Origin of the sequence: Nocardia sp. JMUB6875 (assembly GCF_041154655.1) — a bacterium.
Classification (GTDB): Bacteria; Actinomycetota; Actinomycetes; order Mycobacteriales; family Mycobacteriaceae; genus Nocardia.
Map to the genome: position 1 here is coordinate 1 of NZ_BAAFGR010000026.1, position 56,673 is coordinate 56,673.

The window sequence follows — 56,673 nt, forward strand, 5'->3', positions numbered from 1 at the left end:
CGAACACACCCACGGCGGCCACGACAGCCTCGACGCCGGCCTGCTCTTCACCGCCTACATGAACAATCCCGCCGAACAATTCATCAAGGCCCAAACCGCCCTGTCCGCCACCGACCGCCTCAACGCCGTAACCCAGCACACCGGCAGCGCCCTGTTCGCCATCCCACCCGGCGCACGCACCGGCGAGGCCATCGCGGCCAGACTCTTCGACTAGGCGGCAGCAGGCATCGGCCGGTGAAAGTCAGGTTCTCGCCGTTGATCTGGCATGCGGCTGCCTGAAACCGCCTGTGTAAGAAAGCGTTCGGGCCGGTCACCATCCGGTGACCGGCCCGAACCTTCAAGCAGGGGCGACAGGAATCGAACCTGCAACCTGCCGCTTTGGAGACGGCTGCTCTGCCAATTGAGCTACACCCCTTCGACGGGTGATCACGCTACCAGGTAGCTCCGCTGTGATGAAATCGGTTTTGCTGACCTGCGGCGACGGGCCGAGTACGCCCGCTGCCCACGGATGTCGGTGGGGATACCTAGACTCTCTGGCGTGACCCCTGCCTCTACTGATCAGCGTCCTGCCGTGTCCGCGTCCGCGACCGGGGAGCAGCCGACTCTGCTGCTGCTCGATGGGCACTCGTTGGCCTATCGCGCGTTCTTCGCGTTGCCCGCGGAGAACTTCAAGACGCAGAGTGGGCAGACCACGAATGCGGTGTACGGGTTCACGGCGATGTTGATCAACCTGTTGCGGGATGAGAAGCCCACGCATGTGGCGGCGGCGTTCGATGTGAGCCGGAAGACGTTTCGGACCGAGGCTTATCCCGAGTACAAGGCGAATCGGTCGGCTACGCCGGACGAGTTCAAGGGGCAGGTGGAGACGACCCAGGAAGTGCTGGGGGCGCTGGGGATTCCGGTGATGGCCATCGAGGGGTATGAAGCGGACGATTTGATCGCCACGCTCACCACCCAGGCGGTGCCGCAGGGGTTCAAGGTGCTGATCGTCACCGGGGACCGGGACTCGCTGCAGCTGGTCAGCGATGACGTCACCGTGCTGTACCCGAAGAAGGGCGTCTCCGAGCTGACGCGGTTCACCCCGGCGGCGGTGGAGGAGAAGTACGGGCTCACCCCGGCGCAGTATCCGGACTTCGCGGCGCTGCGCGGCGACCCGAGCGACAATCTGCCGGGCATTCCGGGCGTGGGGGAGAAGACCGCGGCCAAGTGGGTGCGCGAGTACGGGGATCTGGCCACGCTGGTGGATCAGGTGGACAAGGTCAAGGGCAAGGTCGGAGACGCGTTGCGCGCCAACCTGTCCAGCGTGGTGCTCAACCGGCAGCTCACCGAGATGGTGAAGACGGTGCCGCTGCCGTACACGCCCGACCAGCTGGCCATGCAGCCCTGGGATCGGGACAAGATCCACCGGCTCTTCGACGAGCTGGAGTTCCGGGTGCTGCGCGACCGGCTGTTCGACACCCTCGCGCCGGTCGAGCCCGAGGCCGAGTCCGGATTCGAGATCAGCGGTAGCGCACTCGCCGCCGGAACCGTCGCGGACTGGCTGGCCGAACACGCCAAAGCCGGTGTGCGGCACGGTGTCTCCGTCGTAGGCAACGGCTCGCCGGTGCACGGCGACACCCAGGCCATCGCGCTGGCCGCCGCCGACGGCGAGGGCGCCTACATCGACGTCCACACCACGACCCCGGAGGACGAGAAGGCGCTCGGCGCCTGGCTCGCCGATCCGGAGATCCCGAAGGCGTTGCACGAGGCCAAGACCGCCATGCACGCGCTGCGCGGGCGCGGCTGGACCCTGGGCGGGCTCACCAGCGACACCGCCCTCGCGGCCTACCTGATCCTCCCGGGCCAGCGCACCTTCAACCTCGAGGACCTGTCGCTGCGCTACCTGAGCCGGGAGCTGCGCGTCGACAACGGCGGCGAGGCCCAGCTGTCCCTGCTCGATGACGAGGAGCAGGTCGACGCCGAGGTCGCCAATGCCCAGATGCTGCGCGCCCGTGCGGTTTCCGACCTCGCCGAGGCCTTCGACTCCGAGCTCGAGCGCATCGAATCCACCGCGCTGCTCGGCGATATGGAACTGCCACTGTTGAGCGTGCTGGCCGATCTGGAGGCCGCGGGCATCGCCGTCGACTCCGGTCAGCTCGAGGAACTACAGCGCGAATTCGCCGACCGCGTCGCCGAGGCCGCGAATGCCGCCTACGAGGTAATCGGCAAGCAGATCAACCTGGGCTCGCCCAAGCAGTTGCAGGTCGTGCTCTTCGACGAGCTCGACATGCCCAAGACCAAGCGCACCAAGACCGGCTACACCACCGATGCCGATGCGCTGGAAGGCCTTTACGAGAAGACCCAGCACCCGTTCCTGCAGCACCTGCTCGAGCACCGCGACGCCACCCGCCTCAAAGTGACCGTCGACGGCCTGCTCAAGTCGGTCGCCGACGACGGCCGCATCCACACCACCTTCAACCAGACGGTGGCGGCCACCGGACGCCTGTCCTCGACCGAGCCGAACCTGCAGAACATCCCGATCCGCACCGATATGGGCCGCCGCATCCGCGACACCTTCGTCGTCGGCCCCGGCTTCGAGTCGCTCATGACGGCGGACTACAGCCAGATCGAAATGCGCATCATGGCCCACCTGTCCAAGGACGAGGGCCTGATCGAGGCCTTCAACTCCGGCGAGGACCTGCACAATTTCGTCGCCTCCAAGGCCTTCGACATCCCGATCTCCGAGGTCGATCCGGAACTGCGCCGCCGCATCAAGGCCATGTCCTACGGCCTGGCCTACGGTCTCTCGGCATACGGCCTGTCCCAGCAATTGAAGATCAGCGCCGACGAGGCCAAGGTCCAGATGGACGTCTACTTCAACCGCTTCGGCGCCATCCGCGACTACCTGCAGACCGCGGTCGAGCAGGCCCGCAAGGTCGGCTACACCGAAACCCTCTTCGGCCGCCGCCGCTACCTGCCGGATCTGGACTCCAGCAACCGTCAGCGCCGCGAGGCCGCCGAGCGCATGGCTCTCAACGCCCCCATCCAGGGCACGGCGGCCGACATCATCAAGGTCGCCATGATCGACACCCAGCAGGCGATCAAGGCGGCCGGATTGAAGTCCCGGATGCTGCTGCAGATCCACGACGAACTCGTCTTCGAGGTCGCCCCGGGCGAGCGCGAGCGACTCGAATCCCTTGCCCGCGAGCACATGTCCAACGCCATCGAGCTCTCGGTGCCGCTGGAAGTCTCCGTCGGTGTCGGGCGCAGCTGGGACTCGGCCGCGCACTGACGCGGGCGATCGGCGATACGGGCGGGACGGCATCCAGGTCGTCCCGCCCGTCGCGTTTCCGGGCCGTGTCGCGCTCCCATCGTGGTGGTTGTCTCGCGCGACATGCGATCGGCGACGCGCCGAACGAGTTGTGCGTGCAGCGAGGCGAATTGGTGATCCGCGTCAAAAACCGTCTGGTCTCGATGTCTTCCTGGCAGCTCCCGCATACCTTTTCGTGGGATTGCCGGATATGCCTCGACCTGGGTGTTTGTCGTGAAGTCGCTCGCTCGTGTGATGGCGTTTGCCGGTATGTCGGCGCGCGTTGCTGTGGCCCCCGTCGCATGCCGCGTGACCTGCGGCTAAGTTACTCGTGGGTCGATTGCGAATATGGTTGCCATTGCGTGGGTGTGCCCTTATGCTCGACCCCGTGCCGAATCCCGCCCACAGCCACAGCGCCGCGCAGATTGTCGCCGACCGCGACCGCGCCGCGCTTATTTCGCTTACCGCGAGTGTGGCTGCTACTGGCGTACTCGTAGTTCTCCGCCGTAGCGGGGTCTGATTCGGACCGGCCCCTCGCTGCGGCCGATGAACTTTTCTTGCTGGTCCCCTCTGTCACTTTCTTCGGAAGAAGTCGGGAAGACCTAGTTCAATGACCATCACTCTTGATACCGCCATGTTCCACGCCGCTGCCCCCGCGAGCCTGCGGGCCGAAAGCACCGGCCTGACCCCCGCCGAGTTCCACGACCGGTACTGCGAGCCCAACGGCCCGGTCAAGCTCAGCGACTGGACCCCGCTCGGCGACCGCGCCGGCACCGCCACCCTCGAGATCGCCGACCACCTGCGCACCGTCACCGCGACGGGCAGCCCGGTGGCGGCGCTGACCTCGGCCCTCTACGACGAGGGTTACCCGGTGGAGATCCTTCAGTTCCACCAGCGCCGCACCGAAGATGGCCTGGCCACCTTCGTGCAGTGCGAGTTCAACGGCCGCCGCGGCTGGGGCGCAGCCCTCGCCGACGACCCCGCCGAGTCTACGATCCGCGCCATGATCGCGGGCATCAACCACCTGGGTTCGCACTTCTGAAACGCGAAGCGCCGCATCTCTTTTCGGGGAGATGCGGCGCTGAGTGCGTGGTGGGTCGTTACTTCGACTCTTGCTCGGCGAGCTGCTTGCGGACCTCGTCCATGTCGAGGGCCTTCACCTGGGTGACCAGATCCTCGAGGGCGGCCGGGGGCAGGGCGCCGGGCTGGGCGAAGACGAGCACGCCCTCGCGGAAGGCCATGATCGTCGGGATGGAACGGATGTTCGCGGCCGCGGCCAGACCCTGCTGATCCTCGGTGTCGACCTTGCCGTGCACCACGTCGGGGTGGGCCTCGGAGGACTTCTCGAAGGTGGGGGCGAAGCTGCGGCACGGGCCGCACCACGATGCCCAGAAGTCGACGAGAACGACGTCGTTGCTGGTGACTACCTCGTCGAAGTTCTGCTCGGTCAGGGTCTGGGTGGCCATGGTTTCCTCTCGTAGCGATGTCCCCGGTAGCAACACCGAGTCCTGTGGTTATCTTCCCTGGGCGACAGTTCGCGCTAGTAACCCGCTGCCACGGGCCATTCGACACGACGGTCACCATCCCACCGCCGGATACCCTCAACCGTAGCCCGGAAATCCTTGTCCCAGGCCACCGCGCCCACCGCCGCGTCGAGTTGACCGGGTCGTAACCGCCGCGCGAGCGTGATGTGCGGAGTCCAGACGTCGGGCCGCACATTGGCGGCGATGCCCGGACAGTCCTCGATCACCCGGAACAGCCTGTGCTGCAACGCGATCAGCGGCGCGGACGGCACCACCGCCCGCACCAGGATGGGCGATCGCGACCCGAACACCAGCAGCCCGCCCAAATGGACCTGGAACGGCCGGAAGTCCTGCTGCCCCAACGCCTTGTCGAGCCGCGGCCAGATCTCCGCGGCCACCGCGACCGTGATGTGCGGCCGATGCTCGGCCCCCGGCGCGTGCAATCCCAGCGCGCGCAGCAGCGCCCATTGCCGCCGCACCGCCTCCTCGGACTCCGCGTCAAGCACCAATTCCACCGATTGCACCATCGTGCCCAAAACATACGCGCTCATCCGAACCCGGGCCCAGGTCTCGAATCGCACGCGCACGTGTGCCGGAGCGCGGCCCCCGATCCGGTTGCGCGAGGATGACTGCCATGAGCGACAGCGAGACTGGAGTACGTCTGGGTCTACTGGAAGGCGACGGCATCGGCCCGGAAATCGTGCGCGCCACCCGGGACGTGGTCGACGACGCCTTCGCCACCACCGGCCTGCCGCCGGTCGACTGGGTGCCGCTGCTGCTGGGCCACGACGCCATCGAGAAGTACGGGAACCCGGTCCCCGAGCAGACCCTCGAGGGCCTGGCCGAGCTCGACGCCTGGATCATGGGCCCGCACGACAGCGCCTCCTACGCGCCCGAACACCGCACCGGCCTGCCGCCCGCGGGCGCGGTCCGCAAACGCTTCGGCCTCTACGCCAATATCCGCCCGGCCCGCACCCTCGAGGGCGTGCGCTCGGTCGCCCCGGCCATGGATCTGCTGATCCTGCGCGAGAACACCGAGGGCCTCTACGCCGACCGCAATATGGCCGCGGGCTCCGGCGAGTTCCAGCCGTCGCGCGAGGTGGCCCTGTCGGTCGGCGTGTTCACCCGCGCGGCGATCGCGCGCGTCGCGCACCTGGGCTTCGAGATCGCCGGTGAGCGCGGCAAGAAGGTCACCATCGTGCACAAGGCCAATGTGCTGCCCATGACCATGGGCATGTTCCGGGACGTCTGCTACGAGGTGGCTGCGGAGTATCCGGACGTCGAGGTGAACGACGAGCACGTGGACGCCGCGGCCGCGCACCTGGTCCGCGCGCCCCAGGATTACGACGTCATCGTCACCGAAAACCTGTTCGGCGACATCCTTTCCGATCTGGCCGGGGAGCTGAGCGGTTCGCTCGGCATGGCGGCCTCGGTGAACTGCTCCGACACCCAGATCATGGCCCAGGCCGTGCACGGCGCCGCGCCCACGCTGGCCGGGCACAATCGCGCCAATCCGGTGGCCCTGTTCAACTCCGCGGCGGGCATGCTGCGCTGGATGGGCCGCACCCAGCGCTACAGCGCGCTGCGCCGCGTCGGCGAGCGCATCGAGCACGCGGTTGCCGATACGTTGCGGGCCGGAGTCGCCACGTCCGATTTGGGTGGGCTAGCATCTACCTCCGAATTCACCGAGCAGGTGCGCGCCCGGCTGCACCGCTGGTGAGCGCGCACTTCCGGGACCGGGCGTGTTCGGCCACGCAATGGCGTGTCGCCGATTAATGTTCGGTTACCGACCGACAAGGACGGTGTCACTCGCCTACATTTCAAACGGCGAGCGACACCCGGATGTCGCGCACTCGAACTCGTGGAGGACTTGTGTCTGTTCGTAACTCTCTCCGTGGGCGTGCCCTGCGGGCCGCCTGCGTACTAGCCGGTGGCGCCCTGGTGTTGACTGCCGCGTGTAGCAACAACTCCGAGTCCAGCGGCCCCGACGTGGCCAAGCTCGACGTGACCAAGGTCGACGCCATCGCCGCCAAGGTGCCCGCCGACATCAAGTCGTCCGGCAAGCTCACCGTCGGCGTGAACGTGCCCTACCAGCCGAACGAGTACCGCGATCCGAGCAGCGGCAAGATCGTCGGCTTCGACGTCGACCTGATGGACGCGGTCGCCAAGGTGATGGGCCTGACCGCCGACTACAAGGAAGCCGACTTCGAGAAGATCATCCCGTCCATCGAGGCCGGGACCTTCAATGTCGGCATGTCCTCCTTCACCGACAACAAGGAGCGCGAGGGCACGGCCGACTTCGTCGACTACTTCTCCGCGGGCAGCCAGTGGGCCCAGCAGAAGGGCAAGGCGGTCGACCCGGACAACGCCTGCGGCAAGCGAGTCGCGGTGCAGCGCACCACCGTTCAGGACACCGACGAGATCCCGGCCAAGTCCGCCAAGTGTGTGGCCGCCGGCAAGCCGGAGATCCAGAAGGTCGCCTACGACGAGCAGTCCGCCGCCGCCAACGCGCTGGTGCAGGGCCAGGTCGACGCCATGTCCGCCGACTCCCCGGTGACCGCGTACGCCATCAAGCAGGCCAGCGACAAGATCGAGGCCGCGGGCAAGATCTTCGACTCCGCGCCCTACGGCTGGCCGGTCAAGAAGAACTCCCCGCTCGCCCCGGTGCTGCAGGAGGCCGTCCAGCACCTGATGGACAACGGCCAGTACAAGAAGATCGCCGAGAACTGGGGTGTCCAGGAGGGCGTGATCACCAAGTCGGTCATCAACGGAGCGACGAGCTAACCCGTTATGTCGCAGGACGAGACCACTTCCGCGGCTTCGGCCGCGAGCGCGGTCGCGAGCACCGAGCCCGAGCCGATCAAAGCGATTCCGCTGCGACGGCCGGGCCGGTGGATCGCCGCCGCGATCATTCTGATCGCCCTGGGCCTGTTCCTGTGGGGCGCCAAGACCAACGACGCGTACCACTGGGACACCTACTTCAAGTACCTCGGTGACAAGCGAATCGCCAAGGGCGCCTTGGTGACCATGGAACTGACCGTGCTCGCCATGGTGATCGGCGTCGTGCTCGGCGTACTGCTGGCCGTCATGCGGCTCTCGCCGAATCCGGTGCTGCGCTCGGTGGCATGGGCCTACCTGTGGATCTTCCGCGGGACGCCGGTCTACGTGCAGCTGGTGTTCTGGGGCCTGTTCCCGTCGCTGTACAAGACCATCACCGTGGGCGTGCCGTTCGGGCCGTCGTTCACGAGTTTCGATGTGCAGCACTGGTCGGCGCCGTTCTTCTTCGCCATGATCGGCCTGGGTCTCAACGAGGCCGCCTACATGGCCGAAATCGTGCGCGCCGGAATCAATTCCGTGGGCGAGGGCCAGCGCGAGGCGTCGGTGGCGCTGGGTATGTCGTGGTCGCAGACCATGACCCGCACGGTGCTGCCGCAGGCCATGCGGGTGATCATCCCGCCGACCGGCAACGAGCTCATCTCCATGCTGAAGACCACCTCGCTGGTGACGGCCATTCCGCTCACCACCGACCTCTACGGCCGGGCCCGCGACATCTACAGCATCAACTTCCAGCCGATCCCGCTGCTGCTGGTGGCCGCCACCTGGTACCTGCTCATCACCAGCGTGCTCATGATCGGCCAGTACTACCTGGAGCGGTACTACGCGCGCGGTTCGACGCGGCAGCTGACCGCAAAGCAGTTGCGCGCCTTGGCCCAAGCGCAGGTCGCGGGCGGAACGGGATAGGTGAACGCTGATATGTCCTCCGACTCGATGTCGTTCTCCGAGGAGAAGGTGCCGCTCGTGAAGGACGCGCTGCCGTCGTCGGACGTGCCGATGGTGCGCGCCGACCGGGTGTGCAAGAACTTCGGCGCGCTGCAGGTGCTCAAGGGCATCACCCTCGAGGTGAAGCGCGGCGAGGTGCTGTGCCTGATCGGCCCGTCGGGCTCCGGCAAGTCCACCTTCCTGCGCTGCATCAACCACCTCGAACAGGTCAATGCCGGACGGCTCTACGTGGACGGCGATCTCGTCGGCTACCAGGAGAAGAAGGGCAAGCTCTACGAGCTGCACCCGCGCGAGGCCGCCAAGCAGCGTCGCGATATCGGCATGGTGTTCCAGCACTTCAACCTGTTCCCGCACCGCACGGCGCTGGAGAACATCATCGAAGCGCCGACCCAGGTCAAGAAGCTCAAGAAGGCCGACGCCGTGGCCCGGGCACGGGAGCTGCTGGCCCGAGTCGGCATGGCGGACAAGGCCGATGCCTATCCGGCCCAGCTGTCGGGCGGTCAGCAGCAGCGCGTGGCCATCGCCCGCGCGCTGGCCATGGACCCCAAGCTGATGCTCTTCGACGAGCCCACCTCGGCCCTCGACCCGGAGCTCGTCGGCGAAGTCCTCGGCGTCATGCGCGAACTCGCGGCCTCGGGCATGACCATGGTCGTGGTCACCCACGAAATGGGCTTCGCCCGCGAGGTCGCCGACCAACTGGTGTTCATGGACGGCGGCGTGGTCGTCGAGGCGGGCAACCCGCGCGAAGTCCTCGCCAACCCCCAACACGACCGCACCAAGGCGTTCCTCTCGCGCATCCTCTAGCCGCGCAACAAGATCAGGGAGCTCGCACTGTCGGAATTCGGACGAATTCCAACCGTGAGAGCTCCCTGATCTTGTTTGCTTTACTTGCGCAGGAACTCGAGGACGGCGTCGGTCTGGGCGAGGATGGCGTGGCCTACGCCGGGTAGGACGCGGGTGGTCGCGTTCGGGATGAGTTTCTCTGCGCGGCTGGCGGTTTCGGCGGACTTGAACATGGCGTCCTCCGCGCCGACGATCACCAGGACCGGCATCTTCAGGCCGCTCAGTTGCGCGTCGGTGAAGATCGGGAGCTTGCCGGTGCGCGGGTTGAAGTGGGTGAAGGTGAGGGTCACGTCGTCGAGGATCTCGCCGTGCTCGGCCAGGTTCAGGCCGGTGACGATGGCGGCGGAGCGGCGCAGATCGTGATTGCTGAACAGGTGGTCGACCAGGTTCTTGAAGATCCAGCCGAAGCGCTGTTTGCCGATGCCGCCGGGGCAGTAGAGGGCCAGCTTGGCGACGCGGTCGGGGCGGCGGATGGCGTAATCCAGTGCGGTCCAACCGCCCAGGGACATGCCGACGAACGCGGCCGAGGAGACGTTCAGGCCCGCGAGGACGTCGTCCATCCACAGGGCGAGCGCATCGGAGTCGAGGGCGGGCCGGGATTCGGCGCTGCCGCCGGGCTCGCCGACCATGTCGACCGCGTAGACGCGGAAATCCCTTGCCCAGGTGGCGATATCGCCGCGCCAGGTGGAGGAGTTGGAGCCGGAGCCGTGCAGCAGGATGACCGGCGGAGCCTCCCGCGGGCCGGAGGCCAGGACGAAGGTTTCGCCCTCGCGGGTCGGGATGTGCAGCTGCTCGGCGGGAACCGGCCACTGCCGCAACGCTTCCCGGTAGTGGTCCTGGATGGCGGCGCGGCCGGCCTCGGACTTGTAGATCGCGTTCACGACGCGAGGACTCCTTCCATGTATTCCAGCAGCCGGGCGGTATCGCCCAGGCCGCCGACGAGAATCACCTTCAGGCGGGCGCGTTCGCGGTCGTAGAAGGTCTGCACGCGCAGTGGCTGCTCGTTCGCGAACCGATTGCCCGCCGTGCCGGTCAGCAGCGAGCTGACCCGGTCGGCCGTGGTCTGATCGACGCCGTCCACCTCGACGATGCTCGAGACCTCCGAATGCCGTTGCCGGGCAGTCGATCCGGATTCCGGCGCGGACAGGCCGGTGAAGGCCTCCAGGTCGGCCCGGTTGATGCGGTACTGCTTGCCGATACGGGTGGCGGGCAGCTTCCCGTCGCGGACGTAGCCGCGGACGGTGCGCACGTGCAGGCCGAGGCGTTCCGCGACTTCTTCGACGGAGTAGAGACGATCGGTCACGAGAAATACCCTAACCTTCCCTATCTGTACGTGCAATAGGGACTGTTAGGGAAGGTTGTGATGGCTCTTACGCCGAGCCGTCAGAACAACTACAGTCGGTAGTAGACATTCGGTCGCACTGTTGGGAGGCAGCGACATGGGAATGACAGCGGTAGCCGAGCACCCGATCTCGTCGGCACGATGGAGTTTTCTGCAGTGGGCGGTCCTCGTGGTCGGGGCCGTGCACATCGTCTGGGCGATCGCGGGCTGGATCGCCGAACCCAGCTTCGCCATGGGCGAGCACGCCCCGGCCACACCGGTATTGGGCATGGACTACAACGGCTGGCACGGGCTCGCGGGCCTGCTGCTCTTCGCGCCCGCGCTGATCGCCGCGCTGCGCAAGCGCTGGGCCGCCTGGTACTGCGTGATCGCCGCTGTCGGAGGCGGATTCGTGATCGGCATCTGGGCGCTGTTCGCGCACAGCGTGCTGATGTTCAGCTTCCCGAATCACCGCAGCGACGCCATCGAGCACATCGTGACCGGTGTGACGCTGTTGATCCTGGTCGGGATTCAGGCCGTCCGCGACGGCTCTCTGCGGGTCGTGTTCGCCGCGCGATCCTGACCCGGGGCCGGATTCTTCCAGCGCGCCAGCGCGATACGGAGCTGGCCCAGCAGGACCTTCGCCGCCGGGCTCAGCGGACGCTCGGTATTCCAGGCCAGCACGAGCCGTCCGCGCAGCTCGGGATCGATCTCCAGGGTGCGCACGCCGAGCCCGGCCGCCTCGTCCGCCGTGATCCGCGGAATGATGGCCACCCCCAGCCCATGCGCCGCCAGGCGGATGAGCAGCGGGGGAGCGGCCGCCTCGAAGGCGACGTCCGGTATGAGACCCGCGTCGGCGCAAGCGTTTTCGAGCAACCCGCGCAGCCCCGCGCCGCGGGGCAGACAGATGAGCGGGTGGGCGCACAACTCCCCGAGGGTGATTCGCTCGCCGAAGCCCTCGGCCCCGGCCGCCACCGCCGCGACAATCGGGCTGTCGTACACGGTTTCGGTGCCGATGCCCGGATCGAGATCGCCGGAGATGCTGAGCACGCCGATATCCAGATCGCCGCGGCGCACGGCCGCGTGCATGGCCACGGAGGTGTCCTCGGTCAGCGAGATGCCGATCTGCGGGTGATCGCGGTGGAAATCGGCCAGCACCTGCGCGATATCGACCTCCTCGAGCGCCGCGCCCGCGATCAGCCCGACCCGCACGTGCCCGCGCAGCAGGCCGGTGAATTCGTCCACGGTGTGGGTGATCCGCTCGACCTGTTCCAGGGCGGCCCGGGCCATCGGCAGCACCGCCTCGCCGACCGGGGTGAGGGTCACCGAGCGGCTGGTGCGATCCAGAAGCGGTTGTCCCAGTTCGCGTTCCAGCTGCCGGATCTGCGCGCTCAACCCCGGCTGCGCCAGGTGCAGGCGGGCGGCCGCGCGGGTGAAGTTGGCTTCCTCGGCGACCGTGACGAAGTACCGCAGCTGACGCAGTTCCATAACTGATGATTCTAGCTCCGAGAAAAACTATCTGTTGGAGTTCTCGATCTGATCCGAGCAGAGTTGGGGACATGACGAAGACAGCGATCACCGAACTCCCCACCACCACCGGCCCCGTCTTCCAGCCGGGTGACACCGGCTACGACGCCGAGATCGCCGGATTCCAGACCGCCTACACCCACCGGCCCGCCGTGGTCGTCGGCGCGGCCCATGCCGAGGATGTCCGGGCCGCCGTGGAATACGCGGCGCGGCACGGACTTCCGATCGCCGTGCAGGCCACGGGGCACGGCCTGTCGGTCGCCACCGACGGCGGCGTGCTCATCACCACCCGCCGCCTGACCGACGTCAAGGTCGACGCCGAACAGCGCACCGCCCGGATCGGTGCGGGCGTGCAGGCCGGAGCCCTGATCGAGGCGGCCGCCGCGCACGGCCTCGCGCCGCTGAACGGCTCCTCGCTCTCGGTCGGCGTGGTCGGCTACATCCTGGGCGGCGGCATGGGCATCCTGGCCCGCGAATACGGTTATGCCGCAGAGTATGTGAAGGCCATCGAGATGGTCACCGCGGACGGCCGCCTGCGCCGCCTGACGCCGGGCGACGAACTGTTCGGCGCGGTGCTGGGCACCGGCGGCAACTTCGGCGTCGTCACCGCGCTGGAACTCGAATTGCTGCCGATCACCCACGTTTACGGCGGTCAGCTGCAGTTCGACACCCCGCTGGTGGCCCCGGCGCTGGAGGCGTGGCGGCTGTGGACCCAGGACGTGCCCGAGCAGATGACCTCGGCCATCACCATGCTGACCATCCCCAATATCCCGCAGGTCCCGGAACACCTGCGCGGCAAGTACACCGCGACCATCAATATCGCGTTCACCGGTACCGAGGAGGAAGGTGAGCGGCTGGTCGCGCCGCTGCGGGCGGTCGGCGCCCGGATGGCCGACGACCTGCGGGTCATGCCGTACACCGACAGCCACGCCATCTACCGCGATCCCGACAGCCCGCACCCGTACACCGCCACCAACGCGCTGCTGTCGGAACTGCCCGCCGACGCCACCGACGCCTTCCTTGAGGCGACCGGACCGGAGTCGCCGCTGCCGGTCGTCGCCGGATTCCGTCACCTCGGCGGTGCGCTGGGTCGCCGGGGACCGAACGGGATCGCCATGGATCACCGCGACGCCGAGTACGTGGCCCGCGTGATCGCCATGCCCGGCCCGGATGCCGAAGCCATCCGCGACGGACTGGCGAACATCCGAAAGACCCTGCAGCCGTGGGAGATCGGGCACAACCTGAACTTCCTCTACGGCGGCGGCGATCAGGCCGATGAGGAGCAGACCAAGGGCGGATACAGCCCGGAGACCTACGAGCGGCTGGCTTCGCTGAAGGCGAAGTACGACCCCACCAATCTGTTCCGCAACAACCGCAATATCCGACCCAACTAGAAATCGCTGTTCAACCGGAACGGTTCGCGCTATCGTCGTGATATCACTTCGATACTAGGAGAGAATCATGGAGTTGCGTCGAGCCTTCCGGCTGAACGGCTTCCTCATGCTGGGTGTGCTGGTGGTACTCGCCATCGCGATCGCGGTCGAGTCCCATGGTTTGAGCAGTAGGTCCGCCGATGCCAAGGGTTCCTCGACCGCGCTCGGCATCCTGCTGGCGATCACGATTCTGGCCACGGTGCTGGTGCTCACCGGCTTCATCACCGTGAATCCCAACCAGGCCAAGGTGATCCAGTTCTTCGGCCGCTACATCGGCTCGGTCAGCGAGTCCGGGTTCCACTGGGTGACCCCGCTGTCCAGCCGCCGCGGCATCTCGCTGCGGGTCCGCAATTTCGAGACCCAGAAGCTGAAGGTCAACGACTCCGACGGCAATCCGGTCGAGATCGCGTCGGTGGTCGTGTACCAGGTGGTCGACAGCTACAAGGCCGCCTTCGCCGTGGACGACTACGAGGACTTCGTGACCACCCAGTCCGAGACCGCGGTCCGGCACCTGGCCACCACCCACCCCTACCAGTCCGATGACGAGGCCACCCCGAGCCTGCGCGACGGCGCCGAGGTCGCCGGCGAGCTGACCACCGAACTGCGTGAGCGCACCCTGCTGGCCGGGATCGAGATCATCGAGGCCCGCATCACCCACCTCGCCTACGCCCCGGAGATCGCCCAGGCCATGCTGGTCCGCCAGCAGGCCGCCCAGGTGGTCGCGGCCCGCAGCCGCATCGTCGAGGGCGCGGTCGGTATGGTCGGCATGGCCCTGGATCGACTCTCCGAGCAGGGCGTGGTCGAACTCGATGAGGAGCGCAAGGCGGCAATGGTCTCCAACCTGCTGGTGGTGCTGTGCGGCGACCGCTCCGCCGCCCCCGTCGTCAACGCCGGCTCCCTCAACGCCTAATGGTCAAGCGCGAGCCGAAAAAGGTGCTGCTCCGGCTCGACCCGGCGGTCCACGACGCCATCGCCAAATGGGCCGCCGACGACCTGCGCAGCATCAACGCCCAGATCGAATACGCGCTGCGAATGGCCCTGAAAAGCGTGGGCCGCGAACCGAAATAGCCGAATGCGTCACGACACCAGTTCCGCGCTGTCGATCTGGTATCCGCCGCTGACGGGGACCAGTTGGGCGCGGCGCAATTCGGTCGCGGTGCGGCCGTCCCGGTAGCGCAGGTTCAGGCGGTAGGTCACCGTCTGCCGCGCCGCGTCCGCCGAGACGTCCGACACCGTGACCGAATCGACTGTGCCCCAGAAGTTCCGGTAGGCGTCATAGCCGCCGATGAAGTTCTGGTACCGCGGCGTCAGTCGCGCCCACGCCGCCGACGTATCGCCTGGGAGCAGGGCGTAGTGCGCGCGGACGAAATCGGACAGCGCGGTGCCCTGCGCGGGGATCGTGGTGGGGTTCGGGGGAGCGGTGGTCGTGGTCGCGGAGTTGGGTGCGACGGTGGCGGGCGCGGGATGACCCGATGCCGGGACGCTGGTCGCCTGCGGCGGTGGCGAACTCGCCGTATTGGAGTCGACCGAGTGCAGCACGCCGATCGCCAGCGGCACCGCGACGACCACCGCCACCGCCACCGATGCGGCCCACATCAGCGCGCGCAGTGAGCGTTTCGCCGGATCGTTGGCGGGCGGGAGGACCCTTGCCTCCGATGCGACGGTTTCGTCGCTGTCGGTGATTCTCGGCGTGTGGGGCGAACTCTGCTGTGCTCCGGCATTTTTCGGTGCCGCATCGTATTTCGGTGGCCCGCCTGCGCTCGCTGCCCCGCCGACCCAGGGAATCGTGGGCGGTTCGCCACCGCTCAGCGCCGCCCGCGCGGCTGCCGCCAGGGCTCCGGCCGAGGGATAACGCTGCCGCGGATTCTTGGCCATGCCGTCGGCGATGACTCGGTCGAAAGCCGCCGGTACCAGGCCGCTCTCGACCGACGGCCGGGGCGGCGGGGAGGAGAGGTGGGCCGCGATCTGCCGTTCGACGCTGGTGCCGGGGAACGGTTTCGATCCGGTCAGGCATTCGTAGAGCACGCAGGCCAGCGAATACACGTCCGCGCGCGCGTCGTACTCGTTCTCCTCCAGGCGTTCCGGGGCCATGTAGGCGAAGGTGCCGACGGCCGCGCCGTCGGTGGTGAGCCCGGTGTCGTCGCCGCCGCGCGCGATGCCGAAGTCGATCAGATACGCGAAATCCTCTGCGGTGGTGAGGATGTTGGACGGCTTCACGTCGCGGTGCACCAGTCCGGCCCGATGCGCCGCGTCGAGTGCCGCCGCGATCTGGCCGATGATCGACACCGCCGTGTCCGGGGTCAGCGCCCCGTCCAGGCCGAGCCGGGTGCCCAGGTCGACGCCCTCGACCAGGCGCATGTCCAGGAACAGCCGCCCGTCGATCTCCCCGAAATCATGGATCGGAATGACATGCGGCTCGTTCAGCCGCGCGGTGGCCAGGGCCTCGCGCCGGAAGCGTTCCCGATACACCGGATCGTGCGCGAGTGCCGGCGGCAGCACCTTGAGCGCCACGATCCGGTTCGTCCCCGCGTCGAAGGCGCGGAACACCTGCCCCATCCCGCCCGCGCCCAGCACATCGAGTAGCCGATACCGTCCGAACGGCCTCTCCTCCACGCCACCTCCCCTGATCCCCAACGAGGGTACGGCGATGGGGTCAGGCGCGCTTTTCGGTGACGAAAATGGCTGTGCCCGGGAAGATCTCGCCGCGCAGCGGGCTCCACTGACCCCATTCGCGGTCGAGCCATTCGGGCCAGTCGGGTTCGATGAGGTCGACCAGGGTCAGACCGGCGGCGACGATCTCGCGGACGCGGTCGCCGACGGTGCGGTGGTGTTCGACGTAGGTGGGCTCGCCCTCGGAGTCCATCTCCACATAGGGAGTGCGGTCGAAGTAGGGGATGGTGGCGCGCAGGCCCTCGGGACCCGGGTCGTCGGGGAAGATCCAGCGCATGGGGTGATTGACCGAGAACACCCAGCGGCCGCCCGGCTTGAGGACGCGGCGAACTTCGCGCATCACCTGACCCGAGTCGGCGACGAACGGGACCGCGCCGAAGGCGGAACAGGCCAGGTCGAAGGACTCGTCGGCGAACGGCAACTCTTCGGCACCCGCCTGAACAAGAGGAACGGAAGGCCCGCCCGCGGCCATGGCGGCCCGGCCGCGGTCCAGCATCGACCGCGAGATGTCGAGCCCGACCGGGTGCGCACCGTGCGAGGCCAGCCACCGCGAGCAGGGCGCCGAACCGCACCCGATCTCGAGAATCCGCTTTCCTTCTATATCCCCGAGCAGATGCCAGTCACCTTCGTGCAACCCCTCCGGGCACCACACGAATTCGCCGGCGGGGGAGTCCACGCCCAGAAAATCGGCGTGCGTCTCGTGATAGGCGGCCGCGTCGGCGTCCCACCACTTGCGGCTGGCCCGTTCGCTGGAGCGCGAATCGACCTTGGCGCGAGTCACTCCCACCGTCCCGAGCAGGGCGTTGGCCTCGGCGTGCCGGGTATCGTCGGGGGTGGTTGAGTGATCTTCGGACATGGGCTCACCCTATCGAGGTTTGCGAGGGACCCCATGTTTGCTTGGTACAACACCCGTCGCGTACGCTGTTTTCCGCGAGTGTCTTCTGTACCCGGTTTCTCGAGACCGAGTAGAGCAGACAATCGTGCTGTGAGTCCGCATGCTGTCTTTGGAAAGAACACAGCAGGGCAGCGTTGTGCAGTGTCGCAGCGACGTGCCCCGCCAACGTTAGTTCCAACGGCTGCTGTTCGCAGCAATACCGAAAGTCCACATGTCCACTACCGACCACAATCCGTCCGGAGCCTCCCAACACATGCCCACCACTGTCACCTCGCCGCAGGTTGCCGTCAACGACATCGGCACTGCCGAGGACTTCCTCGCCGCCATCGACAAGACCATCAAGTACTTCAACGACGGAGATATCGTCGAAGGCACGATCGTCAAGGTCGATCGCGATGAGGTCCTTCTCGACATCGGTTACAAGACCGAAGGCGTGATCCCGTCTCGCGAACTGTCCATCAAGCACGATGTCGACCCGGCCGAGGTCGTTTCCGTGGGCGATGAGGTCGAGGCCCTCGTTCTCACCAAGGAGGACAAGGAAGGCCGCCTGATCCTGTCGAAGAAGCGCGCTCAGTACGAGCGGGCCTGGGGCACGATCGAGGAGCTCAAGGAGCGTGACGAGGCCGTCAAGGGCACCGTCATCGAGGTCGTCAAGGGCGGCCTGATCCTGGACATCGGCCTGCGTGGCTTCCTCCCCGCGTCGCTCGTCGAGATGCGCCGCGTCCGCGACCTCCAGCCGTACGTCGGCAAGGAGATCGAGGCCAAGATCATCGAGCTCGACAAGAACCGCAACAACGTGGTTCTGTCCCGTCGCGCCTGGCTGGAGCAGACCCAGTCCGAGGTGCGCAGCGAGTTCCTGCACCAGCTGCAGAAGGGCCAGGTCCGCAAGGGCGTCGTGTCCTCCATCGTCAACTTCGGTGCCTTCGTGGACCTGGGTGGCGTCGACGGTCTGGTGCACGTCTCCGAGCTGTCCTGGAAGCACATCGACCACCCGTCCGAGGTTGTCGAGGTCGGCAACGAGGTCACCGTCGAGGTTCTCGACGTGGACCTGGACCGCGAGCGCGTCTCCCTGTCGCTCAAGGCGACCCAGGAAGACCCGTGGCGTCAGTTCGCCCGCACCCACGCGATCGGCCAGATCGTGCCGGGCAAGGTCACCAAGCTGGTTCCGTTCGGTGCGTTCGTGCGCGTCGAAGAGGGCATCGAGGGCCTGGTGCACATCTCCGAGCTGGCCGAGCGCCACGTCGAGGTTCCGGACCAGGTTGTGGCCGTCGGCGACGACGCCATGGTCAAGGTCATCGACATCGACCTCGAGCGTCGCCGGATCTCGCTGTCGCTGAAGCAGGCCAACGAGGACTACACCGCCGAGTTCGACCCGTCGAAGTACGGCATGGCCGACAGCTACGACGACCAGGGCAACTACATCTTCCCCGAGGGCTTCGACTCCGAGACCAACGAATGGCTCGAGGGCTTCGAGAAGCAGCGCGAGGAGTGGGAGACCCGGTACGCCGAGGCCGAGCGTCGCCACAAGATGCACACCGCTCAGATGGAGAAGATGGCCGCCGACGCCGCCGCCGAGGCCGCCAACGGTGGACCGCAGAACTACTCCTCGGAGTCCGGTTCGCAGGCTGCCGCGTCGACCTCCGACGCCCCGGCCGGTGGCTCGCTGGCGTCCGACGCCCAGCTGGCTGCCCTGCGCGAGAAGCTGTCGGGCAACGCCTGATTCGCTTCCCGTAACGGGATAGGCAAGTAGAAAGCCCCCGGGTCCGTCCAGGACCCGGGGGCTTTCGCTATTCTCGGAGCAAGATGTCCGAATCAACCATCGAGTCCGCGCCCACGCTGTGGGAGCGCCGCAAGATCGAAGCCATGAGCCGGATCCAGCGGACCGCGCTGGATTTGTTCGCCGAGCACGGATATCGCGAGGTCACCGTCGAACGGGTGGCCGCGGCGGCTGGGGTGTCGCCGAGTTCGATCTACCGGTACTTCGGGACCAAGGAGATGCTGGTCCTCTACGACGAGACCGATCCCAAGACGCTCGAGATCCTGCGCGCGGTCGGCGGCGGGCAGGCCCGCGAATTTCGTGAATTGCTCACCATCGCACGGCCTTTGGTCGCGCCGGTGATCGACGAGATCATCACCGCCGACGTCGAGCAGCGCACCCGGGTGCGCATGGAATTCGTGCGCACCATCCCCGAGGTCAAGCTGCGGCAGGCCGAGCGGATGCGCGAGCTGGAGGACGAGTTCCGGGTGGCGCTCGCCGAGGTCACCGGGCGTGGGGACAACGATCTTCAGGTGCGGACCGCGGCGGCCATCATCATCTGGGTGTGCATGGCGGCCCTGGACCATTGGGCCGGAACGGGTTTCGCGGGACGGCTCAAGGACGTCTACGCCGAGGTGGTCGAATCCATCCTGGTGGCGCTGGAGGCCATCTTCCGCTGACGGCCCAAGGTCGGCAGCCACCAGTTCCAGCGGCCGAACAGCCGCATGAAGGCCGGGACCAGGATCAGGCGCACGATCACCGCGTCGATGGCCACCGCGATGGCCAGGGCGAAGCCGATCTGCTTCAGCTCCAGCACATCCGCGCTGAGGAAGCTGGCGAACACCGCCACCATGATCGCGGCCGCCGCGGTGATCGGGCGGGCAGTGCGCTGCAGGCCCTCGGCGACGGCGGCGGCATTGTCGCCGCTGCGCTCCCACGCCTCCTTCATGCGCCGGATCAGGAAAACCTCGTAGTCCATGGACAATCCGAACAGCACGGCGAACACCAGCATGGGCAGGAAGACCTGAAGGAAACCCGAGCTGTGGAAGCCGAGCGCCGACTCGCCGACGCCGTGCTGGAAGACCAGCACCGTAATGCCCAGGGCCGCACCGGTGGCCAGGAGATTCAGCGCGATCGCCTTGAGCGCCAGCACGATCGAGCGGAACGCGGCGATTAGGAAGATCAGCGAGGCGGTCAGCACCAGGGCGATGACCCAGGGGAAGCCGCGGGTGATGACGCCGGAGACATCGTCGAAGGTGGCCGAGGTGCCGCCGACGAGGATCTCGGCGGAGTCGGCGGCCGTTGCGCGGGAACGGATCTCGGCGGTGAGGTCGCCGACGGCGGTCGAGTCGAAGGCGGCCTTGGGCACGACCGTGGCCAGATAGCGGCCGTCGGCCTCCTGCGGGAGCACGGTCGCGACGCGGGGATCGCGGGCCAGGTCGGTGGTCAGCCGCAGCATCTCGGTGCGGCCGTCGGCGGAGAGCGCGGTGTCGCCGGGCCCGGAGGCGACGACCTGGATGGGGGAGAGCAGACCCGGGCCGAAGTTGTCCTTGACCAGGCGGGTCGCCTGCCCGGTGGGCCGGTCGCCCAGTGAGTTCAGGCCCATGTCGATGCCGTAGCGGATGCCGGTGATCGGCAGCGCGACCGCGACCAGCAGCGCGACGCCGATGGCGCCGAAGACCACGGGCTTGCCCATCACCAGGTGAGCCCAGCGCGCCCAGGCACTCGAGGCGGTGGCCGACCGCGTCTCGGCCGGGCGCAGTTTCGTGGGCAGCGCGCCCCGGTTGACGGCCGGACCGAGCACCGCCAGCAGCGCGGGCAGCAGGGTGAAGGCGGCGGCGAGGGTGCCGACGACGGCGGTCACCACGCCGAGCGCCACGCCGTTGAGCATGGGCAGCCCGACCACGACCAGCGAGCACAGCGAGATCATGACGATCAGCCCCGAGGCCAGGATGGTGCGGCCGGTGGTGTCCATCGCCGCGCCGATGGCGTCCTGAATCTCCTTGCGGGCCTTGCGGTCCCGCACGCCGCGCTTGGTGAGCTCCTCGTTGAAGCGGCTCACGATGAACATGGCGTAGTCGATGGCGGTACCGGTGCCGATCATGGTCGCCACCGACAACACCAGCGAATCGAAGGTCAGGAAGCTCGCCAATCCGAACAGCACGCCCATGGCCAGCGCGATACCCGCGGCGGTCACCGAGATCGGCAGCGTCGCCGCCACGACCGCGCCGAGCGCCAGGATCAGTACGACGGCGGCGATGGGCAGGCCGATGGCTTCGCCGCGCGTCATGTCGGCGGTCTCCATCCGGATGAGATCGCCCTCGACGGGGGAGTATCCGGTGAGATTGGCCTGGACGTCCTGATCCGAGACGGCGGTCAGCGCGGTCTGCAGCCGGGTGGCCACGTCTACACGCTCGGACATGTTCCCGTCGATGCCCGCGATGGCGAGCGCGGTGTGCCGGTCCGCGGAGATCTGCTGCGCGGGACTGCCCTCGAACGGCCCGACCGTGCCCGCGACACCTGAGACCTCGCGGGCCGCGGCCATCGCCCGGTCGATGGCCGCGCGGAACCGCGGATCGTCGGCGGTGAAGGCGTCCGAGTGCAGCACGATCAGGTCCTGCTCCGCGCCCAGTTGCGAGAAGTGCTGTGCCACACGCTCTTCGGCGATGGCCGAGGAGGAGCCCGGCACCACGTAGTTCGGCGCGCCCAGCCGCGCGTGCAGGGCCGGATACGCCGCACCGCAGACCACGACGAGCGCCAGCCACACGCCGATGACGATCCGGCGATGCCGGGCCATGAACTCACCCCAGCGTCCGAGGCGGCCGTGCCGGGTGGCGGAGTCCGGGGAACGGGGCGGATCGGCGAGCGCCGGAGCGGTCATGAGGTCTCCCGAGGTCAATACCTGAAAGTCACTCTCAGGTATGGCCGTCAGCTTAGGCCGATTCGGCAAACGGGTGCAAGTCACTGTCAGGAATCCACCACTGGACTCGCTACGGTTACGGATGGTTCGCTAGGCCGTCATCATTCCGAGGTTGGATGCGAACTGGACGTGCGACCGGATAGGTTTGGCGCGGATCGTTTTCACTTCACTCGAGCGGGAAGGCACCACCGGAGCATGGGCGTGTTCGCCGGAGTCAACAGGCGCGATTTTCTGGCGAAAGCCATGGCCACGGGCGGAGCGTCCGCGCTGCTATCGCTGGCGAACCCGATCATCGAGCGGGCCTACGCCGCCGATCCGGCGGGCATGGGCGGGCTCGGCGATATCGAGCACTTCGTACTGCTCATGCAGGAGAACCGCTCCTTCGACCACTACTTCGGAACCATGAGCGGCGTACGGGGATTCGACGATCCCTCGGCCGCGTGGAACCAGTACGGCTACGCGCCGGGCGTCGGTCCCACCCCGGACGGCTTCATCAACCCCTTCCGCCTCGACACCACCCGCGGCGCGAGCCTCGACGGTGAGTGCATCAACGACCCGGACCACGGCTGGGTCGGCATGCACAAGGCGTGGAACGGCGGCCGCAACGACGGCTGGATGCCCATGTCGATCGAGGCCGTCGGCGCCGGAAACGGCCCTGCCGCAATGGGTTACTACACCCAGGACGACATCCCGGTGCACTGGGATCTCGCCGAGGCCTTCACCGTGTGCGACAACTACCACTGCTCGGTGCTCGGCCCGACCGATCCCAACCGGCTGTACTGGATGTCGGGCACCATCGATCCGGATGGTCTCAACGGCGGCCCGCTGCTCGAGACGCCCACGCTGATCCCGCAGAACGCCTACAGCTGGCGGACCATGCCGGAGAACCTCTCCGACGCGGGCGTGAGCTGGAAGATCTACAACAACCGCGATGTCGGCCCGCTGTCCTCGGTCATCCTCGACGGCATGCTGGGCTGCTTCAAGCAGGCCGCCGACCCGAATTCCGAACTGGCCCGGCGCGGTAAGGCCCCGGCGTATCCGTCGGACTTCGCCGCCGATGTGGCCTCGGGCCAGCTGCCCGCGGTCTCCTGGGTGATCCCGTCGCTGCTCAACTGCGAGCACCCGGCGCTGCCGCCGGCCTTCGGCGCGGTCGGCATCATGCAGGTGCTCGACATCCTCACCTCGAATCCGGCGGTGTGGGAGAAGACCGCGCTGATCATCAGCTACGACGAGAACGGCGGCTTCTTCGACCACGTCACCCCGCCGACCCCGCCCGCCGGCACGCCGGGCGAGTTCATCACCGCGCCGCTGAACCCCAAGTTCGAGGGCATCACCGGTCCGATCGGGCTCGGCTATCGCGTTCCGTGCCTGGTGATCTCGCCCTACAGCCGCGGCGGCCTGGTCGCCTCGGAGACCTTCGACCACACCTCGCAGCTGCGCCTGATCGAGCGGCGCTTCGGGGTGGACGTGCCCAACCTGACCGCGTGGCGGCGCGGCGTCACCGGCGATATGACCTCGGTCTTCGACTTCGGCTCGGCCCCGGACGCGACGAAACCCGCGTTCGCCCCGGCGAATCGGAAGGTGGACGCGGCGCTCGCGCAGTGCGGCCCGAACGTCGCCCTGGGCACCGCGAATGTCGGCACGCCGTACCCGGTGCCGCCGAACTCCATGCCCCGGCAGAACCCGGGCACGCGTCGCCGCCCCAGCGGAATCGTGGTGTAGAGGCTCGGCGGAATCGCGTAATCGCCTGAAGGGCAGCACGTAACACGCACTCAGAGCAGTGGCTCGGTCCGAAAGGGCCGAGCCACTGTACGTTTCGTGGCTGGAAGCGCGCCGGGCCGGTCGGCCGGTGGCCGATCAGCTGGCGGTGGCGGGTATCCAGTGCCGCACGACGGTGGGCTCCGTCGACCGTTTTCGCATGGCCGCGAAGCTGTGCCGCGCCGGACTGAGCAGCGCGGTCAGCCAGGATCGCCGGTATTCGGCGAGAGCGGCTGCGACGGCGGGGATCTCGAGGCAATGCACGGTGCCCGCCAGGCCCAGACGGTGGCGACCCGTCTGGAGTTTGTTGGTGCCCACTGATATTCCTTCTCTTGCGTGTTACCGGCCCACTATCGCCTGCGGCGAACCATAGCCGAACAAAAGTGTGGATCACCGAATTTTGCGCGACATTCACCCCGGCGTGTCGGAATGTTGCCGACAAACGGTCGGGATTGACCGAAAAAGTTGCGAAATGATCTCGTCGGCATCACGGAATGGGCAAGGACTGTTCGTGCAGGTGAAACCCCAGGCCGGAGTGGGTAACCCTGATTGCCGCCCCGACCGGCCGCAATGCGAGACTGGACGAATGTTGCGTATCGGTCTCACCGGAGGCATGGGCGCGGGCAAGTCCACCGTGGCCCGCATTCTCACCGAGCTGGGCGCGGTCGTGGTCGACAGCGACCTCATCGCCCGCGAGGTGGTCGCGCCCGGCACCGAGGGACTGGCCGCACTCGTCGCGGCGTTCGGCGACGACATCCTCGCCGCCGACGGCAGCCTGGATCGACCGGCCCTGGCCGCCAAGGCCTTCGCCACCGACGAGGCCCGCGCCACCCTCAACGGCATCACCCACCCGCTGGTCGGCAAGCGCACCGCCGAACTCATCGCCGCCGCGCCCGCGGACGGCGTTGTGGTGCAGGACATTCCGCTGCTGGTGGAGAACGGGCTCGGGCCCTTCATGAACCTGGTCGTGGTGGTCATGGCCGATGTCGAGACCCGGGTGCACCGGCTCGAGACCTTCCGCGGCATCTCCCGCGAGGACGCGCTGGCCCGGATCCAGGCCCAGGCCACCGATGATCAGCGCCGCGCCGCGGGGGATGTGCTGCTGGACAACAGCGGCGCGCCCGAAGACCTGGAACCGCAGGTGCGCGCGCTGTGGGAGCAGCGGCTGATTCCGTTCGAGCGCAATCTGCGGGAGGGCGTGCGCGCCCCGCGCGGTGCGGTGCATCTGGTCGAGCCGGACCCGACGTGGGCGGCGCAGGCGCAGCGGGTCATCGCGCGCCTCGCTGTGGCGTGCGGCGACAAGGCGCGGCGCATCGATCACATCGGCTCGACCTCGGTCCTGGGGCTGCCTGCCAAGGACGTCATCGATATCCAGATCACCGTCGCCGATCTCGGGGTCGCAGACGAGCTACGGGATGCGTTGGCGGCCATCGGGTTTCCTCGTCTCGAGGACATCACCACCGATGATCCGAAGGCCGGGACCGATCCGGCGCTGTGGGCCAAGCGGATCCACGCCAACGCGGACCCGGGCCGCCCGGTCAATGTGCATGTGCGCGTGGATGGTTGGCCGGGGCAGCGGTTCGCGCTGGCCTTCGCGGTATGGCTGCGTGCGGATGCGGCAGCCCGCGCGGAGTACCTGGAGGTCAAGCGCAAGGCCGAGGCCAATGCGGCGGGGCTGACCGGTCCGGAGGCGATCGACGCGTACCTCGCGGTCAAGACGCCGTGGTTCGAGCAGGTCTACCCGCGGGTGCTCGCCGAGACCGGGTCTACATCCAACTGAGGGTGATGTCCTTCGAAGCCAGCCAGGCCTCGAAATTGTGGCCGTGCGCGGCGATTCCGTCGATCGTCGCGGTGGCCGACTCGATGGCCCGCTGGGCCTCGGCCAGGGTCAGGTAGCCCGCGGCGTGGGCGGCGAGTAACTCGTCCACATCCAATAACTCGACCTCGCGGCCTTGGCGCACCACCAGGTCGAGGTAGTGATCGACGGATTTCCACTGTTTGGGGCCGACCTGCTCGAACTCGCCGATATCGACGTAGTAATCCTGGTCGCGCCGGTGCGCGGGGGTGAAGTGAAAGACCGTGGCGCGCAGCGACACCGTGGGCAGCAGCCAGGATTCGATGTAGTGGAACTCGGGATGGTCGGAGGTGCGGGCCATGTAGAGCCCCCACGGCTCGACCTGGTACCGCTCCACCTGCCGCACGAAACCCTTGGGGTCGATATTGGTGAGCTCGTCGATATTGAAGTACTCCACCTTGGGTCGGTGCAGATCTACCGCGGGTGCCCGAGTCATGCCAATCAGCATCGCGTGTCCGGCGTCGGTCGTCCAGGGGAGCGGATGTCGCGTCGCCCATAGATTGCTGGATTCGGGTGCGGAGCGGGGGAAATTTCCTCGAAACCACTTCTGAAGTACTGATGTTTCGCTAATGTGCGGCTGCGCTGTTCTTTCGCGTGCCACCCGCCGCGCCTGGGCGGGTGCCTCAACCTAGGGAAGTAACTGCATGACTGAACGCAATGCCCGTGGCCGCCGGGTGAGCCTGGGCGTCACGACCTTCGGTGCGCTGGCCGGGACCATCGTGCTGGCCGCGCCGCAGGCCGGCGCCTGGCCGAGCAACCTGGAGGTATCCGGCGGCTCCACGCACAATGTCGGCTGCTCCTACACGCTGACCGCGACCCTGGATGTCGACCGGCTGCTCTCGGTGGCCTTCCGCGACAACGGCGTCGAACTGCCCGGCAGCCCGGTCACCCCGGGAATCCTCAGCGGTAAGGCCACGATCAACTGGACGCCCAGCACCACCGGGCAGCACACCTTGACCGTGACCCAGGACCTGATCTCGAAGTCGATCACGGTGCAGGTGGATCCGCAGAGCATCATCGGCAGCTTCGGCTGCGGCCCCAGCGGCATTCTCAACGGCGGGTCGGGGATCCTGAACACGCTGTTTCCGAGCATCTCCGGCTAGTCGTCGGAGGACTCGCCGTACGAAATCCGCCCGGTTCTCGTGCTCGAGAGCCGGGCGGATTCGTCTCTACGGACAGTTGTGGTCGCTACAGCCAGGTGAGGGTGAGGCCCTGCCGGGCCAGCCAGCTGTCCACGTCGTGGTCGCAGCCGGCGATGCCGTCCACCACGGCGGCGGCGCGTTCGATGGCGCGATGGGTGTGGGCGGTGTCGAAATAGCCCGCGGCGTGAGCGGTCAGCAGCTCGTCGATGCCGACCAGCTCGGGGACCTGCCCGTGGCGGGCCACCACGTGCAGGTAGTGGCTCTGGGCGCGCCACTTCTTGGGCTCGCACGGGCCGTACTCGCCGATGTCGAGGTAGTAGGTCTGGCCGCGGTCGTGGCCGGGGCGCAGGTGGTAGACCGTGGCGCGCAGCGACAGCTCGGGCAGCAGCCAGGTCTCGATGTAGTGGTAGCGCGGATTGTCCACTGTCCGTTCGACATACAGGCCGAACGGTTCCGCGTGGATCCGCTCCACGGGGTGCAGGAACCCGCGATGATCGGTCCACGAGAGATCCGCGAGATTGAAATATTCGAGCCTGGGGCGATGCGGGGACACCGGAGGAGTGTTGCCGATCGTCGCGCGCGGGCGTGTGCCATTGAGGGAATTCCGCTGTGGCGTAAACAGACCGGCCATCGCCCTGCCTCTTCTCGAATCGTGCGACCAGCGAGCCCAGAGTACACCCGGAATCCGGGTTTCAAACCCCCGTGAACGGACTGAGACCTACGCGACACCGGGCGTGAAATCCCTTGGGGCGACAGTAAATTCGGACATTGGAAGTTCTTTACCGAATTGGGTGGGGGACTAGAGGAAGCGCCCGGCGCTATCCGGTCGCCGAACGCCGCCGGATAGCGAGCGCGGGGCCGCACCGACCTTGTCCGGGCTTCGCTGAACTTGTCGGTGGGTGGTCCTAGGCTGGGGTCATGGCTTTCGCAACCGAGATCCCCGACGACTTGCCGCTGGCCCATTCGGAGCACCGGCCCATCGGTGAGATCGAGCGCGTCCAAGGCCAGTTCCAGGTGGTCAGCGAGCATGTTCCCGCCGGTGACCAGCCCGCCGCCATCGAGGAGCTGGAGCGGCGCATCCGGGCGGGGGAGAAGGATGTGGTGCTGCTCGGCGCCACGGGTACCGGTAAGTCGGCGACGACGGCGTGGCTGATCGAGCGGCTGCAGCGGCCGACGCTGGTCATGGCTCCGAACAAGACCCTCGCCGCGCAGCTGGCCAATGAGCTGCGCGAGATGCTGCCGAACAACGCGGTCGAGTACTTCGTCTCGTACTACGACTACTACCAGCCCGAGGCGTACATCGCGCAGACCGATACCTATATCGAGAAGGACAGCTCGATCAACGACGATGTGGAGCGGCTGCGCCATTCCGCGACGTCGAGCCTGCTCTCGCGGCGGGATGTGGTGGTGGTCGCCTCGGTGTCGTGCATCTACGGCCTCGGCACGCCGCAGTCGTATCTGGATCGATCGGTGTCGCTGGAGGTCGGCGAGGAGATCGATCGCGACCGGCTGCTGCGATTGCTGGTGGACGTGCAATACACCCGCAACGATATGTCGTTCACGCGCGGCTCTTTCCGGGTGCGCGGCGACACCGTCGAGATCATTCCCTCGTATGAGGAATTGGCGGTCCGCATCGAATTCTTCGGTGACGAGATCGAGGCCCTTTATTATCTGCACCCGCTGACCGGCGATGTGGTGCGCCAGGTGGATATGGTCCGGATCTTCCCGGCCACCCACTATGTGGCGGGCCCGGAACGCATGGAGCGGGCGGTCCGCGATATCGAGGCGGAACTCGAGGAGCGGCTCGCGGATTTGGAGAAGCAGGGCAAATTGCTGGAGGCGCAACGGCTTCGGATGCGCACCAATTACGACCTGGAGATGATCAAGCAGGTCGGCTTCTGCTCGGGTATCGAGAATTACTCGCGGCATATCGACGGCCGTGCCGCCGGGAGCGCTCCGGCCACCCTGCTGGATTACTTCCCCGAGGATTTCCTGCTCGTCATCGACGAATCGCATGTGACGGTGCCGCAGATCGGCGGCATGTACGAGGGCGATATGTCGCGCAAGCGGAATCTGGTGGAATACGGATTCCGGCTGCCCTCCGCGGTGGACAACCGGCCGCTCACCTGGGAGGAGTTCGCCGACCGGATCGGGCAGGCGGTGTACCTGTCGGCCACGCCGGGCCCGTACGAATTGGGCCAGACCGGAGGCGAATTCGTCGAGCAGGTCATCCGCCCGACCGGCCTGGTGGATCCGCATGTGGTGGTGAAGCCGACCAAGGGGCAGATCGACGATCTGGTGCACGAGATCAAGATCCGCACCGAGCGCGACGAGCGCGTGCTGGTCACCACCCTGACCAAGAAGATGGCCGAGGATCTCACCGACTATCTGCTGGGTCTCGGTGTGCGCGTGCGGTATCTGCACTCCGAGATCGACACCCTGCGCCGGGTGGAATTGTTGCGGCAGTTGCGACTCGGTGAATACGACGTGCTGGTCGGCATCAACCTGCTGCGCGAGGGTCTCGACCTGCCCGAGGTGTCGCTGGTCGCGATCCTGGACGCCGACAAGGAGGGCTTCCTGCGCTCGGCCACCAGCCTCATCCAGACCATCGGCCGCGCGGCGCGCAATGTCTCCGGTGAGGTCCACATGTACGCGGACAAGATCACCGACTCCATGCGCCACGCCATCGACGAGACCGAACGCCGCCGCGCCAAGCAGATCGCCTACAACGAAGAGCGCGGCATCGACCCGCAACCGTTGCGCAAGAAGATCAATGACATCCTCGACCAGGTCTACCGCGAAGCCGAGGAAACCGAGGTCGAGGTAGGCGGCTCCGGCCGCAATGCCAGCCGCGGCCGCCGCGCCCAGGGCGAACCCGGCCGCGCCGTCAGCGCCGGCGTCTACGAGGGCCGTGACGTCAAGAACATGCCCCGCGCCGAACTCGCCGACCTCATCAAGGACATGACCGAACAAATGATGAACGCGGCCCGCGAACTCCAATTCGAACTCGCAGGCCGCCTCCGCGACGAAATCGCCGACCTCAAAAAGGAACTACGCGGCATGGACGCCGCCGGACTTTCGTGAGAGAAACCCTCCGGCACAACGTTTTCCGGCGCGCAGGCGACCGGCGAGGACCATCGGTGCGGTGGCAGTGTGGCGCTCGTCCGGCCATGCGGTCGGCGACCGCGTCCCCGGCGTCGAAGGCAATGTCCCCCGTCATCCCGGCATGCTCTTGGCCGGGATCCACAGTGGTCCCGGCGGATTCCGGCCAAAATCGCGCCGGAATGACGAGGCAGACGATCTGCCCGGCGGATGAGAAGACAGCTTCCCGCCCGGCGGATCATCTGTCGGACGGGGGAGTGGGTGACTTAGGCCTGCTGGGCCATCCACTCGTTGACTCGGCGTTCCGCTTCCTCGCGGGAGACGTCCTCCACCCGGGTCATGACGATCCAGCGGTGGCCGAAGGGGTCCATGACTCGGCCGTAGCGGTCGCCGGTGACGAAGGTGGCCGGGTCGGTGACCTCGCGAGCGTCGTGCTCGCGGGCCAGTTTCGAGACGGCGTCCACGTCGGGGCAGTAGTGGACGATGCTGGTGTGGACCCAGTCGTCGGCGGGGGCGCGCAGACCCTCGTCGGGGATGGGCATGCCGACCTGGATGGTGGAGTCGCCGATCAGGAGTTCGGCGTGGGCGGCTTGGCCGTCGGGAAGGTCGTTGCGGCTCAGGACCTTTGCGTCGAAGACGGCGGTGTAGAAATCGATGGCGGCGTTGGCGTCGGGGACGGCCAGGAAGCAGGTGATGGAGTGGTAGCCCGCGGGGATCGGATTCACGGTGTCGCTCATGGCAATTACTCTCGTCGCCGCGGCGTTGATGGTCTTGTAAGAAAGCGACAGGGGCGATGAACAGCGGAAATGGCAACCACGACGGCCGGTTCTCGCCGCGGCCCGTGCCGCCGCCGGAGACCGCGAAGGGTCTGCTGCGCCCGCGGCAGCAGAACGCGGCCAACAATCACTCCCGGCTGCCCGCGGGCGCTCGGGTGTCCCGCTATGTCGAGTGGTACTGGTGGGTGCGCTGGGATCGGCGCGGCCAGCCGCCCTTCTTCGCCGAGGTGCTGCCGTACCCGTGCGTGAACCTGACCTTCGAGCGCACCCACGAGCGCACCGGCGCCTTCGTCACCGGCGTCTGGACCACCAAGTACGTCCGTGAATTGGCCGGTGAGGGTGAGACTTTCGGGGTGAAATTCCGGGCGGGCGGCTTCGGCGCGTTCACGGGTCTAGACGTCGGCGCGTTCAGCGACACCTCGGTTCCGGCCGCCGAAATCTTCCCCGAGGCCGACGCCCTCTCGGAAGCCGTGCTGGTGACCGAAGATTCGCAGCGGCGCCGCGAGTTGATCGAGGACTTCCTCGTCGCGGCCCAGCGCGACGGGGCCGACGAGGCCGACGACACCGCCTACCGCCAGGTGCTGGCGATCATCGAGGCCATGGAACATGATCCGGATCTGACCCGGGTCGACCAGGTCACCGAGCGTTTCGGCATCCCGATCCGCACCCTGCAGCGCCTGTTCCGCCGCTATGTCGGCGGCAGCCCCAAGTGGGTGCTGCGCCGCTACCGCCTGCAGGACGGCGCGCATCTGCTGGCCGAGGGCCGCACCTCGGATCTGGCGGCGCTGGCGCTGGAGCTCGGCTATTTCGACCAGGCGCACTTCTCCAACGAGTTCGCAAAGGAGATCGGAATGCCTCCCCTGGAATACGCCCGCCTCTCGCTATCCTCCTGAACACGCTCTGGAACGGGAATAACCACACCTCCGATGAAGTTGGTTGCCGTGTCATCCAATGGCAGATCTCACCCCAACGGCAGATCGATCATCGAAGGAGCGGGTCATGGACGTACTGGTATTGATCGGACGGATCCTCTTCGTCCTGTTGTTCCTCAGCTCGGGCTTCGGGCACCTCGCCCAGAGCAAGCAGATGGCGCAGTACGCGCAGTTCAAGGGCGTGCCCATGCCGGAGGTCGCGGTGCTCGCCTCGGGCGTGCTGCTGCTCGCCGGCGCGCTGAGCGTGCTGCTGGGCGTCTGGGCCGACCTGGGCGCGCTGCTGCTGTTCATCTTCCTGCTGCCGACCGCCTTCCTGATGCACGCCTTCTGGAAGGAGACCGACGCGCAGGCCAAGCAGACCGAGATGATCTCGTTCAACAAGGACATCGCGCTGGCGGGCGCGGCGCTCATGCTGTTCGCCTTCTTCGCCCACACCGGCGGGGATCTCGGATTGACGCTCACCGGACCGCTTTTCAGCCTCTGATCCGATCCCGGCGCGTTAGTATTGCGCGTCATTGATCGGCCGGAGGGAAGACCATCGCATGCGTTTGGTGGACACAGCCATCCTCAGCGCGATTCTCGGCTGGTTGTGGGCCGAATTTCGTGAGCTGTGAAGCAAGGCGAAGTCACTGTTTCGCGGGCCGTTCGTTGTGAGCTTTCACAACGGGCGGCCCGCGAGCGCTCGGTGTGATATCGGGTTTGTGACGAATCTCCCAGGGCCGCAACGCTGTTGAGAATGTGTGGCGCGCGTCGCGAGGGCCGCGGAAATTGGCTGGTAGTCAAGGCTGTGTTCGGTCCCAATGCCGAATGTGTCGAGCGCGGGTGACGCCACGTGAGTGTGATGTGTTGCGATATCGAATATTTCCGCCTGTTATGCCGCTATTGTCAGGCGAAGTTGCCGCGGCGGTAACCCCACCGTTGTGGACGTCGCGGCCCCGACCCTTGTACTTGGAGGAGAAATGACCGCCTACCGGACGATCGTCGTCGGTACCGATGGCTCGGACTCGTCGTACGTCGCCGTCGAGCGGGCCGCGGCTCTCGCGGGCGACGAGGGTGCCACGCTGTACATCGCCTGCGCGTATTTCCCGACCGACGACCGCGATGTGGCCGCCGCCGCCGACGTGCTGAAGGAAGAGGCCTACCAGGTGCGCGGCTCCGCGCCCACCAGCGAGATCCTGCGCGTGGCGCGCGACAAGGCTGTTGCCGTCGGCGCGGTGAACGTCGTCGAGAAGGCCGTCGTCGGCGAGCCTGTCGAGTCTCTGCTCAACCTGCTCAAGGAAGTGGATGCCGACCTGCTCGTCGTCGGTAACCGCGGCCTCAACACCCTGGCGGGCCGCCTGCTCGGCTCGGTCCCGTCGGACGTGGCCCGCAAGTCCCGCACCGACGTCCTGATCGTGCACACCGTACGCTGACGCTCGAACGAGAAGCGGCCGTGCCCAACCGGGCACGGCCGCTTTCGTTTTGGACCGGTCTCAGCCGAGCCGGTGCAGCACCTCGGGCAGGTCCTCGGAGTGCACGACCGCCAGCCGCTGGGTGGCGCGGGTGAGCGCCACGTACAGGTCGTTGAGGCCGCGCGGCGATTCGGTCAGGATGCGGTGCGGTTCGGCGAGCACGACCGCGTCGAACTCCAGGCCCTTCACATCGTGGACGGTGAGCACGCGCACCGAATCATCGCTGAGATGAGCCAGTTCCGGCGCCAGATCGTGCGGCACGATGACCGCGGTGGTGCCCGCCTGCTCGGCCTCGAGGGCCAGCAGCCGCTTGATCTCGTCGGCCAGTTCGGTGACCGCGACCCGGTGCGCGGTGGGTTCGAAGCCGGAGTCGCGGACCGAGCGCGGCGCGGGCGCGGCCGGGTCGATGGCGGCCAGCACGTCACCGGCCACCGCCATGATCTCCGAGGGCGTGCGGTAGTTGACCGTCAACTCGGTGAGCTTCCAGCGCTTGGCCACATAGGGTTCCAGCACCTGCTGCCACGACGACGCCCCGGCCGGATCGCCGGTCTGCGCGACATCGCCGACCGCGGTGATCCAGCGGTTGGGGATGCGGCGCATGACCATTCGCCACGCCATCTCCGAAAGCTCCTGCGCCTCATCCACGATCACGTGGCCGTAGGTCCAGGTGCGGTCCCCGGCGGCGCGTTCGGCGGTGGTCTGCCGGGTGCGCACCTGCTGGCGTTCGGCCAGCTGCGAGGCGTCGATGAGGTCGTAGGCCATGAGCAGTTCCGGATCCAGATCGTCCTCGAGATCCTGTGGCGCGGAACCGGTGAGGATGTCCAGGGCGTCCTGCGCCTCGGCAAGCTGGGCACGCCAGCGGCGGCGGGAACGCTCGCGCTCCTCGCTGTCGTCGATGCCGAGCAGTTCGGCCAGCTCGTCGAGCAGCGGCGCGTCGGCATCGCTGAATTCGCCGCTGTCGGAACGGTACAGCTCGGCGCGGTCGGCCTCGCTCAGCTGCCCGGCGGCATTGGCGAGGCGCTTCGGGTCGGCCCACAGCCCGCCCAGCACCTCCTGCGGGGTGAGGATGGGCCACAGCCCGGCGATGGCGCGCTGGATCTCCGGGTCGGCGCGCATCTCGTCGCGGATCTCGGTGAGATCGGTCTGGCTCAACAGGTTTCGCCCGCCGAGCGGATTCGCGCCGATGGCGGCGGCCAGCTGATCGGTGAGCGCGTCCACCACCGAGGCGGCGAAGATCGGCCGGGCCAGATTGTGCGCGCGGCGCGAGGAGCGGGCCCGGCCGCGGGCCTTGGTGACGATCTTGCGATCCAGTTCCAGCTGATGCCCGTCGAAGTAGAGCCGGATCGGCTCGCGCGGCACCTCCTGCCAGTCCCGCACCGCCTTCTTGAGCACCTCGAGCATGTCGAGCGAACCCTTGAGCTCCCCGGCGCGCAGCGAATCCTCCAGTGTCGCTTGCACTCCCGGATACAGGTTGCCGATCGTGGACAGCAGCACACCGGTCTCGCCGAGGGAGGGCAGCACCTGGCCGATGTAGTCGAGGAAGGTGGAGTTCGGGCCGATGATGAGCACGCCGGCCTTGTCCAGCTGCTGCCGGTAGGTGTACAGCAGGTAGGCCGCGCGGTGCAGCGCCACGGCGGTCTTGCCGGTGCCGGGCCCGCCCTGCACCACGAGCACGCTCTTGTGCTCGGAGCGGATGATGGCGTCCTGCTCGCTCTGAATGGTCTCGACGATGTCGTTCATGTGCCCGGTGCGGGCGGCATTGAGCGCGGCCAGCAGGGCGCTCTCGCTGCCCACGCCGCCGTCGCCGCCGATCACGCCGTCGCGCTGGGCGGCCGCGAGGTCGAGGTACTCGTCATTGATCGCGGTGACCTTGCGGTTGCGCGAGCGAATGTGGCGGCGGCGGGTCACGCCGTCGGGGGCGGCGGTGGTGGCCAGATAGAACGGGCGGGCCAGCGGCGCGCGCCAATCCAGCAGCAGCGTCTCGTAATCGGCGCTCTCGTCGAGGATGCCGATGCGGCCGATGTAGCGGTTCTCGCTGTCCCCGTTGTCGGAGATGTCGATGCGGCCGAAGCACAGACCGTGTTCGGCGGCATCGTATTTGGATAGGTCTTCGGAATAGAGCTGCGTGAACGATTCGCGCTCACTGCGCGCCTGCGGCGTGCCGCCGGTTTCCAGCAGTACGGTGCGCAGCCGTCGCTGGGCGTAGGCGCGCATGCCGTCGAGCTGTTCGTAAAGCTTCGTCAGGTACTGCTGCTCGCGCTCCATGTCCGGGGATACCGCCTGGGCGGGATCTGACACGGAACGCTCCTCGGTGAGGTCGGGCAAAACGGAACTCCTTGTTCACCACAGCGCCGTGGTGGGTAACGGCACGCGAAGCATCGAGAACAGAGTTATCCACTCTAGTGCGCGAATCCCCCCGGCGCCGTATCGCCAGGTAATCGTGACGTGAAGCTCAGGAAGCGTGGGTGCTGTCGCTGCGGCGGCTCAGGGTCCCGTTCTGGTGGTTCGGGGGCTTCGCGCGGTACATCGCGAGATCGGCGTCGTGCAAAACCGCTTCCGGGGTGCGGTTGTCGCCCGGGTGGAGGTGGGAGACGCCGATGGAGGCGTCGACGTGGATGCGGTGGCCGCGGGCGATGATCGGTTCGGCCATGGTCTGGCGCAGGCGGGTGATCAGGGCGTCGAGGTCGTCGCCGCGGGTGTGGCCGGACAGCAGCACCAGGAATTCGTCGCCGCCGATTCGGCCCACGATGTCGTCGGAGCGCAGCCCGCGCTGCAGCCGCTGCGCCACGATCTGCAGGACGGTGTCGCCGATGGCGTGGCCGAGGGTGTCGTTGATGGCCTTGAACCCGTCCAGGTCGATGAACAGCACGCTCGACACCGGCAGCGTCTCGGTGGTGCCCAACGCCGCCGACAGCCGGGACAGCACCAGCGCCCGATTCGCCAGCCCGGTGAGCGGGTCGTGGGTGGCCTGGTACTCCAATTGCCTTCGGCTGGCCCGGAATTCGGTGATGTCGTTGAAAGAGGACACCGCCGCCGACTCCGGATCGTCGGGATTGAGCAGCCGGCTGTTGGCCGAGAGCCACCGCCGCTGCCCGTCGGGCCGGTCCAGCCCGAACACGAAGCGCGTCACCGTCTCTCCGGTGGCGAGGGTGCGGATGACCGGATACCAGGACGCGGGCATCGGCTGGGCGTTGGCGTCGAGCAGGCTCAGCGGGATGTCGTAGATGTGGGTGCCGATGAGATCGTCGGCGTCGTAGCCGAAGATGCGGCGCGCGGCCGGATTCGCGGATTCGATGCGACCGTCGCGGTCGATCACCACCACACCCTCCTCCAACTGCGACACCACCGTGGCGAAGAACTGCTCGGCCCGGCGCTGGGCGGCCTCGGCCCGGCGCTGCGGGGTGAGGTCGTGCACGACGACCTGATAGGCGAGGTGGTCGTGCCAGGCGGTGAGCACCGAGACGGTCTCCACCTCGACCGAGCCGCCGTCGCAGCGGTGCAGGGTCATCTCGGTGGGGTCGGAGGCGGTGCCGGCGATGGTGAGGCGGCGAATGCGATCGAGCATGGGCGCGATGGACGCGGGCTCCACGAAATCGGTGACCGCCCGCCCGATGACGTCCTCGGGGGAGTCGGCCGCCAGAATGCGCAGCATCGCGGGATTGGCGTAGACGACGGTGCCGCGCTCGTGCACCACGACCCCGTCGGGGCTGTAGTCCACGAGGGACCGATACCGCTGAGCCAGCTGTTCGGCATCGGCCGGGTCGGTCGCCCGTTCGTTACCCACCACCTCGAGCACCCCCTGATCGTCGTTTCGCACGTCGCCGGAGCACGGCACCTTATTCGTTATCTGAAAAGTAGCTGGTGCCGCTTCCCGACCGTATTGAATGAATCACAGTCCCGCACAGCATCGGCCCGTCTGTGGTGATCATTACGGGCAACAGTCCGAAAAGGAGCGATGCAAATGCCTGGCACCATCCCCGAGCCCGAGACCGCCGGTCGGCACCAAGATCATATGACCATCGCCGGTATCGGTGCCGTGACCGGGTACGGCTGGGGCCGCGAAACCCTCTGGGAGGGTTTGCTGAGCGGCAAACCCGCCGCCCGGCTCTTTCCAGGGTACGGGCCCGAACGCGATCGCAACGGTTGGGTTGCCCGCGTGCCGGAAGGTGGCGATCCGGATTTGCCGGACAGCCGATACATCAGGGCGATCATGGGCGCGGCGCGCGAGGCGGTGGCCGACGCCACCGACCGCGGCTGGCGGCCCGGTCGCACGGTCGGCCTGCTGCATGCGATCGTGCTCGGCAATGTGCCCGAGTGGCGCGACTTCTACACCGTCGACGGCGGGCAGCGCCGAAATCGTGACTATCTGCGATTACTCCCCTCGACACCGGTGGCGATGCTGATGAGCGAGTTCGGCTTTCACGGCCCGGCCATGAACGTGACCGCCGCCTGCTCCTCCTCGAACGTGGCCTTGATCACCGCGCAGCTGTGGCTGGCCCACGGCATCGCCGACGACGTACTCGTGGTGGCCACCGACCTGTCCGCGATCCCGGAGATGGTGACGCCGTTCGTGGCGCTGGGCGCGGCGGTGGACGACACCGATCCGCTGGACGCCTGCCGCCCGTTCCAGGAAGGCAGTCGCGGTTTCGGTTTCGGCGAGGCGTCGGTGGCGTTCCTGGTGACCCGCGATGCCGACCGGCCCTACGCCGCGGTGCTCGGTGGCGGCATGTCCAACGACGGGTATCACGTGATCTCGGTGGACTCCTCGCACGAGCAGATCTTCGACTGCGTGCGGCGCGCGCTGGCCAGCGCGGACGTGCGGCCGGAGGAGGTCGCCGTGCTCAACACCCACGGTTCCGGCACCGCACAGTGCGATGCGGCCGAAACCCAGCTGCTGGCAGAACTTTTCGATGATCGTCCGCAGGTGGTGGCGCTCAAGCCGCTGGCCGGGCACTGCCAGGCGGCCTCGGCCGGAGTCGAATTGGCCGCCGCCGCAATGGGGTACGAGCGCGGCTTGCTGGTGTCCTCGCCGATCGTCGCCCCGGCGCACCCGCGGCTGGTCGACGGGGTGCAGCACGGATACGACGGCATCACGTTGAAGACCGCCCTCGGCATGGGTGGCCACAACTCGGCGGTGGTACTCGGCCCGGTGAGCTGAACCTCGACGGCCCCACAGCTGTACGGTGGGGCCGTCGACGCTGGTCAGCGCAGGGCGGCGGCCTTGCGGCGGGCGGCGGCGGCCTTCTTGGCCGCGGTGGCCTGGGCCTCCGTCTTCGGCGCGGCCTTCTTGGCCGGAGCCTTCTTCGCCGCCTTCTTCACCGGCTTCGCCTCGGTGAGGGTGGCCTGCGAGTTCGCCAGCACATCCTTGAGGAACTGGCCGGTGTAGCTCTCCGCCACGGCCGCAATGTCTTCCGGCGTGCCCTGGGCGATGACCGTGCCACCGCCGGAGCCACCCTCCGGGCCCATGTCGATCACCCAGTCGGAGGTCTTGATGACATCGAGGTTGTGCTCGATGACGATCACCGAATTGCCCTTGTCGACAAGGCCGTTGATGACCTTCAACAGCTTGCGGATGTCCTCGAAGTGCAGACCCGTGGTCGGCTCGTCGAGGATGTAGATGGTTCGGCCGGTCGAGCGCTTCTGCAATTCGGCCGCCAGCTTCACACGCTGCGCCTCACCACCCGACAGCGTCGGTGCGGACTGGCCGAGACGCACGTAGCCGAGGCCGACATCAACCAGCGTCTTGAGGTAGCGGTGGATCGAGGTCACCGGCTCGAAGAAGTCCGCGGCCTCGTCGATCGGCATATCGAGGACTTCCGCGATGGTCTTACCCTTGTAGTGCACTTCGAGGGTCTCGCGGTTGTACCGCGCACCGTGGCAGACCTCGCAGGGTACGTAAACATCGGGCAGGAAGTTCATTTCGATCTTCAGCGTGCCGTCACCCGAGCACGCCTCGCAGCGGCCGCCCTTCACGTTGAAGGAGAACCGGCCGGGCTGATAACCGCGGACCTTGGCCTCGGTGGTGGAGGCGAACAGGGTGCGGATCTTGTCGAAGACGCCGGTGTAGGTGGCCGGATTCGAGCGCGGGGTGCGGCCGATCGGCGACTGGTCGACCTGGACCAGCTTGTCCAGATGATCGAGGCCGTTGACCCGGGTGTGGCGGCCCGGCACCTGGCGCGCACCGTTCAGCTTGTTCTGCAGCACGGTCGCCAGAATGTCGTTGACCAGCGTGGACTTACCCGAGCCGGAGACGCCGGTGATCGAGGTGAGCACGCCCAGCGGGAAACTCACGTCGATGTTCTTGAGGTTGTGCTCGACCGCGCCGACCACCGTGAGCTGCTTCTTCTTGTCGATCGGCCGCCGCACCAGCGGCACCTCGATCTGCTCGCGGCCGGAAAGGTAAGCGCCCGTGAGGGAATTCTTGTCCTTCAGCAGTCCCTCGTACGGACCCGAGTACACCACCTGACCACCGTGCTCGCCGGCCAGCGGGCCGATGTCGACCACCCAGTCCGAGGCGTGAATGGTGTCCTCGTCGTGCTCGACCACGATGAGCGTATTGCCGAGACTCTTGAGGCGCGTGAGGGTTTCGATCAACCGCCGGTTGTCGCGCTGGTGCAGGCCGATGGACGGCTCGTCCAGCACGTAGAGCACACCCACCAGCCCGGAACCGATCTGCGTGGCCAGGCGAATGCGCTGGGCCTCACCGCCGGACAGGGTGGCCGCCGCCCGCGAGAGCGTCAGGTACTGCAGGCCGACATCGAGCAGGAAGCCCAGGCGCGCCTGAATCTCCTTGATCACCTGCGCGGCAATGGCCGCCTGGCGCTCATCGAGAGTCAGGGTGTTGAGGAACTTGGCCGCGTCCCCGATCGACAGATCCGCCAGATCCGCGATCGACATGCGCTCCGCGCCCGCCGACAGTGTGACGGCGAGAATCTCCGGGCGAAGGCGCGCACCATTGCAGACGGGGCACGGGATGTCCCGCATGTACCCGTCGTAGTGCTCCTTCATCGCCTCCGATTCGGTGGCGTCCATGCGCCGCTGCAGGAACGGCATCACGCCCTCGAAATCGGCGTAATACGAACGCTTCCGGCCGTACCGGTTGGTGTAGGAGACGTGCACCTGCTCGGAGCTGCCCTCCAGCACCGCCTTGCGGGCCTTGAGCGGCAACTGGTTCCACGGCGTGTCCATGGAGAACCCGATGGCCTCGGCCAGACCCGACAGCAGCCGGGTGAAGTATTCGGCGGTCTGCCCGCGCGACCACGGCGCGATGGCGCCCTCATTGAGGCTCAGATCCGGGTCCGGCACAACGAGATCGGGATCGACCTCCTTGCGAATACCGAGACCGGTGCAATCCGGGCAGGCGCCGTAGGGCGAGTTGAACGAGAACGACCGCGGTTCCAGATCCTCGATATCGAGGGGATGCCCGTTCGGGCAGGCCAGCCGCTCGGAGAAGCGCCGCTCCCGATCGTGGGCGTGCTCGTCGCGGTCCACGAAGTCCAGCACCACGATGCCGTCGGCCAGCCGCAGCGCCGTCTCGATCGAATCCGTCAGGCGCTGTTTGGAACTCGGCTTCACGGCGAGGCGGTCCACGACCACCTCGACATCGTGCTTCTCCTGCTTCTTGAGCTTGGGCGGATCGGTCAGCGAATGCACCACGCCGTCGACCCGGACGCGCGAATAGCCCTGCGAGTGCAGCGACTCGAACAGGTCCACGAATTCGCCCTTGCGGGTGCGGACCACGGGCGCGAGCACCTGGAACTTGGTGCCCTCCTCCATGGCCAGCACCTGGTCCACGATCTGCTGCGGGGTCTGCTTGGCGATCAGATGACCGCAGACCGGGCAGTGCGGGGTGCCCGCGCGCGCGAACAGCAGACGCAGGTAGTCGTAGACCTCGGTGATGGTGCCGACCGTGGACCGCGGATTGCGGTTGGTCGACTTCTGGTCGATGGAGACCGCCGGGGACAGGCCCTCGATGAAGTCCACATCCGGCTTGTCCATCTGCCCGAGGAACTGCCGGGCATACGCCGACAGCGATTCCACGTACCGCCGCTGCCCCTCGGCGAAGATGGTGTCGAACGCCAGGGACGACTTACCGGACCCGGACAAGCCAGTGAAAACGATGAGGCTGTCGCGGGGTAGGTCGAGATCGACCCCTTTGAGGTTGTGCTCCCGCGCTCCGCGCACCGTCAGGCGATCCGCCACTGGCCATCCTTCCAACGTTTCAGCAATCCCAGACTTCCCCCGGACGCCATGCTAGGGGCACCCACCGACAAGTTTGGTTACGCGGGCTGAAACGCTGGTCACAGAGTGTTTATTGCGCGGCGGTGATGGCGGCCACGCTCGGTGACACCCGCCGCACACAGCCCGCGATGGCCCGCGGCTGTAATCCGCGGTCGCGCTCGCGCATCCGATCCTCGGACCCGGCCGCGGTCAGCAGCGCCAGATCCCCGTCGAAGCGCCGGTACAGCAACCGCCCGCGCCGGGCGTCGGAATCGGTGAAGAACAGATACGGCAGCCCGCCGGTGCACAACCGCGACACCGCTTCGTCCTCGAGCATGGTGGGCACGCCGTCGCGGACCCGGCCGATGGTCCGCACCCCGAGCGGACCGGTCCAGCACACCACGGCTTCGGATCCGGTGTCGGCGTCGATGAACAGGTGCGCGTCGTAGTCCATGGCGTCCAGCACCCGCGCCGCCGCGGCGGGGGTGGCCACCTGTAATCGGCAGTCCTTGCGCCGCACGATCGGCCGCGGCCCGGTCACCGCGGACAGCGACGGGCGCGCGGGATCCGGCCAGGGCCTGGACAATTCGTCCGGCGGGCAGCCCAGCCGCAGATCCAGCCGCTCCAATGCGAAGGTGGCCGCGAACCGCCCCGGCCCGGCGACCTGTACCCGGAACGCCTTCCCCAGCGCTCGGACACCGGCCTGCACCAGGGTCGGGCCGTCCTCTGATTCGGGCCAGTGCAGGCGTACCCGCACCGGCCCGTCGACCCCGTGGCGGCGCAGGATTCTGCCCAGTCCGCGCACCACGCGGGTCACCTCACCCGACGGGACGGGCCCGTGCGTGGTCACCACGAAATCCGGATCGATTCCACTCGACCACACGTCGAACGCGCCCATCAGCCGACCCCTCTCTCCGTTCCGACCCGGCAACCCGATTCCATGGCAACACACCGCCGCTCCCCTCGACAGTGCCGAAAGTCCCAAAGCAGACCACTTTCAGGGAAAATTCTCCGACAAAAAATCATCAATCGTTCACTTGCGCTCCGAATTAGGGACCTTCGGCGGTATCCCGTTGCCGCGCCGCGAGTTACGTTGGGCCTCTACCGCGCGTACCACCCCGCGCGCGCCCGCGATACCGATGAGCTTGGAGGCCGTCGTGATCAAAGTCTTCCTGGTCGACGATCACGAAATCGTGCGACGCGGTCTGACCGATCTGCTCGAGGAGGATCCCGAACTCACGGTGGTCGGCGAGGCCGGCGATGTGGCCCAGGCGCTGGCCCGGATCCCGGCGCTGCGCCCCGACGTGGCGGTGCTCGATGTGCGCCTGCCCGACGGCAACGGCATCGAACTGTGCCGGGACCTGTTGGCCGACATCGACGATCTGCGCTGCCTGATCCTCACCTCCTACACCGACGAGCAAGCCATGATGGACGCGATCCTGGCCGGGGCCAGCGGGTACGTGGTCAAGGACATCAAGGGCATGGAGCTGGCCAAGGCCATCAAGGAGGTGGGCGCGGGCCGCTCGCTGCTGGACAATCGCGCCGCGGCGGCGCTCATGGCCCGGCTGCGCCGCAGCACCGAATTCGACGGCCCGCTGGCCGGTTTGACCGATCAGGAACGCAAGCTGCTGGACCTGCTCGGCGACGGCCTCACCAACCGCCAGATCGCCGAGCGCATGTTCCTGGCCGAGAAGACCGTCAAGAACTACGTGTCCCGGCTGCTGGCCAAACTGGGCATGGAACGCCGCACCCAGGCCGCCGTGCTGGCGTCGAAATTGCGTACAGGACAGTCGCGTTCGGCATAACAACCTTTCGGCAACCTCGCCCCGCATAGAATTCCGATGCCGTGTCGCTTCCGCCGGACCGCAGGACAACCATGCACGACACCCCCCGCACCGGCCCCTACTCGGTGCGTGAAACGCTGTCGCAGCTGCGATTACGCGAATTGCTCACCGAGGTCAAGGACCGGGTCGAACAGATCATCGACGCCCGCGACCGGATCGACGGGCTGGTCGAGGCCATGCTCACGGTCACCTCCGGCCTCGATCTGGACCAGACGCTGCGCACCATCGTGCGCGCCGCCAGCATTCTGATGGACGCCCGCTACGGCGCGCTCGCCGTGCGCGGGCACGAGAAGCAGCTCAGCCAGTTCATCTTCCACGGCGTCGACGAGCAGACCAGGATGCTGATCGGGGATCTGCCGGAGGGCCACGGCGTGCTCGGCCTGCTGGTCGACAAACCCCAACCGCTCCGCCTGGACGATCTGACCCGCCATCCCGCCGCGGTCGGCTTCCCGGAACACCATCCGCCCATGCGCACCCTGCTCGGCATGCCGGTGCGGATTCGCGGCGAGGTCTTCGGAAACCTGTACCTCGCCGAGAAATCCGGCGGGCACCCCTTCACCGAGGACGACGAGGTGCTGCTGCAGGCGCTGGCCGCCGCGGCCGGTATAGCCGTCGACAACGCGCGGCTCTACGAGCAGGCCCGCACCCGCCAGGCCTGGATCGAGGCCACCCGCGATATCGCCACCGAGTTCCTGGCCGACACCGAACCCAGCAAGGTGCTCGCCCACGTGGTCGCGCACGCGCGCGAACTCACCGCCTCCCAGCGCGCCCTGCTGGCCGTGGTGGATCCCGACGATCTGCCCGAACAGGTCACCGAACTCGTGGTGGCGCAATGGTCCGGGCCGGGCGAACCGCCTGCCGGGCACGCCGTGCGCGCGGTCGGAACCGCCGTGGGCCAGGCGCTCACCACCCGCACCCCGCTGCGCTTCGACGATGCCCGCCACGTCGATCTGGGCACACCGCTGGCCGGGATCGGGCCCGCGCTGGTGCTGCCCCTGCACACCCCCGATTCCACCCTGGGCGTGCTGATCACGCTGCGCTCGGCCGAATCCGCGCCCTACACCGACGAATTGATGGAACTGATCGCCGCCTTCACCGATCAGGCCGCGCTGGCCATGCAATTGGCGGTGGCGCAGCGGCGCATGCGCGAGCTCGACATCCTCACCGACCGCGACCGCATCGCCCGCGACCTGCACGACCACGTCATCCAGCGGCTGTTCGCCATCGGCCTGTCACTGCAGGGCACGGTGCCGCGCGCCCGCGTTCCCGAAGTGCAGCAACGCCTCGCCGACGCCATCAACGATCTGCAGGACGTGGTGGAGGAGATCCGCACCTCCATCTTCGATCTGCACGGCGGCGACGGGCACAGCACCCGGCTGCGCCAGCGCATCGAACGCGCCATCAAACAGCAGACCACCGCCACCGACATCCGGGCGCTCATGCACGTCACCGGGCCGCTCTCGGTGGTCGAGCCGACCCTGGCCGACCATGCGGAAGCCGTTGTGCGGGAGGCGGTCTCGAACGCGGTCCGGCATTCGGGCGCGGACACCATCACCATCGACATCGGCGTCGCGGACGATCTGACCATCGTGGTCGCCGACAACGGGTGCGGGATCCCGGACGGTATCACGCCCAGCGGCCTGACCAATCTGGCGCGGCGCGCCGAGCAGTCCGGCGGAAGTCTGGCGGTCTACCCGCGCCGCGCGTCCGACGACAAGGGCGACAAGGGCGAAAAGAACGGAAACTCTGCCACGGGCACCAAACTGCACTGGTCGGTGCCACTGCACTAGCTCCTCGTCAGCCCCTCGTACCCGGATCGACGAAGGCCTCCGTACCGACTCGGTACGGAGGCCTTCGTATTCGGTTCTTACTCCGCGGCCGCCAGCGGCGGGCTGAGCTCCTTCACCTCGGCGATGCGGCCGAAGTCGAGCTTCACGATCTGGTCGGCGCAGTCGAAGTACCGGTCGTCGTGGGTGATCACGATGACCGTCTTGCCGCGTTCCTTGAGCTTCACCAGGATCTCCCGGTAGAACACGTCACGGAACTTCGGCTCCTGATCGGCGGCCCACTCGTCGAACATGTAGATCGGCCGATCCTCGAGCAGCGCGGTCAACAGCGCCAACCGCTTTCGCTGCCCCTGCGACAGGGCGATGGTCGACAGGCGGCCGTTCTCCACGGTCACCTTGTGATCGATCTGCAGCTCCTTCAGGTACTTCCGGACCTCGTCGTCGATGCCGTCCTCGAAGCCGAGGTAGTCCTCGAACAGGTGGAAGTCGGTGAAGACCGCCGAGGTGTTCTGCCGGAACCACTCGATGTTCTCGTGATCGATCGTCTCGCCATTGAGCGACAGGTGGCCGTTCTGCGGGACGTAGAGTCCCGTGATCAGTTTGGCCAGCGTCGATTTGCCGCTGCCGTTGCCGCCCACGATGAAGGTGATCTGGCCGGGCTGGAAGGTCAGATCCAGCGGGCCCAGGCTGAAGCCGGAGCCGTCCGCCTCGGGCGGGGCCACGGGCGCGCCCATCGGGACCGGTCGTCCATCGTGGCCGCCGTGGTCAACGAACCTGTGGCCGTTGACATCCGGGCGATCACCGCCGGGCCGCGGGCCGTGGCCGGGCGGCGGGCCGCCGGGACGGCCGCCACCCGGATGCGGTCCGGGCCGCCCGCCCATCGGCGCACCCGGCGCCCCGGGCCGACCACCCGCACCCGGGTGCGGCCGCGCACCGCCACCCGGGTGGGCTCCGGTGCCGGGCGGCGGGCCACCCGGAACGGGCGGGAACGCCGGCGGCGCCTCGGTCAGATAGTGGTAGCTGACGTCATTGAGCTCCAGCCGCGCTGCGGTAGCGGCCGGGCGCTCGGTGTAGGGCAGCGTGGATTCGTCGTGCGCGGTCTGGATGGACAGATTCAGCGAGCGAATCTTGGCCAGCGCCACGTCACCCCGCAACAGATCCGGAATGCGGTGCATGAAGTTCTGCATGGGCATCGAGAGGAACGTGGTGACCAGGACATAGCCGACCATGGTGTTCTGCGGCAGATCCAGCGCGCGGGCCAGGCCGAACAGGATCAGGGCCATGGTGCCCAGCTGCAGCAGCTGGCCGAAACCCTGCGCGAAGGTGAATTTCGAACCGGCGTCGACATTCTGGACGCGCAGCTTCTCGGCGGATCCGAGCAGGTGCTTGTCCATGAAGTCGCCGCGCCGCCCGCGGTGCAGCTTGAGCTCCTTGATGCCCAGCGACACCTCCTGGAAGGAGCGGATCAGCCCGTCCTCGTTCTCGCGGGCCTCCTTGTACAGGTGCCGCACCTTCTTGAGAACCGTTTCGACACAGGCGATTCCGAGCAGCGTGCCCGCCACCGTGGTGGCGAAGATCGGACCGGACACGATCGCCAGGAAGATGAAGCACCCGATGATCGTGGCCAGGTCGATGCAGATGCTCGGAATGGCCGTGACCGCCTGCGACAGTGACCGCACGTCCTCGGTCAGCGTCGCGATCAGGCGGTGCTGACCGAGCCGCTCGAGATGCTCGAGCGGCGCGGACACGATGCGGCCGCTCAGGTCCGCCCGCAGGCGGTAGATCGCTTCCTGAGCCAGCCGGATCAGCAGCACCTGCGAGATCACCCCGCTGATCAGGATGATCAGCGCGGTCGCCACGAAGGCCTGCACGGTGACGGCCGGGTGCGGTTCCGGTGACACCACTCCCCGAATCAATGTCACCAGATAGGTATTGGCCGCACCGCAGACCAGACCGGAGGCGATGACGCCCGCGATCCGCATCCACGAGATGGAGATGAGGAATCTGAGTAGTTGCATGACTGCTGAGCCTTTTGCTTGGCCTTTGAACAGGACGGATGCCCGTCTCAGGGGCGGATGATGTCGAAGAGCACGCCCTCGAGGGTGACGCCCGGCGCGAAGGAGAACGCCACACCCGTCGAGATCGGCTCGTCGGCCTGCTGCGCGATCATCTGCTCGAGCACGAAGATCAGCGAGACGCTGAGCATGTTGCCGTACTCGGCGAGCACGTCCCAGCTGGTCGCCGCCCGCTCCGAACCGATGCCCAGCGAGCGCACCGACTCCTCGATGATCTTCGGGCCACCCGGGTGGATCGCCCACAGATCTACCTCGGCCTTGGTCATGCCGTGCCGCTCGAGCACCCCGCTCACCACCGGATCGACCCCGCGCAGAATGTACTGCGGCAGGTTCTCCGACAGCTCGCAGGTGATCCCATTGTCGTTGACGCCCAGGACGATTCCATCCTCCGCGTCGTCGAACAGGTAGCTGAAGCTGTCGCGGATGACCACCGACCCCGCCGGTAGCTCCTGCTGCGGGTTGCCGGCGCCGATGACCACCGCTCCGCAGCCGTCGCCGAAGAGGCTGTGGATGATGACGTCATTGATGTTGTCGTCGAACACGGCGTTCACCGAGCTCAGCTCGAGGCAGATGACCAGCGCCTTCTTGTCCGGGTGCGACCGGACGAAATCGACGGCGGCGCGAATGGAGTTCATCGCGGCGGCGCAGCCCATGAAGTTCACCATCACGCGGTTGATCGCGGGCGACAGGCCGAGCTGCTTGACCACGGCGACATCCACGCCGGGCGCGATGAAGCCGGTGCTGGTGGCGAACACCAGCATCCCGATCTCCGACGCCGGATCCTCGAGGTGCTCGATCGCGCGCCCGGCCACCTCCACGGCCAGCGGCACCGCGTGGTCGTAGAAGGTGTTCATGCGGTCCCGGATGGTGCCGACTTCCTTGCTGTAGGACAGGAATTCGGGATCGATCGGGTTGACCGCCAGATGCCGGGTGGTGATCCGGGTCTTCTGGTAGATCCGCGGAATCCGGGCCTGCTGCGCCGGATCACTGAACAGCCCGGCCACCTGGGCGGCGGCGTCGGCCTGCGAGAAGATCTGGCTCGGCGAACCGGTCGCGATGCTCTCGATCACGCCGACGGTGGTCGGCGGGGTCGGCGGCAAGGGGGCCGGCGCGAAGTCGTAACCGGGTTCGCCTCCCACGAACCGGGTCGAGGACTGCGCGGCGGGCACGGCAATCGCTGCCGCGTTGGGCAGGGCGCCCCCTTCATCAATGGTGATAGACACGAAATACTCCCCTCGAATTTTCCAAATGACGACTCCGCGGTGCGCTCGGCGCATGTCTGGAGAAAAACTCCAGTCGAACGCACCGCGGTCGATGGAATCGGTTCAGACGGTTCCGATTCCGGTGAAGCCCTGAACCGTGTAGACGGCGCAGGTCTTCAATGCAAGCGGCGAGAAGTGCTCCTTCACGAACCCCCACTTGCGCTCCACCGCGTCGTCGGACGGCGCGAGAATGTAGGTGCGGATCTGCTTCGGGAAGCGGTCGGTGAAGAAGCTCTTCGCCGGCAGCCACTCGACACCGAACTTGGCGGACTCCTCGCGGAGCACGTCCTCGGTCGCGATGTTCGCGAATCCGCTGCGCTGATACGGCAATACGTGGTGCACCCGATGCGAGCTCAGGCCCGCCGACAGGAAGCAGTCCACATAGCGGTTGCCGACCACCTTCAGGTCGTAGGCCTGCTGGATCTGGTCGACGCCCCAGTCCTCGGTATTGTGCTCGAGCTCCTCGGATTCGACCTCGAAGTCGTGGCTGGCCACCACCAGGAAGGTCGAGACCCACAGGGTTAGCACGAATTGCAGTGCCCAGGCCCAGAAGTCGCCCATCACGGTGAACACGATCAGCTCGCCCAGCAGCAGGAACCGCACGCCGAACGATCCGATGAAGTGCGGCAATGCCCCGCCCCAGGTGCCGTACATGTCCTTGATGCCCACCTTGCGGGTGAGGCGGCAGACATCGAGCAGGCGCATGAGCATGCCGGTCACGGTGTGGCCGAACTTGTGCAGGGTATGCACCGGCACCCGGTACAGCCGCGGAATCCGCATCATCATGGTGAAGACGTTCTTCTTGATGTCGACTTCACTCTGGGTGTGCGGGTGGTGCAGCAGCGCGTGGCCGTCCGCGGTCACGAAAGCCAATGCGACGTAATTGAAGTCGAAGGCATTCGTGTAGATCTTGTTCATGCCCTTCTGGGCGCGGTGAATGGCGTAGTGCCCGAAACCGGCCAGGCCGCTGCGCAGCAGCACCATGGCGATCACGAACACCGGCAACGGCATCCAGCCGCGCTCGAACAGGCGCAGCCCCTGCACCGCGAAGTAGGCCACCGCCAGCAGGGCCACCACAATGTTGAAATAGGTGTCCATGCGGCGGATCCGGGCGGCCAGCTCGGGTTCCTTGAGCCGCGCCTTCACCTTGTGGAGCAGGTCGTCCTTGTTGTCGAAGCTGAACTTCGGGGTGTCGCGCCAGCTGTCGAAGCCCTCGTTGAACAGGAAGGCCGGCGCATTGGCCTTGGGGTGGATGTCCTCGGGCAGCGCATCGCGATCCAGCGAGTACTTCTTCAGGATCTTTCCGATGGCTTCCGGATTCTTGTGGTACGAACCGACAATCGAGGTGATATCGCGGTTCTTGGTCCGGCCGATGAAGAACTCGCCGCCCGGATGCTTGGAAATCCAGTCGCTCAGGTCGTAGGCTTTGCCGTTGTAGACCCAGACATTCGATACCGGCGGCGGGCCGTCGAGCGGGGGCCGACGGAACTCACCCTCGGGTTCTTGGCGTTCGATCGTCGCGTCGGCTTCCGGGCGTTCGATCGTCATAGCATCCCTCCACACGCAAGCGACGACGTTTGAACTTTCGACTCAAATCGTCGGTCCTGCGGCTTGCATTTCACTCAACAATCGCTTGTAGCGCTCGAGTTGCGGTTGCTGCGGACTAACCGGCTCGGCACCGGTCTGTAATTCTTTGTACTCATGGGCATTTCAGTTCCAACGACACCGCGCATCTGGATGCGCAAATGCCAAAGCCGGTCCGGGGTGGCGTACGACAGCCGTTGCCGCCGTTGCGTTATCCCCGAACCGGCTCCGAACTCACATGGCAGGGTGAAGCTTTGTGCTCAGCTACCCGGCTTGGTGACGTGGACCGGCTTGGCCCAGTCGGACAGGGTAACCGTGACGGTGCCGGAGTCCTTGGTCACGATGGCGCGCACCAGGTTCGGGCCGGTGCCCGGCGAGGCGGCCGTGGACGGCAGGGTGGTGCCGGTGCCGCTCGGGGGAGCCACATCCTTGATGTACAGGGTGATCGGGAAGCTGCCGCCGTCCTTACCGATCTGCGGGACGATCGGGTCGAAGACCTTGGCGTCGATGGTGCCGGTCACCTTCACGGTGTCCACGCCGTCGATCTTCTCGCGGGCCTCGGCCTTCGCGTTCTGCACCTTGCCGATCACATTGGCCAGGCCCAGGTCCTTGTCCAGGAGGACGCCCGGATCGTAGATCTTCTCGGCGGGGCCGACGGGGGCGTACTTGCTGCCGTCGCCGGTGTAGAGGGTCTTGTCGACGACCAGGAACTTGGTGGTGGTGAAGTCCGCGTCCTGCTTGACCTTGACCTTGGCCTCACCGATGGCCTGGCCCGAGCCCTGCGGCTGGTTGGTGACGTCGCCCTTGAGGCTCTCGACCGGCAGGGTCGGGAGGTTCTTGACGTCGAGCACGACGTGCACCGACTGCAGCGTCTGGGTGGTCTTGGCCGACTCGGCGACGATCTGCGCGCCGTCGGGCAGCTGCGACGGCGGGGCCGCCTGCGAGGTGGTGGCCTTGCTGTCCGAGGTGGAGGACGAGGAGCAACCCGTCACCAGGGCGGCGGTCGCGGCCGCGGCGATCACGAGCGGCAGGACGCCACGCCGGATGCGGCGTCGCGAGGTGCTTTTGGCTTGGGACATCACTTCATTCATGTACAACCCCCGAAGTCCATTTCGATCTCGTAGTGAGGACAGCCTTGCCGCTGCCCGTCGTAGTATGCAGGAGTTCGCCCGCGTCCGCGCCGAACGAGGCGATACTCCGGCATCCAACCAGCACCGCGTTCGTGTCGCCAACGTTTTCGATCTTCCAGCAGCGCAGGCGATTAACCTGCAACCCGGTAATGTCCCATGCGGCGGCAAGTGTTAACAGGCGGTCAGCGCTGTGCCGCTTCGTGGATCAGGTCCGCCAGCTCGATCGGCTTCGACCACATGGGCCAGTGTCCCGTCGGCAGGTCGAGGTATTCGGCATCGATATTGCGCAATTCGCGGAACAGCGGCGGCTCCCCGGCATCGCGTAGCTGCTGGACCAACTCCGAGGGATAGCTGGTGCAGATGAGCGTGGTCGGAACCTTCAGCCGCGCAGCCGAATCGCTCAGGGAGATCGGCCGCCCCGCCACCCCGGCCGGGACCGATACCGCCCGCTCGCGGAAGCGCGCGAGCTGCGCGTCGTCCAGTCCGGCCAGGCTGTTCCCGGCCGCCTCGACCTCTTCCCAGGTCTGCGGTAGCGGGAAATCGACCGCGTCGCCCAGCGCCGGGTTCAGCACGAACCCGTCCGGCATGGGTGCGGTGTCGGCGTAGATGGCGCGCGAAAAGACCTCGGGTGCTAGATCGGTCGCCATATAGGCGGCCGCACCCGCTCCCGAATGGGATACCAGGACCGCCGATTCCCCGGCGGCCGCCACAATCGCCCGCGCCTGGGTCTCCAGCGTCGCCGAGAGCCGATCCGGGTCGTCGGGATCCAGCCCCGGCAGCGTCAGGGCCGTCACCTCGTCCCCGAGCCCCCGAAGGTGTTCGGCCACTTCATCCCACGCCCATGCGCCGAGCCAGAACCCGGGTGCCAGCAGTATCCGTGCCATGCCCCGAAGCATGGCACAGCCCACCGACAGCCAAAACCCATGTGTCCTAGGGGGTCTTGACTGCCCCTCGACTTCGAGCACATTATGAACGTACGTTCATGAACGTTTGTTCATAAGGAGTCGAGCATGACCGAAATCGTGAATACCGCCCAGTCCGAAGCCTGGAACGGCTACGAGGGCGAGCACTGGGCCGGCAACTTCGACCGCTACGACGCCGTCAATCACGGCTTCAACGCACCCCTCCTCACCGCCGCCCGGGTCACCACCGGCGACCATGTCCTCGACATCGGCTGTGGCAACGGTCAATTGACCCGGGCCGCCGCGCGGCGCACCGGCACCGCGACCGGCGCCTCCGGATCTGCGACGGGAGTGGACCTCTCCGGCCCGATGCTCACCCGAGCCCGCGAACTCGCCACCGCCGAGGCCGTCCCCAACGTCTCCTTCGAGCAGGGCGACGCCCAGATCCATCCCTTCCCCGACAATGCTTTCGACGCCGCCCTGAGCCGCTTCGGCATCATGTTCTTCGCCGACCCCACCGCGGCCTTCGCCAATATCGCCCGGGCCCTGCGCCCCGGCGGCCGCCTCGCCTTCGTCGCCATGCCCCCGATGCCCGGCACCGATCTGGGGGCCGTATTCGGCGCTGCCGCAGCCCATCTCGACAACTTCGTCGTCAGTCCGTCGGTAGGCCCGTTCTCCGACCCAGACCGAATCCGAACCCTGCTCACCGCAGCCGGTTTCACCGATATCGCCATCGAATACCGCGAGGCCGAAGGCATCTGGGGCCGTGACATCCCCGACGCCACCGAATTCATCATGGGCTGGGGCCCCGTCCACTACCACCGCACCCTGGCCGGTTTCGCCACCGACGACAAAGTCCGCCAAGCGGTCTCGGAAACCCTGACCCCCCACGCCACCCCCGACGGCGTCCGCCTCCGCGTGGCGGCCTGGCTGGTCACCGCCACCACCCCGCTACCGTAACCAGCATGTCCCCGAGAAAGGCAGCGGCGCTGCGCGGCTCCGACGACGCCCTCCGCGACCACCTCGTCACCACCGCCCAGCGCCTGATCGCCGAGCACGGCGCGCCCGGCCTCACCGTCCGCGCCATCGCCCGCGCCGCCGGCGTAGCCGACGGCGTCCTCTACAACCACTTCTCGGACAAGGACGAACTACTGGCCGCCGCGGTCCGCTCCCACGTCGACGCCGCACACCGCGCCCTCGGCGAATTGCCCACCCCGGGGAAGGGCACGGTCGAGGAGAATCTTCGCGCCTACCTCACCGCCGGCCTGGCCCTGCACCGCGCAGTCGTCCCGGTCTTCGCCGCCCTATTGTCCGCCCCGGCCGTCCTGACCCGCCTCGCGGAACTGCCGGGCGAGCAGACGGACTGGCGAATCCTCCTGTCGGACTACCTGACCGGCGAACAGCGCTTGGGCCGCCTCGCCGCGACCGCCGATATCGACGCGGCCACCGCGGTTCTCGTCGGCATCTGCCACGACCAGGTGCTCTCGGTGCTCCTCCCCGGATCTGCTTCCGTCGCACCCGAGCCCGCGGCGGTAGTCGCGACCTTGCTCGCCGGGATAGCGGTCGATCAGTAGACCGGGCCGGTGAACTTCTCGCCCGGGCCCGCGCCGGGGGCGTCGGGGTATTCCGAGGCTTCGCGGAAGGCGCGCTGCAACGACTGGAGGCCCTCGCGGATGGGGCCGGCGTGGGGGCCGAGGTATTCGACGGAGGCGGTGACCAGGCCGGCGAGGGCGGTGATGACGCGGCGGGCCTCGTCGAGGTCCAGGTGGGGGCTGGTGGCAGGATCGGCTTCGCCGAGGCCGAGCTTCTCGGCGGCGGAGCTCATCAGCATGACGGCCGCGCGGCTGATCACCTCGACCGCGGGGATGTCGGCCAGTTCGCGGACCACCTCGCCGTCGATGAGGGCCGAGTCGTCGTTCATGATTGCCTCGCTCATGGGGTAGAGCATCCCATCGAGCGGGTCGGCGCTGGTCGCGGGGGCCGCCGATTCGGAGCTCACGGCTATGAGTGTTAGACTCTTCCGCGACGACCGTCCCGGACTGATTCATGCAATCGACTCGGGGCATCAAGTGGAGCCCGACTCCCACCGTCAATCCGCTCTCGCAGTGAGGTTCGACGGTCCGGTCGCCCATCATTTACTTGATGGGTTCTGCGCGTGGGTTTTTCCTGCGTGCGGCGTGATGCGGCATGTTCGCGTCGCGGATCGGTCGACTCGGGCCCCGTGGTGGTGAAATACCAGCGCGGGGCTTTCGTGTTGAAATTGGGGTTGCAGTTATTGCTTGCGGTCGTTGACGAACCGCTTGACCTAGGAGGCCCCATCAGCACTGAGACCCGCATCAACGATCGCATCCGCGTTCCCGAGGTCCGACTCATCGGACCGGGTGGCGAGCAGGTTGGGATCGTGCGTGTTGAAGATGCACTACGCGTCGCTCAGGAAGCTGACCTCGACCTGGTCGAGGTCGCCCCGGATGCACGCCCGCCGGTGTGCAAGATCATGGACTACGGCAAGTTCAAGTACGAGACCGCGCAGAAGGCGCGTGAGTCCCGGAAGAACCAGGTCCAGACCGTGATCAAGGAGCAGAAGCTCCGGCCGAAGATCGACGACCACGACTATGCGACCAAGCGCGGACACGTGATGCGCTTCCTCGAGGCCGGGTCGAAGGTCAAGGTCACCATCATGTTCCGTGGCCGCGAGCAGTCGCGTCCGGAACTCGGCTTCCGGCTCCTGCAGCGACTGGCCGCCGACGTCGCCGATCTCGGGTTCGTCGAAACTTCGGCCAAGCAGGACGGCCGGAACATGACCATGGTCCTCGCGCCGCACAAGGGCGCGAAGACGCGGGTGAAGGCGCAGAACGACGCCAGCTCGCAGCAGCAGCGCAGCAATGCGCCCGCCGCTCCGGCTGCCGAGGCCGCGCCGGCCGAGACCGCAGCCCCGGCTGCCGAACCGGCCACCCCGCAGCAGTAATAACGAGAAGCTCCGAAGGCGTGTAGTTCCTGCGCGCCTTCGGCACGACAGATAGAGGAAATCCATGCCGAAGATGAAGAGCCACAGCGGCGCCTCGAAGCGATTCAAGGTGTCGGGCAGCGGCAAGCTGCTGCGTCAGCAGGCGAACCGCCGCCACCTGCTCGAGCACAAGCCGACCACCCGGACTCGTCGTCTGGACGGCGTGGAGGTCGTCGCGAAGGCGGACGTCGCTCGCGTCAAGAAGCTGCTCGCCAAGTAAATAGGGCTGAGCCAGCCGCACGCGATCCGTTCGCGGAACGCATAAACCGACTACCTCGGGCGCATCAATCCGGGTCTCCCGCGAGAAACCCAGCGCCCCTTACGAACAAGGACAGAAAAGTGGCACGCGTCAAAAGGGCCGTCAACGCTCAGAAGAAGCGCCGTTCCGTTCTCGAGGCCTCCAAGGGCTACCGCGGTCAGCGGTCGCGCCTGTACCGCAAGGCCAAGGAACAGCAGCTGCACTCGCTCACCTACGCCTACCGGGACCGCCGGGCGCGGAAGGGTGACTTCCGTCAGCTGTGGATCACTCGTATCAACGCCGCCGCGCGTCTGAACGACATGACCTACAACCGCTTCATGCAGGGCCTCAAGGCCGCCGGCATCGAGGTGGACCGCAAGATCCTGGCCGAGCTCGCCGTCTCCGACGCCGAGGCCTTCGCCCAGCTGGTCGCCGCCGCCAAGGCCGCCCTGCCGGCCGACGTCAACGCCCCGGCCGCCTGATTCGGCCTGCGTGACGACACACGATTCGAAACGACCCGCGGAAGCGCTCTCCGAGCGCAATTCGCGGGTCGTTTCGGCTGTCAAGCTGCATCGCGGCCCGATGCGCCGCAAGACCGGGCTGTTCCTGGCCGAGGGCGCGAATTCGGTTGCCGCGGCCCTGGATACGGGCCGGATCGAGGAGCTGTTCTTCTCCAACCGGGCCGCCGAGCGCGAGCACGAGCTGGTGGCGAGCGCCGCCGCCCAGCGGGTGCGCACCACGCTGGTCAGTGACCGCGCCGCGGAGATGCTGGGGGAGACCGTGACTCCGCCCGGACTGGTCGCCGTGTGCCGTCAGGTGGATGTGCCGCTGCGGGAGGTGCTCGACGCCTCGCCGCGCATGCTGGCCGTCCCGGTCGAGATCGCCGATCCGGGCAACGCGGGCACCCTGATTCGAGTCGCCGACGCCGTCGGCGCGGACGGTGTCGTGCTGGCCGGTGATTCGGTCGATCCGCACAACGGCAAATGCGTACGCGCCTGCGCCGGAAGCCTTTTCCACGTCCCCGTCGCCCGCTCCCGCGATATCGATACGACCCTCGACGCGCTCGAGGCGGCGGGCATCGCGATCCTGGCCACCACGGCCAGGGGCGAGGTCGATCTCGACGACGCCGACGAGATTCTGCGCGGCCCGGTCGCGTGGCTGTTCGGCAACGAGGCGCACGGCCTGGACAAGGCCGTGGCTCAGCGCGCCACCCATCGCGTTCGCATCCCCATCCACGGTCGTGCCGAGAGCCTGAATCTCGCTGCCGCCGCGGCGATTTGCCTCTACTCGAGCTCGCGCGTCCAGAACACGAAGTGAGCCGTCCGCCCCGATTCGGTGTGCTGGGGATTTGCCCGTATTCTTTCGAGACGTGACTTCGCCCAGCACTCTGCGGTCCGGTGCGCTGTCCCTGGTCTCCAGTGTGGTGATCGGGGTGGCGTCGGCGGGGCCGGCGTACAGCATTACCGCCACGCTCGGATTGGTCGTGGTGGCCGTCGGGGCGCAATCGCCGATCATCGTTGTGCTGGCCTTCGTGCCGATGCTGCTGGTGGCAATCGGGTATCGGGATCTCAATGAGGTGGAACCGGATCCGGGGACCACCTTCGTGTGGGCGACGCGGGCGTTCGGGCCGTTCACCGGGTGGATGGCCGGATGG

51 protein-coding genes, 1 tRNA gene and 1 pseudogene (1 of these 53 only partly in view) are annotated in these 56,673 nt (G+C 67.2%); 30 read left to right on the forward strand and 23 right to left on the reverse strand.

Translation table 11 applies throughout. From position 1 onward, the window contains the following. Positions 1-214, forward strand: a pseudogene (locus ACAM49_RS09270) (peroxidase); the annotation flags it as partial. A gap of 128 nt (positions 215-342) precedes the next feature. Here the strand turns inward: ACAM49_RS09270 and ACAM49_RS09275 are convergent. Continuing rightward, positions 343-415: transfer RNA gene (locus ACAM49_RS09275), tRNA-Trp, on the reverse strand. Between the two features lie 123 nt (positions 416-538). Between ACAM49_RS09275 and polA the strand changes: the two genes are divergently transcribed. After that, positions 539-3,271 carry a DNA polymerase I gene (gene polA, locus ACAM49_RS09280; protein WP_369635046.1) on the forward strand — a complete coding sequence of 911 codons (2,733 nt, stop codon included), beginning with the start codon at positions 539-541 and terminating at the stop codon, positions 3,269-3,271. Between the two features lie 628 nt (positions 3,272-3,899). Continuing rightward, on the forward strand, positions 3,900-4,331 hold the full coding sequence (locus ACAM49_RS09285; protein ID WP_369635047.1) for a 2-keto-3-deoxygluconate kinase: 432 nt from the start codon (positions 3,900-3,902) through the stop codon (positions 4,329-4,331). Between the two features lie 58 nt (positions 4,332-4,389). Here the strand turns inward: ACAM49_RS09285 and trxA are convergent, their stop codons facing one another. Next, entirely contained in the window at positions 4,390-4,755 is a 366-nt protein-coding gene (gene trxA, locus ACAM49_RS09290) for a thioredoxin (RefSeq protein WP_369635048.1), read from the reverse strand. A 74-nt stretch (positions 4,756-4,829) separates the two neighbouring features. Then, on the reverse strand, positions 4,830-5,327 hold the full coding sequence (locus tag ACAM49_RS09295) for a 2'-5' RNA ligase family protein (RefSeq protein ID WP_369635049.1): 498 nt from the start codon (positions 5,325-5,327) through the stop codon (positions 4,830-4,832). Between the two features lie 119 nt (positions 5,328-5,446). Between ACAM49_RS09295 and ACAM49_RS09300 the strand changes: the two genes are divergently transcribed. The 4 genes from ACAM49_RS09300 (at position 5,447) to ACAM49_RS09315 (ending at position 9,396) form a co-directional block, all read left to right on the forward strand. Beyond that, the gene (locus ACAM49_RS09300; RefSeq protein ID WP_369635050.1) at positions 5,447-6,532 is read left to right on the forward strand and encodes an isocitrate/isopropylmalate dehydrogenase family protein; all 1,086 of its coding nucleotides are present in this window, start codon (positions 5,447-5,449) and stop codon (positions 6,530-6,532) included. 122 nt (positions 6,533-6,654) lie between these two features. Continuing rightward, complete coding sequence (locus ACAM49_RS09305) at positions 6,655-7,596, forward strand: ABC transporter substrate-binding protein (RefSeq protein ID WP_369635051.1); 942 nt, start codon at positions 6,655-6,657, stop codon at positions 7,594-7,596. Positions 7,597-7,602: 6 nt separating this feature from the next. Next, entirely contained in the window at positions 7,603-8,553 is a 951-nt protein-coding gene (locus ACAM49_RS09310) for an amino acid ABC transporter permease (RefSeq protein ID WP_369635052.1), read from the forward strand. 90 nt (positions 8,554-8,643) lie between these two features. Beyond that, positions 8,644-9,396: an amino acid ABC transporter ATP-binding protein gene (locus ACAM49_RS09315; RefSeq protein ID WP_369635090.1), complete on the forward strand. Its 753-nt coding sequence runs from the start codon at positions 8,644-8,646 to the stop codon at positions 9,394-9,396. 80 nt (positions 9,397-9,476) lie between these two features. On the opposite strand, the gene ACAM49_RS09320 is transcribed toward ACAM49_RS09315, so the two are convergent. Further along, positions 9,477-10,316, reverse strand: a complete 840-nt coding sequence (locus ACAM49_RS09320) for an alpha/beta fold hydrolase (protein ID WP_369635053.1) — start codon at positions 10,314-10,316, stop codon at positions 9,477-9,479. Next, positions 10,313-10,738 carry a helix-turn-helix domain-containing protein gene (locus ACAM49_RS09325; RefSeq protein WP_369635054.1) on the reverse strand — a complete coding sequence of 142 codons (426 nt, stop codon included), beginning with the start codon at positions 10,736-10,738 and terminating at the stop codon, positions 10,313-10,315. The genes ACAM49_RS09320 and ACAM49_RS09325 overlap by 4 nt, the downstream gene beginning before the upstream one ends. A gap of 136 nt (positions 10,739-10,874) precedes the next feature. On the opposite strand from ACAM49_RS09325, the gene ACAM49_RS09330 reads away from it, so the two are divergent. Next, the gene (locus ACAM49_RS09330; protein WP_369635055.1) at positions 10,875-11,339 is read left to right on the forward strand and encodes a DUF4383 domain-containing protein; all 465 of its coding nucleotides are present in this window, start codon (positions 10,875-10,877) and stop codon (positions 11,337-11,339) included. Here the strand turns inward: ACAM49_RS09330 and ACAM49_RS09335 are convergent. After that, on the reverse strand, positions 11,288-12,244 hold the full coding sequence (locus tag ACAM49_RS09335; protein WP_369635056.1) for a LysR family transcriptional regulator: 957 nt from the start codon (positions 12,242-12,244) through the stop codon (positions 11,288-11,290). The two genes, ACAM49_RS09330 and ACAM49_RS09335, sit on opposite strands and share 52 nt — an antisense overlap. Positions 12,245-12,315: 71 nt before the next feature. On the opposite strand from ACAM49_RS09335, the gene ACAM49_RS09340 reads away from it, so the two are divergent. The 3 genes from ACAM49_RS09340 (at position 12,316) to ACAM49_RS09350 (ending at position 14,784) form a co-directional block, all read left to right on the forward strand. Beyond that, positions 12,316-13,677 (forward strand): FAD-binding oxidoreductase, encoded by a 1,362-nt coding sequence (locus ACAM49_RS09340; protein WP_369635057.1) that lies wholly within the window; start codon positions 12,316-12,318, stop codon positions 13,675-13,677. A gap of 67 nt (positions 13,678-13,744) precedes the next feature. Further along, positions 13,745-14,626: an SPFH domain-containing protein gene (locus ACAM49_RS09345; protein WP_369635058.1), complete on the forward strand. Its 882-nt coding sequence runs from the start codon at positions 13,745-13,747 to the stop codon at positions 14,624-14,626. Continuing rightward, positions 14,626-14,784 carry a hypothetical protein gene (locus ACAM49_RS09350; protein ID WP_167333433.1) on the forward strand — a complete coding sequence of 53 codons (159 nt, stop codon included), beginning with the start codon at positions 14,626-14,628 and terminating at the stop codon, positions 14,782-14,784. Before ACAM49_RS09345 ends, ACAM49_RS09350 begins: the two co-directional genes overlap by 1 nt. A 9-nt stretch (positions 14,785-14,793) precedes the next feature. On the opposite strand, the gene ACAM49_RS09355 is transcribed toward ACAM49_RS09350, so the two are convergent. Both ACAM49_RS09355 and ACAM49_RS09360 read right to left on the reverse strand, forming a co-directional pair. Beyond that, positions 14,794-16,329, reverse strand: a complete 1,536-nt coding sequence (locus ACAM49_RS09355) for a serine/threonine-protein kinase (RefSeq protein ID WP_369635059.1) — start codon at positions 16,327-16,329, stop codon at positions 14,794-14,796. 40 nt (positions 16,330-16,369) lie between these two features. Beyond that, positions 16,370-17,242 (reverse strand): class I SAM-dependent methyltransferase, encoded by an 873-nt coding sequence (locus ACAM49_RS09360; RefSeq protein WP_369635060.1) that lies wholly within the window; start codon positions 17,240-17,242, stop codon positions 16,370-16,372. 292 nt (positions 17,243-17,534) lie between these two features. Here ACAM49_RS09360 and rpsA point away from each other — a divergent pair, with 292 nt between their 5' ends. Together rpsA and ACAM49_RS09370 are read left to right on the forward strand one after the other, a co-directional pair. Then, positions 17,535-19,001 carry a 30S ribosomal protein S1 gene (gene rpsA / locus ACAM49_RS09365; RefSeq protein ID WP_040807368.1) on the forward strand — a complete coding sequence of 489 codons (1,467 nt, stop codon included), beginning with the start codon at positions 17,535-17,537 and terminating at the stop codon, positions 18,999-19,001. An 83-nt stretch (positions 19,002-19,084) separates the two neighbouring features. Continuing rightward, positions 19,085-19,717, forward strand: coding sequence for a TetR/AcrR family transcriptional regulator (locus tag ACAM49_RS09370; RefSeq protein WP_369635061.1), 633 nt, complete (start codon positions 19,085-19,087; stop codon positions 19,715-19,717). Here the strand turns inward: ACAM49_RS09370 and ACAM49_RS09375 are convergent. After that, a complete protein-coding gene (locus tag ACAM49_RS09375; protein WP_369635062.1) occupies positions 19,663-21,918 on the reverse strand; it encodes an MMPL family transporter in 2,256 nt (751 codons plus the stop codon). The genes ACAM49_RS09370 and ACAM49_RS09375 overlap by 55 nt on opposite strands. Positions 21,919-22,152: 234 nt before the next feature. Here ACAM49_RS09375 and ACAM49_RS09380 point away from each other — a divergent pair, with 234 nt between their 5' ends. Next, entirely contained in the window at positions 22,153-23,679 is a 1,527-nt protein-coding gene (locus ACAM49_RS09380) for a phospholipase C (RefSeq protein WP_369635063.1), read from the forward strand. 135 nt (positions 23,680-23,814) lie between these two features. Here ACAM49_RS09380 and ACAM49_RS09385 read toward each other — a convergent pair whose 3' ends face one another. Then, a complete protein-coding gene (locus ACAM49_RS09385) occupies positions 23,815-24,033 on the reverse strand; it encodes a hypothetical protein (RefSeq protein ID WP_369635064.1) in 219 nt (72 codons plus the stop codon). 268 nt (positions 24,034-24,301) lie between these two features. Between ACAM49_RS09385 and coaE the strand changes: the two genes are divergently transcribed. Further along, positions 24,302-25,495 (forward strand): dephospho-CoA kinase, encoded by a 1,194-nt coding sequence (gene coaE / locus ACAM49_RS09390; protein ID WP_369635065.1) that lies wholly within the window; start codon positions 24,302-24,304, stop codon positions 25,493-25,495. Here coaE and ACAM49_RS09395 read toward each other — a convergent pair. Then, a complete protein-coding gene (locus tag ACAM49_RS09395; RefSeq protein ID WP_369635066.1) occupies positions 25,482-26,006 on the reverse strand; it encodes a DUF402 domain-containing protein in 525 nt (174 codons plus the stop codon). The genes coaE and ACAM49_RS09395 overlap by 14 nt on opposite strands. 208 nt (positions 26,007-26,214) lie before the next feature. Between ACAM49_RS09395 and ACAM49_RS09400 the strand changes: the two genes are divergently transcribed. After that, complete coding sequence (locus ACAM49_RS09400) at positions 26,215-26,673, forward strand: hypothetical protein (protein WP_369635067.1); 459 nt, start codon at positions 26,215-26,217, stop codon at positions 26,671-26,673. A gap of 85 nt (positions 26,674-26,758) precedes the next feature. Here the strand turns inward: ACAM49_RS09400 and ACAM49_RS09405 are convergent, their stop codons facing one another. Beyond that, the gene (locus ACAM49_RS09405) at positions 26,759-27,265 is read right to left on the reverse strand and encodes a DUF402 domain-containing protein (protein ID WP_369635068.1); all 507 of its coding nucleotides are present in this window, start codon (positions 27,263-27,265) and stop codon (positions 26,759-26,761) included. Positions 27,266-27,630: 365 nt separating this feature from the next. On the opposite strand from ACAM49_RS09405, the gene uvrB reads away from it, so the two are divergent. Further along, complete coding sequence (gene uvrB, locus ACAM49_RS09410; RefSeq protein WP_369635069.1) at positions 27,631-29,796, forward strand: excinuclease ABC subunit UvrB; 2,166 nt, start codon at positions 27,631-27,633, stop codon at positions 29,794-29,796. A gap of 284 nt (positions 29,797-30,080) precedes the next feature. Here uvrB and ACAM49_RS09415 read toward each other — a convergent pair whose 3' ends face one another. Continuing rightward, entirely contained in the window at positions 30,081-30,551 is a 471-nt protein-coding gene (locus ACAM49_RS09415) for a VOC family protein (protein ID WP_369635070.1), read from the reverse strand. Positions 30,552-30,607: 56 nt separating this feature from the next. On the opposite strand from ACAM49_RS09415, the gene ACAM49_RS09420 reads away from it, so the two are divergent. From ACAM49_RS09420 to ACAM49_RS09430, 3 genes are all read left to right on the forward strand, one after another. Next, positions 30,608-31,483: a helix-turn-helix domain-containing protein gene (locus ACAM49_RS09420; protein ID WP_369635071.1), complete on the forward strand. Its 876-nt coding sequence runs from the start codon at positions 30,608-30,610 to the stop codon at positions 31,481-31,483. A gap of 106 nt (positions 31,484-31,589) precedes the next feature. Further along, positions 31,590-32,006, forward strand: coding sequence for a DoxX family protein (locus ACAM49_RS09425; protein ID WP_369635072.1), 417 nt, complete (start codon positions 31,590-31,592; stop codon positions 32,004-32,006). Between the two features lie 475 nt (positions 32,007-32,481). Further along, a complete protein-coding gene (locus ACAM49_RS09430; protein WP_369635073.1) occupies positions 32,482-32,934 on the forward strand; it encodes a universal stress protein in 453 nt (150 codons plus the stop codon). A gap of 60 nt (positions 32,935-32,994) precedes the next feature. Here ACAM49_RS09430 and ACAM49_RS09435 read toward each other — a convergent pair whose 3' ends face one another. Together ACAM49_RS09435 and ACAM49_RS09440 are read right to left on the reverse strand one after the other, a co-directional pair. After that, positions 32,995-35,238, reverse strand: a complete 2,244-nt coding sequence (locus tag ACAM49_RS09435; RefSeq protein WP_369635091.1) for an ATP-binding domain-containing protein — start codon at positions 35,236-35,238, stop codon at positions 32,995-32,997. 187 nt (positions 35,239-35,425) lie between these two features. Beyond that, the gene (locus ACAM49_RS09440) at positions 35,426-36,760 is read right to left on the reverse strand and encodes a diguanylate cyclase (protein ID WP_369635074.1); all 1,335 of its coding nucleotides are present in this window, start codon (positions 36,758-36,760) and stop codon (positions 35,426-35,428) included. Positions 36,761-36,934: 174 nt separating this feature from the next. On the opposite strand from ACAM49_RS09440, the gene ACAM49_RS09445 reads away from it, so the two are divergent. Beyond that, entirely contained in the window at positions 36,935-38,131 is a 1,197-nt protein-coding gene (locus ACAM49_RS09445) for a beta-ketoacyl synthase N-terminal-like domain-containing protein (RefSeq protein WP_369635075.1), read from the forward strand. Between the two features lie 44 nt (positions 38,132-38,175). On the opposite strand, the gene uvrA is transcribed toward ACAM49_RS09445, so the two are convergent. Together uvrA and ACAM49_RS09455 are read right to left on the reverse strand one after the other, a co-directional pair. After that, a complete protein-coding gene (uvrA, locus tag ACAM49_RS09450) occupies positions 38,176-41,175 on the reverse strand; it encodes an excinuclease ABC subunit UvrA (RefSeq protein WP_369635076.1) in 3,000 nt (999 codons plus the stop codon). A gap of 109 nt (positions 41,176-41,284) precedes the next feature. Further along, positions 41,285-42,091 (reverse strand): hypothetical protein, encoded by an 807-nt coding sequence (locus ACAM49_RS09455; protein WP_369635077.1) that lies wholly within the window; start codon positions 42,089-42,091, stop codon positions 41,285-41,287. 259 nt (positions 42,092-42,350) lie between these two features. On the opposite strand from ACAM49_RS09455, the gene ACAM49_RS09460 reads away from it, so the two are divergent. Both ACAM49_RS09460 and ACAM49_RS09465 read left to right on the forward strand, forming a co-directional pair. After that, positions 42,351-42,998 carry a response regulator transcription factor gene (locus tag ACAM49_RS09460; RefSeq protein WP_354846173.1) on the forward strand — a complete coding sequence of 216 codons (648 nt, stop codon included), beginning with the start codon at positions 42,351-42,353 and terminating at the stop codon, positions 42,996-42,998. Positions 42,999-43,069: 71 nt separating this feature from the next. After that, the gene (locus tag ACAM49_RS09465) at positions 43,070-44,827 is read left to right on the forward strand and encodes a GAF domain-containing sensor histidine kinase (RefSeq protein ID WP_369635078.1); all 1,758 of its coding nucleotides are present in this window, start codon (positions 43,070-43,072) and stop codon (positions 44,825-44,827) included. Between the two features lie 77 nt (positions 44,828-44,904). Here the strand turns inward: ACAM49_RS09465 and ACAM49_RS09470 are convergent, their stop codons facing one another. From ACAM49_RS09470 to ACAM49_RS09490, 5 genes are all read right to left on the reverse strand, one after another. Continuing rightward, the gene (locus ACAM49_RS09470) at positions 44,905-46,842 is read right to left on the reverse strand and encodes an ATP-binding cassette domain-containing protein (protein WP_369635079.1); all 1,938 of its coding nucleotides are present in this window, start codon (positions 46,840-46,842) and stop codon (positions 44,905-44,907) included. Between the two features lie 47 nt (positions 46,843-46,889). Next, positions 46,890-48,038, reverse strand: a complete 1,149-nt coding sequence (locus tag ACAM49_RS09475) for a type III polyketide synthase (protein ID WP_369635092.1) — start codon at positions 48,036-48,038, stop codon at positions 46,890-46,892. A 186-nt stretch (positions 48,039-48,224) separates the two neighbouring features. Next, complete coding sequence (locus ACAM49_RS09480) at positions 48,225-49,709, reverse strand: fatty acid desaturase (RefSeq protein WP_369635080.1); 1,485 nt, start codon at positions 49,707-49,709, stop codon at positions 48,225-48,227. Between the two features lie 296 nt (positions 49,710-50,005). Beyond that, positions 50,006-50,836, reverse strand: coding sequence for an LppX_LprAFG lipoprotein (locus ACAM49_RS09485; protein WP_369635081.1), 831 nt, complete (start codon positions 50,834-50,836; stop codon positions 50,006-50,008). Between the two features lie 221 nt (positions 50,837-51,057). After that, complete coding sequence (locus ACAM49_RS09490; protein WP_369635082.1) at positions 51,058-51,759, reverse strand: alpha/beta fold hydrolase; 702 nt, start codon at positions 51,757-51,759, stop codon at positions 51,058-51,060. A gap of 126 nt (positions 51,760-51,885) precedes the next feature. Between ACAM49_RS09490 and ACAM49_RS09495 the strand changes: the two genes are divergently transcribed. Both ACAM49_RS09495 and ACAM49_RS09500 read left to right on the forward strand, forming a co-directional pair. After that, positions 51,886-52,737: a class I SAM-dependent methyltransferase gene (locus tag ACAM49_RS09495; RefSeq protein ID WP_369635083.1), complete on the forward strand. Its 852-nt coding sequence runs from the start codon at positions 51,886-51,888 to the stop codon at positions 52,735-52,737. 5 nt (positions 52,738-52,742) lie between these two features. Then, a complete protein-coding gene (locus tag ACAM49_RS09500; protein WP_369635084.1) occupies positions 52,743-53,351 on the forward strand; it encodes a TetR/AcrR family transcriptional regulator in 609 nt (202 codons plus the stop codon). On the opposite strand, the gene ACAM49_RS09505 is transcribed toward ACAM49_RS09500, so the two are convergent. Then, positions 53,345-53,698, reverse strand: a complete 354-nt coding sequence (locus ACAM49_RS09505; RefSeq protein WP_369635093.1) for a DUF1844 domain-containing protein — start codon at positions 53,696-53,698, stop codon at positions 53,345-53,347. The two genes, ACAM49_RS09500 and ACAM49_RS09505, sit on opposite strands and share 7 nt — an antisense overlap. Positions 53,699-54,043: 345 nt before the next feature. Here ACAM49_RS09505 and infC point away from each other — a divergent pair, with 345 nt between their 5' ends. From infC to ACAM49_RS09530, 5 genes are all read left to right on the forward strand, one after another. Further along, positions 54,044-54,742 (forward strand): translation initiation factor IF-3, encoded by a 699-nt coding sequence (infC, locus tag ACAM49_RS09510; protein WP_369635094.1) that lies wholly within the window; start codon positions 54,044-54,046, stop codon positions 54,740-54,742. Positions 54,743-54,806: 64 nt separating this feature from the next. After that, entirely contained in the window at positions 54,807-55,001 is a 195-nt protein-coding gene (gene rpmI, locus ACAM49_RS09515; protein WP_033090982.1) for a 50S ribosomal protein L35, read from the forward strand. Positions 55,002-55,120: 119 nt separating this feature from the next. Next, complete coding sequence (gene rplT, locus ACAM49_RS09520; RefSeq protein WP_040807291.1) at positions 55,121-55,501, forward strand: 50S ribosomal protein L20; 381 nt, start codon at positions 55,121-55,123, stop codon at positions 55,499-55,501. 10 nt (positions 55,502-55,511) lie between these two features. Beyond that, the gene (locus ACAM49_RS09525; RefSeq protein ID WP_369635085.1) at positions 55,512-56,336 is read left to right on the forward strand and encodes a TrmH family RNA methyltransferase; all 825 of its coding nucleotides are present in this window, start codon (positions 55,512-55,514) and stop codon (positions 56,334-56,336) included. Positions 56,337-56,388: 52 nt separating this feature from the next. Then, positions 56,389-56,673: the beginning of an APC family permease gene (locus ACAM49_RS09530; RefSeq protein ID WP_369635086.1), read on the forward strand. The gene runs 1,230 nt beyond the window's last position; only the first 285 of its 1,515 coding nucleotides appear in the window; the start codon lies at positions 56,389-56,391; the stop codon falls past the right edge of the window.

Excerpts from the sequence above, each read along its gene's own strand:
- ACAM49_RS09375 (WP_369635062.1), bottom strand. The coding sequence starts at position 21,918 with ATGACCGCTCCGGCGCTCGCCGATCCGCCCCGTTCCCCGGACTCCGCC.
- ACAM49_RS09495 (WP_369635083.1), top strand. The coding sequence starts at position 51,886 with ATGACCGAAATCGTGAATACCGCCCAGTCCGAAGCCTGGAACGGCTAC.
- ACAM49_RS09345 (WP_369635058.1), top strand. The coding sequence starts at position 13,745 with ATGGAGTTGCGTCGAGCCTTCCGGCTGAACGGCTTCCTCATGCTGGGT.
- ACAM49_RS09485 (WP_369635081.1), bottom strand. The coding sequence starts at position 50,836 with ATGAATGAAGTGATGTCCCAAGCCAAAAGCACCTCGCGACGCCGCATC.
- ACAM49_RS09350 (WP_167333433.1), top strand. The coding sequence starts at position 14,626 with ATGGTCAAGCGCGAGCCGAAAAAGGTGCTGCTCCGGCTCGACCCGGCG.
- ACAM49_RS09505 (WP_369635093.1), bottom strand. The coding sequence starts at position 53,698 with ATGAACGACGACTCGGCCCTCATCGACGGCGAGGTGGTCCGCGAACTG.
- ACAM49_RS09340 (WP_369635057.1), top strand. The coding sequence starts at position 12,316 with ATGACGAAGACAGCGATCACCGAACTCCCCACCACCACCGGCCCCGTC.
- ACAM49_RS09305 (WP_369635051.1), top strand. The coding sequence starts at position 6,655 with ATGTCGCGCACTCGAACTCGTGGAGGACTTGTGTCTGTTCGTAACTCT.
- rpsA (WP_040807368.1), top strand. The coding sequence starts at position 17,535 with ATGCCCACCACTGTCACCTCGCCGCAGGTTGCCGTCAACGACATCGGC.
- ACAM49_RS09400 (WP_369635067.1), top strand. The coding sequence starts at position 26,215 with ATGACTGAACGCAATGCCCGTGGCCGCCGGGTGAGCCTGGGCGTCACG.
- ACAM49_RS09335 (WP_369635056.1), bottom strand. The coding sequence starts at position 12,244 with ATGGAACTGCGTCAGCTGCGGTACTTCGTCACGGTCGCCGAGGAAGCC.
- trxA (WP_369635048.1), bottom strand. The coding sequence starts at position 4,755 with ATGGCCACCCAGACCCTGACCGAGCAGAACTTCGACGAGGTAGTCACC.
- uvrB (WP_369635069.1), top strand. The coding sequence starts at position 27,631 with ATGGCTTTCGCAACCGAGATCCCCGACGACTTGCCGCTGGCCCATTCG.
- ACAM49_RS09500 (WP_369635084.1), top strand. The coding sequence starts at position 52,743 with ATGTCCCCGAGAAAGGCAGCGGCGCTGCGCGGCTCCGACGACGCCCTC.
- ACAM49_RS09415 (WP_369635070.1), bottom strand. The coding sequence starts at position 30,551 with ATGAGCGACACCGTGAATCCGATCCCCGCGGGCTACCACTCCATCACC.
- ACAM49_RS09435 (WP_369635091.1), bottom strand. The coding sequence starts at position 35,238 with ATGGAGCGCGAGCAGCAGTACCTGACGAAGCTTTACGAACAGCTCGAC.
- ACAM49_RS09380 (WP_369635063.1), top strand. The coding sequence starts at position 22,153 with ATGGGCGTGTTCGCCGGAGTCAACAGGCGCGATTTTCTGGCGAAAGCC.
- ACAM49_RS09420 (WP_369635071.1), top strand. The coding sequence starts at position 30,608 with ATGAACAGCGGAAATGGCAACCACGACGGCCGGTTCTCGCCGCGGCCC.
- coaE (WP_369635065.1), top strand. The coding sequence starts at position 24,302 with ATGTTGCGTATCGGTCTCACCGGAGGCATGGGCGCGGGCAAGTCCACC.
- ACAM49_RS09395 (WP_369635066.1), bottom strand. The coding sequence starts at position 26,006 with ATGACTCGGGCACCCGCGGTAGATCTGCACCGACCCAAGGTGGAGTAC.
- ACAM49_RS09310 (WP_369635052.1), top strand. The coding sequence starts at position 7,603 with ATGTCGCAGGACGAGACCACTTCCGCGGCTTCGGCCGCGAGCGCGGTC.
- ACAM49_RS09330 (WP_369635055.1), top strand. The coding sequence starts at position 10,875 with ATGGGAATGACAGCGGTAGCCGAGCACCCGATCTCGTCGGCACGATGG.
- ACAM49_RS09315 (WP_369635090.1), top strand. The coding sequence starts at position 8,644 with ATGGTGCGCGCCGACCGGGTGTGCAAGAACTTCGGCGCGCTGCAGGTG.
- ACAM49_RS09480 (WP_369635080.1), bottom strand. The coding sequence starts at position 49,709 with ATGACGATCGAACGCCCGGAAGCCGACGCGACGATCGAACGCCAAGAA.
- ACAM49_RS09370 (WP_369635061.1), top strand. The coding sequence starts at position 19,085 with ATGTCCGAATCAACCATCGAGTCCGCGCCCACGCTGTGGGAGCGCCGC.
- ACAM49_RS09465 (WP_369635078.1), top strand. The coding sequence starts at position 43,070 with ATGCACGACACCCCCCGCACCGGCCCCTACTCGGTGCGTGAAACGCTG.
- ACAM49_RS09300 (WP_369635050.1), top strand. The coding sequence starts at position 5,447 with ATGAGCGACAGCGAGACTGGAGTACGTCTGGGTCTACTGGAAGGCGAC.
- ACAM49_RS09425 (WP_369635072.1), top strand. The coding sequence starts at position 31,590 with ATGGACGTACTGGTATTGATCGGACGGATCCTCTTCGTCCTGTTGTTC.
- ACAM49_RS09285 (WP_369635047.1), top strand. The coding sequence starts at position 3,900 with ATGACCATCACTCTTGATACCGCCATGTTCCACGCCGCTGCCCCCGCG.
- ACAM49_RS09470 (WP_369635079.1), bottom strand. The coding sequence starts at position 46,842 with ATGCAACTACTCAGATTCCTCATCTCCATCTCGTGGATGCGGATCGCG.
- ACAM49_RS09490 (WP_369635082.1), bottom strand. The coding sequence starts at position 51,759 with ATGGCACGGATACTGCTGGCACCCGGGTTCTGGCTCGGCGCATGGGCG.
- ACAM49_RS09455 (WP_369635077.1), bottom strand. The coding sequence starts at position 42,091 with ATGGGCGCGTTCGACGTGTGGTCGAGTGGAATCGATCCGGATTTCGTG.
- rpmI (WP_033090982.1), top strand. The coding sequence starts at position 54,807 with ATGCCGAAGATGAAGAGCCACAGCGGCGCCTCGAAGCGATTCAAGGTG.
- ACAM49_RS09445 (WP_369635075.1), top strand. The coding sequence starts at position 36,935 with ATGCCTGGCACCATCCCCGAGCCCGAGACCGCCGGTCGGCACCAAGAT.
- ACAM49_RS09430 (WP_369635073.1), top strand. The coding sequence starts at position 32,482 with ATGACCGCCTACCGGACGATCGTCGTCGGTACCGATGGCTCGGACTCG.
- ACAM49_RS09360 (WP_369635060.1), bottom strand. The coding sequence starts at position 17,242 with ATGTCCGAAGATCACTCAACCACCCCCGACGATACCCGGCACGCCGAG.